This window comes from Komagataeibacter xylinus NBRC 15237, from assembly GCF_001571345.1.
GTDB classification, from domain to species: Bacteria; Pseudomonadota; Alphaproteobacteria; order Acetobacterales; family Acetobacteraceae; genus Komagataeibacter; species Komagataeibacter xylinus.
The window spans coordinates 1-47,964 of record NZ_BCTP01000023.1; the positions used below are offsets into that span (position 1 = coordinate 1).

The 47,964-nt window shown below is 59.7% G+C and carries 52 protein-coding genes and 1 pseudogene; 22 read left to right on the forward strand and 31 right to left on the reverse strand.

Annotated elements, in window-relative coordinates; genetic code table 11:
• From GXY01S_RS18755 to GXY01S_RS10120, 3 genes are all read left to right on the forward strand, one after another.
• Window positions 1–216 (forward strand): hypothetical protein (locus tag GXY01S_RS18755; protein WP_218003164.1); only part of this gene is annotated, 216 nt, incomplete at its 5' end.
• Window positions 217–399: 183 nt separating this feature from the next.
• Window positions 400–591 carry a hypothetical protein gene (locus GXY01S_RS10115; RefSeq protein WP_061274713.1) on the forward strand — a complete coding sequence of 64 codons (192 nt, stop codon included), beginning with the start codon at window positions 400–402 and terminating at the stop codon, window positions 589–591.
• A gap of 214 nt (window positions 592–805) precedes the next feature.
• Entirely contained in the window at window positions 806–1,255 is a 450-nt protein-coding gene (locus GXY01S_RS10120; RefSeq protein WP_061274715.1) for a hypothetical protein, read from the forward strand.
• 49 nt (window positions 1,256–1,304) lie between these two features.
• Here GXY01S_RS10120 and GXY01S_RS10125 read toward each other — a convergent pair whose 3' ends face one another.
• A complete protein-coding gene (locus GXY01S_RS10125; RefSeq protein ID WP_061274717.1) occupies window positions 1,305–2,174 on the reverse strand; it encodes a helix-turn-helix domain-containing protein in 870 nt (289 codons plus the stop codon).
• 590 nt (window positions 2,175–2,764) lie between these two features.
• On the opposite strand from GXY01S_RS10125, the gene GXY01S_RS10130 reads away from it, so the two are divergent.
• From GXY01S_RS10130 to GXY01S_RS18965, 5 genes are all read left to right on the forward strand, one after another.
• On the forward strand, window positions 2,765–3,445 hold the full coding sequence (locus tag GXY01S_RS10130; RefSeq protein ID WP_061274718.1) for a hypothetical protein: 681 nt from the start codon (window positions 2,765–2,767) through the stop codon (window positions 3,443–3,445).
• A gap of 112 nt (window positions 3,446–3,557) precedes the next feature.
• Entirely contained in the window at window positions 3,558–3,827 is a 270-nt protein-coding gene (locus tag GXY01S_RS10135) for a hypothetical protein (RefSeq protein ID WP_146222780.1), read from the forward strand.
• Between the two features lie 317 nt (window positions 3,828–4,144).
• A complete protein-coding gene (locus tag GXY01S_RS10140) occupies window positions 4,145–4,324 on the forward strand; it encodes a hypothetical protein (protein ID WP_061274722.1) in 180 nt (59 codons plus the stop codon).
• Between the two features lie 545 nt (window positions 4,325–4,869).
• Window positions 4,870–5,082: a hypothetical protein gene (locus GXY01S_RS10145; RefSeq protein WP_061274724.1), complete on the forward strand. Its 213-nt coding sequence runs from the start codon at window positions 4,870–4,872 to the stop codon at window positions 5,080–5,082.
• Window positions 5,083–5,101: 19 nt separating this feature from the next.
• Entirely contained in the window at window positions 5,102–5,443 is a 342-nt protein-coding gene (locus GXY01S_RS18965) for a hypothetical protein (protein ID WP_242013204.1), read from the forward strand.
• 72 nt (window positions 5,444–5,515) lie between these two features.
• Here GXY01S_RS18965 and GXY01S_RS10150 read toward each other — a convergent pair whose 3' ends face one another.
• The 5 genes from GXY01S_RS10150 to GXY01S_RS10170 form a co-directional block, all read right to left on the reverse strand.
• Window positions 5,516–5,914: a hypothetical protein gene (locus GXY01S_RS10150; protein WP_061274726.1), complete on the reverse strand. Its 399-nt coding sequence runs from the start codon at window positions 5,912–5,914 to the stop codon at window positions 5,516–5,518.
• A gap of 16 nt (window positions 5,915–5,930) precedes the next feature.
• A complete protein-coding gene (locus GXY01S_RS10155) occupies window positions 5,931–6,713 on the reverse strand; it encodes a transglycosylase SLT domain-containing protein (RefSeq protein WP_061274796.1) in 783 nt (260 codons plus the stop codon).
• Between the two features lie 153 nt (window positions 6,714–6,866).
• Entirely contained in the window at window positions 6,867–7,361 is a 495-nt protein-coding gene (locus tag GXY01S_RS10160; RefSeq protein WP_061274728.1) for a hypothetical protein, read from the reverse strand.
• Window positions 7,361–8,191: a hypothetical protein gene (locus GXY01S_RS10165; RefSeq protein WP_061274731.1), complete on the reverse strand. Its 831-nt coding sequence runs from the start codon at window positions 8,189–8,191 to the stop codon at window positions 7,361–7,363. Before GXY01S_RS10165 ends, GXY01S_RS10160 begins: the two co-directional genes overlap by 1 nt.
• A gap of 3 nt (window positions 8,192–8,194) precedes the next feature.
• Window positions 8,195–8,770, reverse strand: a complete 576-nt coding sequence (locus GXY01S_RS10170; RefSeq protein ID WP_146222781.1) for a hypothetical protein — start codon at window positions 8,768–8,770, stop codon at window positions 8,195–8,197.
• 413 nt (window positions 8,771–9,183) lie between these two features.
• Here GXY01S_RS10170 and GXY01S_RS17175 point away from each other — a divergent pair, with 413 nt between their 5' ends.
• From GXY01S_RS17175 to mobF, 4 genes are read left to right on the forward strand one after another with little or no spacing between them, the layout of a single operon-like run.
• Complete coding sequence (locus tag GXY01S_RS17175; RefSeq protein WP_082770828.1) at window positions 9,184–9,903, forward strand: BRO-N domain-containing protein; 720 nt, start codon at window positions 9,184–9,186, stop codon at window positions 9,901–9,903.
• Window positions 9,904–9,962: 59 nt separating this feature from the next.
• On the forward strand, window positions 9,963–10,256 hold the full coding sequence (locus tag GXY01S_RS10185) for an HU family DNA-binding protein (RefSeq protein WP_061274737.1): 294 nt from the start codon (window positions 9,963–9,965) through the stop codon (window positions 10,254–10,256).
• Between the two features lie 51 nt (window positions 10,257–10,307).
• The gene (locus GXY01S_RS10190) at window positions 10,308–10,604 is read left to right on the forward strand and encodes a hypothetical protein (RefSeq protein WP_061274739.1); all 297 of its coding nucleotides are present in this window, start codon (window positions 10,308–10,310) and stop codon (window positions 10,602–10,604) included.
• Window positions 10,604–13,822 carry a MobF family relaxase gene (gene mobF / locus GXY01S_RS10195; RefSeq protein ID WP_061274741.1) on the forward strand — a complete coding sequence of 1,073 codons (3,219 nt, stop codon included), beginning with the start codon at window positions 10,604–10,606 and terminating at the stop codon, window positions 13,820–13,822. Before GXY01S_RS10190 ends, mobF begins: the two co-directional genes overlap by 1 nt.
• A gap of 190 nt (window positions 13,823–14,012) precedes the next feature.
• Here the strand turns inward: mobF and GXY01S_RS18150 are convergent, their stop codons facing one another.
• The 23 genes from GXY01S_RS18150 to GXY01S_RS10300 all read right to left on the reverse strand — a co-directional run bounded on the left by GXY01S_RS18150 (window position 14,013) and on the right by GXY01S_RS10300 (window position 35,738).
• Window positions 14,013–14,756, reverse strand: coding sequence for a hypothetical protein (locus GXY01S_RS18150; protein WP_146222782.1), 744 nt, complete (start codon window positions 14,754–14,756; stop codon window positions 14,013–14,015).
• Window positions 14,757–14,952: 196 nt separating this feature from the next.
• Window positions 14,953–15,270: a hypothetical protein gene (locus tag GXY01S_RS10205; protein ID WP_061274745.1), complete on the reverse strand. Its 318-nt coding sequence runs from the start codon at window positions 15,268–15,270 to the stop codon at window positions 14,953–14,955.
• Window positions 15,267–16,580 carry a DUF1173 family protein gene (locus tag GXY01S_RS10210; protein WP_061274747.1) on the reverse strand — a complete coding sequence of 438 codons (1,314 nt, stop codon included), beginning with the start codon at window positions 16,578–16,580 and terminating at the stop codon, window positions 15,267–15,269. Before GXY01S_RS10210 ends, GXY01S_RS10205 begins: the two co-directional genes overlap by 4 nt.
• On the reverse strand, window positions 16,577–18,919 hold the full coding sequence (locus GXY01S_RS10215; protein ID WP_061274749.1) for a type IV secretory system conjugative DNA transfer family protein: 2,343 nt from the start codon (window positions 18,917–18,919) through the stop codon (window positions 16,577–16,579). Before GXY01S_RS10215 ends, GXY01S_RS10210 begins: the two co-directional genes overlap by 4 nt.
• A gap of 3 nt (window positions 18,920–18,922) precedes the next feature.
• Complete coding sequence (locus GXY01S_RS18970; protein ID WP_255210415.1) at window positions 18,923–19,117, reverse strand: hypothetical protein; 195 nt, start codon at window positions 19,115–19,117, stop codon at window positions 18,923–18,925.
• Window positions 19,118–19,538: 421 nt separating this feature from the next.
• Window positions 19,539–20,684: a secretion/conjugation apparatus DotM-related subunit gene (locus tag GXY01S_RS10220; protein ID WP_061274751.1), complete on the reverse strand. Its 1,146-nt coding sequence runs from the start codon at window positions 20,682–20,684 to the stop codon at window positions 19,539–19,541.
• On the reverse strand, window positions 20,681–21,190 hold the full coding sequence (locus GXY01S_RS10225; RefSeq protein ID WP_061274753.1) for a lytic transglycosylase domain-containing protein: 510 nt from the start codon (window positions 21,188–21,190) through the stop codon (window positions 20,681–20,683). Before GXY01S_RS10225 ends, GXY01S_RS10220 begins: the two co-directional genes overlap by 4 nt.
• Window positions 21,187–21,609 carry a hypothetical protein gene (locus GXY01S_RS10230; protein ID WP_061274755.1) on the reverse strand — a complete coding sequence of 141 codons (423 nt, stop codon included), beginning with the start codon at window positions 21,607–21,609 and terminating at the stop codon, window positions 21,187–21,189. Before GXY01S_RS10230 ends, GXY01S_RS10225 begins: the two co-directional genes overlap by 4 nt.
• The gene (gene icmT, locus GXY01S_RS10235) at window positions 21,606–21,854 is read right to left on the reverse strand and encodes an IcmT/TraK family protein (protein ID WP_061274757.1); all 249 of its coding nucleotides are present in this window, start codon (window positions 21,852–21,854) and stop codon (window positions 21,606–21,608) included. The genes GXY01S_RS10230 and icmT overlap by 4 nt, the downstream gene beginning before the upstream one ends.
• Window positions 21,854–23,017, reverse strand: coding sequence for a type IV pilus twitching motility protein PilT (locus tag GXY01S_RS10240; RefSeq protein WP_061274759.1), 1,164 nt, complete (start codon window positions 23,015–23,017; stop codon window positions 21,854–21,856). The genes icmT and GXY01S_RS10240 overlap by 1 nt, the downstream gene beginning before the upstream one ends.
• Window positions 23,014–24,054, reverse strand: a complete 1,041-nt coding sequence (locus GXY01S_RS10245; protein ID WP_110570418.1) for a type IV secretion system DotC family protein — start codon at window positions 24,052–24,054, stop codon at window positions 23,014–23,016. The genes GXY01S_RS10240 and GXY01S_RS10245 overlap by 4 nt, the downstream gene beginning before the upstream one ends.
• Window positions 24,047–24,505 (reverse strand): DotD/TraH family lipoprotein, encoded by a 459-nt coding sequence (locus GXY01S_RS10250; protein WP_061274761.1) that lies wholly within the window; start codon window positions 24,503–24,505, stop codon window positions 24,047–24,049. The genes GXY01S_RS10245 and GXY01S_RS10250 overlap by 8 nt, the downstream gene beginning before the upstream one ends.
• A 106-nt stretch (window positions 24,506–24,611) precedes the next feature.
• On the reverse strand, window positions 24,612–25,217 hold the full coding sequence (locus GXY01S_RS18975; RefSeq protein WP_255210416.1) for a hypothetical protein: 606 nt from the start codon (window positions 25,215–25,217) through the stop codon (window positions 24,612–24,614).
• Window positions 25,218–25,256: 39 nt separating this feature from the next.
• Entirely contained in the window at window positions 25,257–27,695 is a 2,439-nt protein-coding gene (locus GXY01S_RS10255; protein WP_255210417.1) for an ATP-binding protein, read from the reverse strand.
• Window positions 27,696–27,708: 13 nt separating this feature from the next.
• A complete protein-coding gene (locus tag GXY01S_RS10260) occupies window positions 27,709–28,374 on the reverse strand; it encodes a hypothetical protein (RefSeq protein ID WP_061274763.1) in 666 nt (221 codons plus the stop codon).
• Window positions 28,375–28,387: 13 nt separating this feature from the next.
• Complete coding sequence (locus tag GXY01S_RS10265; protein ID WP_061274765.1) at window positions 28,388–28,864, reverse strand: hypothetical protein; 477 nt, start codon at window positions 28,862–28,864, stop codon at window positions 28,388–28,390.
• A gap of 97 nt (window positions 28,865–28,961) precedes the next feature.
• Entirely contained in the window at window positions 28,962–29,507 is a 546-nt protein-coding gene (locus GXY01S_RS10270) for a hypothetical protein (protein WP_061274767.1), read from the reverse strand.
• Window positions 29,508–29,519: 12 nt separating this feature from the next.
• Complete coding sequence (locus tag GXY01S_RS10275; protein WP_255210418.1) at window positions 29,520–30,716, reverse strand: hypothetical protein; 1,197 nt, start codon at window positions 30,714–30,716, stop codon at window positions 29,520–29,522.
• 67 nt (window positions 30,717–30,783) lie between these two features.
• Complete coding sequence (locus GXY01S_RS10280; RefSeq protein ID WP_061274769.1) at window positions 30,784–32,028, reverse strand: DotG/IcmE/VirB10 family protein; 1,245 nt, start codon at window positions 32,026–32,028, stop codon at window positions 30,784–30,786.
• A complete protein-coding gene (locus GXY01S_RS10285; RefSeq protein WP_370664431.1) occupies window positions 32,028–32,996 on the reverse strand; it encodes a DotH/IcmK family type IV secretion protein in 969 nt (322 codons plus the stop codon). Before GXY01S_RS10285 ends, GXY01S_RS10280 begins: the two co-directional genes overlap by 1 nt.
• Before the next feature lie 2 nt (window positions 32,997–32,998).
• A complete protein-coding gene (locus tag GXY01S_RS10290; RefSeq protein WP_061274772.1) occupies window positions 32,999–33,637 on the reverse strand; it encodes a DotI/IcmL/TraM family protein in 639 nt (212 codons plus the stop codon).
• A gap of 133 nt (window positions 33,638–33,770) precedes the next feature.
• Window positions 33,771–34,535 carry a hypothetical protein gene (locus GXY01S_RS10295; protein WP_255210419.1) on the reverse strand — a complete coding sequence of 255 codons (765 nt, stop codon included), beginning with the start codon at window positions 34,533–34,535 and terminating at the stop codon, window positions 33,771–33,773.
• A 411-nt stretch (window positions 34,536–34,946) separates the two neighbouring features.
• Window positions 34,947–35,738: a helix-turn-helix domain-containing protein gene (locus GXY01S_RS10300; RefSeq protein WP_169797741.1), complete on the reverse strand. Its 792-nt coding sequence runs from the start codon at window positions 35,736–35,738 to the stop codon at window positions 34,947–34,949.
• Between the two features lie 201 nt (window positions 35,739–35,939).
• On the opposite strand from GXY01S_RS10300, the gene GXY01S_RS10305 reads away from it, so the two are divergent.
• Genes GXY01S_RS10305 through GXY01S_RS10330 form a run of 7 tightly spaced genes read left to right on the forward strand, consistent with a single transcriptional unit; the run spans window position 35,940 to window position 42,880 of the window.
• A complete protein-coding gene (locus GXY01S_RS10305; protein WP_061274777.1) occupies window positions 35,940–36,362 on the forward strand; it encodes a hypothetical protein in 423 nt (140 codons plus the stop codon).
• Between the two features lie 53 nt (window positions 36,363–36,415).
• On the forward strand, window positions 36,416–36,805 hold the full coding sequence (locus GXY01S_RS17185; protein WP_242013130.1) for a hypothetical protein: 390 nt from the start codon (window positions 36,416–36,418) through the stop codon (window positions 36,803–36,805).
• Between the two features lie 59 nt (window positions 36,806–36,864).
• Window positions 36,865–37,398 carry a hypothetical protein gene (locus GXY01S_RS10310; protein ID WP_174520946.1) on the forward strand — a complete coding sequence of 178 codons (534 nt, stop codon included), beginning with the start codon at window positions 36,865–36,867 and terminating at the stop codon, window positions 37,396–37,398.
• Window positions 37,398–38,582 (forward strand): hypothetical protein, encoded by a 1,185-nt coding sequence (locus GXY01S_RS10315; protein WP_061274782.1) that lies wholly within the window; start codon window positions 37,398–37,400, stop codon window positions 38,580–38,582. The genes GXY01S_RS10310 and GXY01S_RS10315 overlap by 1 nt, the downstream gene beginning before the upstream one ends.
• A gap of 9 nt (window positions 38,583–38,591) precedes the next feature.
• Complete coding sequence (locus tag GXY01S_RS10320; RefSeq protein WP_061274784.1) at window positions 38,592–40,004, forward strand: hypothetical protein; 1,413 nt, start codon at window positions 38,592–38,594, stop codon at window positions 40,002–40,004.
• Window positions 40,005–40,027: 23 nt separating this feature from the next.
• Window positions 40,028–42,358 (forward strand): DotA/TraY family protein, encoded by a 2,331-nt coding sequence (locus GXY01S_RS10325; RefSeq protein WP_082770831.1) that lies wholly within the window; start codon window positions 40,028–40,030, stop codon window positions 42,356–42,358.
• Between the two features lie 24 nt (window positions 42,359–42,382).
• On the forward strand, window positions 42,383–42,880 hold the full coding sequence (locus GXY01S_RS10330; RefSeq protein WP_061274786.1) for a hypothetical protein: 498 nt from the start codon (window positions 42,383–42,385) through the stop codon (window positions 42,878–42,880).
• Window positions 42,881–43,285: 405 nt separating this feature from the next.
• Here GXY01S_RS10330 and GXY01S_RS10335 read toward each other — a convergent pair whose 3' ends face one another.
• Window positions 43,286–43,822 carry a hypothetical protein gene (locus GXY01S_RS10335; protein WP_061274788.1) on the reverse strand — a complete coding sequence of 179 codons (537 nt, stop codon included), beginning with the start codon at window positions 43,820–43,822 and terminating at the stop codon, window positions 43,286–43,288.
• A complete protein-coding gene (locus tag GXY01S_RS10340) occupies window positions 43,819–44,826 on the reverse strand; it encodes a thioredoxin domain-containing protein (RefSeq protein WP_061274790.1) in 1,008 nt (335 codons plus the stop codon). Before GXY01S_RS10340 ends, GXY01S_RS10335 begins: the two co-directional genes overlap by 4 nt.
• Before the next feature lie 991 nt (window positions 44,827–45,817).
• Here GXY01S_RS10340 and repC point away from each other — a divergent pair.
• The 3 genes and pseudogenes from repC to GXY01S_RS18155 all read left to right on the forward strand — a co-directional run.
• On the forward strand, window positions 45,818–47,179 hold the full coding sequence (gene repC, locus GXY01S_RS17195; RefSeq protein WP_255210420.1) for a plasmid replication protein RepC: 1,362 nt from the start codon (window positions 45,818–45,820) through the stop codon (window positions 47,177–47,179).
• Between the two features lie 62 nt (window positions 47,180–47,241).
• Window positions 47,242–47,514, forward strand: a complete 273-nt coding sequence (locus GXY01S_RS10350; RefSeq protein WP_061274794.1) for a DUF2312 domain-containing protein — start codon at window positions 47,242–47,244, stop codon at window positions 47,512–47,514.
• Window positions 47,515–47,840: 326 nt separating this feature from the next.
• Window positions 47,841–47,964: pseudogene (locus GXY01S_RS18155) on the forward strand (IS5/IS1182 family transposase); the annotation flags it as partial.

The following is a 47,964-nucleotide window of genomic DNA, read 5'->3' on the forward strand; positions in this document are numbered from 1 at the left end:
AAAGCAGACGCATTTGCGAGCGATGTAATTTCAAAAGGGCAGTTTACCGTTTGTAGTCGCATGTTGGCCTGGCATCCTGATGATGCACACAGGCAGGGCCTCCCATGGCATTTCAGCCAGATCTGTTCGGTTATGTCAGACCAAAGCGTGCCCGGCGTGTCCTGGCTCACGCCGTCGACGCTGGCGACCATGGATGCGTCTGCGCGGCCGGCATGACCATGATGGCACTGTTTCGCTGTGCCCGGTGTAACTGGGAATCCTGCTGGATCGAGTGCTCAACTATGACTGCCGTAAAACGTGGTATCGCCTGTGGGCGGTGTAATAAAGCGACTGCTTCGCCATGATGCCGCTCATGCCGGACCGCCTCCCGGTCTGACGAACAACGAAAAGGATAAGCCTATGGCTGCAGCACTTCCGAATCCGGAGCACGCCGAGACCGTCAGGGACGGCATCGTGCAGGTCTTCGCCTTCATTACGAGTTATCGCTTCCTCGGAAACGTCGCTCTCATCGTAATCGGAACAATACTGTTCGTCGTTCTGATGATCGTGATCAGCACGCGCCTGTCTGCGCCGAAAAATGACGCGGTCTGAGAGGCGCCAATGCTGCCGATGATGCTTCTGTCCTTTGTCTCCGGCCTCATAAGCGCTGTATGGGGCGGGAATATCCTCACGACACATCCCCGACGCGGCATTGCGATGGGCATGTGTGGCTCTGTGCTGATCGGACTCAGCATGTTCGCCGCGTCGGAGCTGGGAGCCGGTTATGATTTCTGATCGTCGCGCCATACATCAGAAAGGATGCAGAATGTACCCGGCCCGGAAGCTTCTGGCAGGTCTCCTGCTTTCGTCCTGCTGCGCCCTGGCGCCACAGGCGCACGGGCAGATGCTCACCGCCATCAATCCGGCCAGTGACAGGACTGACAGCCGGGTGGTCGCCTACCTGCGGAGCCTTGGCGAGGCCGCTCAGAATGCGGTCGATACGCCCGTCACAAAGACAATCTGGCCACAGGATGTCGTTGTCTTCGGCAAGGCCTCCTATCTGGTTTCCGGACCCGATGCCTGCCCCGGAACCGGACATGCCGGCTGTATCGTCCTTCTCCCGGAAGCCCGGACCATAGAGGCCGATATGCACCCCATCGCCAGCGATGCCGCGCCGTTCCGGGGCCAGCTGCAGGTTCTGATCGTCAGGCCGGCCACGGTCACGCTGCGCCTGGTCAGAAACCTCGATACGGGCGAGATCCTCGCGTCCAGATGAATGATGTCGCCGGCGCCAAGGCGCCGCGACATCACAAAGCCATCGTGAATCAGTCCGCCATCAGGGACGCGGCCGAGACGTAGCGCCGCCCCGGTACGCTCACGACGCGGCCTTCATCCTGCAGTTTCCTGATGAGAACGCCGATGCGGTTGCGCGATCCGCCTGTTCGTGCCGCAAGCTCCCTTGTGGTCATCGGGTGGCTCAGCAGTGACAGCAGGGCGCTTTCCGTGGTCCAGCAGCCGAGGCCGCGCAGTCGTTCCCGTTCTTCCAACGGAAGCCGTTCCGCCCGGATGAATACGCCATGCCGCACTTTCACCACCACGCCGGAATGAATGTAGTCTCGCACGTAGTGCTCCGTGGATTTCTCGCTGCCGCCCGCGAAGGCCGTGAGTTCACAAAGGGTCCGTTCTGTCTCCAGACAGGCCAGGACCTTCTCCTTCTGTGTCGCAAAGGTCGGATGCGGCACTGCCTTGCACGCCGGTTTTCCTGCCCGCTCGCGGGCGACGTAGCGGCCGTCGTTCAGCCGGACGATACGACCCGAGGTGCTGAGTGGTGCGACCCGCGTCCGCGACCGGATCCCGAAACGGTCCGTGATTTCCTGTACCGTTCGCGGCGTGGCGAGATACGACAGGATCTCCGGATCGAGCTGGTGCTTGTCCGGCTTCGGTCCGTCGTTCTCCGGATTGCCCGTGCCGGCCACTGCAATATAGGTGCCCCGGCTGATCCGGCTGACATATCCCTGTCTGAGCAGGCGGTTCAGATTGCCTGTGACGTAGCAGGTCGGTTTCCCCACAATCCGGGCGACCTCACCCGCGCTGCGGGCGGTGTCCAGAGCATTCAGGATCTGGCGAACCACCGCGCCGCGCTGCGGACTCACCGCTGCGGTATCCGGTCCTGCCGTGATCCGGTGATGTTTCATGCTCGATCTCCGACGTGTCTGCCCGGTCGCCTGACAGTGCGGCCCGGCTTCATTGTGCGACGGGTTCCCGTGTAAATCGCAAACATGCGACTTCAACGAAACGGGTTAAAATAATTCATCTGTCCGGACTGAAGGTGTCGCGGTTCCGGGAGACGCGGGATGTTCCCCCGAAATATCCGATGCAGAAGGTGCCGCTGTTTCAGGAGAGAAAAGAAGATCATGGGCGGCCCCTTCGGGGTTCTCTCGCTCTGGTTCGCTAAGCGGCTGCGCCGCTAACCTCACTGGAGCCCCCTTCGGGGTCTCCCCGCTTACGCGCAACGGCTCGACCGCTCGCCTCTGGGATTGGTCAGGTAAATACTTATGTATTACTTCCTGTTTGTGTAATTAAAGAAATGGGCGGGCGGAGAAAAAAGGATATTATTTGAAAATAAATGCGGATTTATCGCCTTTTAGTGCGCTTTTTTCTTGCGTTTATTTGGTGGGAGTACTACTCTGTATTTGTGGAAAGGGAAATGGTTCCCGCCACAGACGCCCCGTCCGGTGCTACCAACACCGAACGGGGCTGACGCCAGACAGAAAGGTCTATTTTCATGTCCAACGCTGCCACCACAATGACCGCCGCTCTCGTTTCCGCGCAAGAGAAGAAAGCATCCGGCAAGGCAAAAGCCGCGCAGAAGGCACCCGCCGCCCGCCGTTTCGAGGAAGCCGCCCGCCGCGCCCCGGTCATTACCATCGAAGCCGCCGAAGCCCTCATCCCCGTGCCCGACCAGATCAGCAAGATCGTTTCCCACTTTGGCCTTGACGACTTCGACGCCGACGGTCTCGCAGAGACAACCCGGCAGGCTTTCACCGCCATGGCCCGCAGCCTCTCCCCCGTCCTCGTCGTCACGACATGGAACGGAGAGGAAAACGACAAGGGCCTTGAAATGCACCTTCAGCGCATGGTCGGAGCCGCCGTCTCTTCCGCTTATGGCGCCGCCCAGTTCTATGACAACAAGCGCGCACAGGCCCGCGAGCTGTCCTCGCAGTTCAACGAATACCGCGAAGAGGACCGGCAGGGCGTTGACGGGCTGGAAAACAAGGCAGCGAACGCCCGCCGCTTCGCCGCAGAGCAGGGCATGAAAGCCGCCGCGCTGGTCGCCTCTGCCCGTGGTGCCCTTGCCGCCTATGAGGACATCATCGGCACCCCATGGAAGCCCTACGTGGCAGGCAACGCCCGCGCCCTCAATCAGCAGGCCGCCGCCGCCGAGATGGACGCCCTCGGCTTCTGATCCCACACGCCGGACCCCGACCGGGTCCGGCACCCTCTCACACCGGCAGACCCCGGAAAGGCGCAGCCCGCCGCAGTTTTTCACTTATGCACAAGCCCCGGAGAATATGACGATGAGCCATGAATCTCTTGCCGACCGCGAATATGCCCGCAATGTGGGGCATGACAATCCGGAACGCGCCTACATCCTGTCCGACCGTGATGTATGGTATCGAAATCCCGCTTATACCGGCCCGGAGTTGCCGCATCCCGAAGATGACAGCGCGGCCGATTTTATCGCTGAACATGGAATCGAGGCATGGCGTGCCCGTCCTCGCCGCTCACCCGTTCCGGGGGCGGGCTGGACCGCCTGGGGTGATGGCCGCGATCCTTGCCCGTTCTGATAGCTGACCCCCCCCGGCCCGACGACAGCCGGCGGGCCGCACCGGAAAAACGCCGGTCCCAGCGTGCCGCCGCGAGGCGTCCGCCTCAAGCCCGCTTCGCGCCGCGCTCTGCGCGGTGCCGGCACGCCCCTCTCAGTGAACAGGGCCGCCCGGATCGCAGGGCTCGCGCCCCGCGCTCCGCGCAGCCCGGTTCACCTCAGGCGCATGCCGTCAGGCCTGACCCGGACGCCTCGCGGCCCTTCCGTCCGAAAGATTTTCCCGGTCGCATGTTTGTCCTGCCTCATGATCCTGTTGCCTCGCGCTGAATAGGGTCTCTCATGTTCGGTAAAACCCGTGTCCAGGAAACCGTTATAACCATCGCTCTCGTGTTCGGCGTGTCTCTCCTGTATCTCGCCCTGACCGGGGGATTTACTTTGATCGGGTGTCTCGGTGCCGCCGGCACTACCGCCTGCGCCGTGGCCGTGCGCGAGATGTTGGTGCCGTCCGAAAAATCCTGACGAAACCGGTCAGAAACGAAAAAAAAGCAAAATTCGGGGCGTCCCCTTCGGGGTTCTCTCACTCTGGTTCGCTAAGCGGCTGCGCCGCTAACCTCACTGGAGCCCCCTTCGGGGTCTCCACGCTTCCGCGCAACGGTTCGACCGCTGATCCGTCCGCGCAGGACCATATTTATCAGCATATGAAATAATACTGCTTATGGTTATTTTCGGGCGCACGGATAATGATGTGAGTATTTGTATATAACCGTATTATTTCGGATTTGTCAGGTATTTTGTTTTGTCTTTATTTGGTTAGTGTACTAACTTTTATCTGTGCCGGGAAGGGTCCCGTCACGGACGCCCTGTCCGGTGCTCTAACACCGGACAAGGCTGACGTTAGACAGAAAGGTCTGGTTTCATGTCCACCGCTATTACAACAATGATTGCCGTCGACCCTGTGTGCAAGAGAGGAATGCTTCCTTTGCCGTCGGTCCTCACTGGCGGATCGTCGCGGAAATCCTATCCGTTTTCCGTAAGCCATTAACTTCGCCCGAAAGGAATTTCAGATGTCGAGAACTGTCATCGGCTGCTCACTTATCCTGATCGGGCTGGGTTTCTTCTTCATGGGGCTGTGGATACCCGAACATTACTGGCCCCAGCCTGAGGGTGCGTTCGATCCGCCGCCATCATCACCCCCTGTCGCTGCGGCGTCCCTTCTCATGCTTGTCCCGGGTGGCCTCTTCTTCGGTGCCGGAGCCCTTGTCATCCGGGGTGGCTGATTAAACCGGCGTAGGTCGCATGTTCGCGACCTACGCTGCAATCATGAGAAAAAACGCTTCATCTTCCGAAAGCCGCGCGTCCGAAATGGCCGGAGCGCGGCTTCTCCTTTGCATCACAACCCTCGGCTGGTCCGAGCGGCAGGCCGCTGAATACTGTCAGATGCACCGCACCGCCTTCCGTCGATGTGTCGAAGGCACGTCCCGCCTGGCTCCCGATCTGGCCGAATGGCTCCTCGCCCGTGAGGCCGCCGCCCGTGCTCTCCCATGTCCGCGCCGACGTGAAAACGATCCCGTCCTGCGCGAGCTGATGGCCGCGACATTGCCCCGGCCGACATCAGGTAATCCTGTCGCCCGAGGCTGAATCAGTTGAAGAACAGGAAAATGAAAAGGGCGGCCTGGGGCCGCCCTTCATGCGTGCGCCTGCTGGATCGTCTCATCGTCGTGGGTGGTCGAAGCCCAGCTTCCCGTCTGACATGATTACCGGGACGCACGTTGCCGCCGGATCTGCTTTCGCGTGGTAAGGCGCGACGTATTTTGCCTCGATCCAGACCGGCTTGAACGCGAAGTTGATTGTGGGCAGATAGCCGTCTATCGGCTCGGCACCGGTTTTTATGGCTACCTGGCCGCTGGCGGGTGCGACATTCGCAGCGTCATCCGACGGCCCTGCCTTAAACATCAGGGGATGCTGGAAATCCATCATCTGGCTTTCCGACAGGTTCAGCATCTTGCACGTATAACCGGGCAACGGTTTGACCGGATGAAGCCCGGCAGCGTGAGCCGACATCGAGGCGATCAGGCCACAGGCCAGTATTGGCAGAAATGATTTTTTCATAGGTAGCGTTCTCCTGTCAGGTAGTCAGGACGGGCTGATACGCTGCGCTGCCCATCTTGGTTGCGACCGCTGATTTCCATTCTCCGACTGTTTCGGTAGTCGAGATACCGTTTTTTGCGAGGTCCGAGGCTGACATATTGCTGAGGACCGAAGCCATTGTCTCGTCATCTGCCGCACGGACCACGTTGGTGCCGTTTGACGGCCCGAAATTGTAATATGCCCTGGTATCGAGTGCTGTCGGTGTTGTTATGCCGACGTTCTGCAATGAGGTTGCTGCGTCCTTGAGATACTGTGCTGCCGCAACAGCCTGGGTCGCCGGATCGTGCTGGCCATCAGTGCCCGTCGTTATGCTCGACGCAAGAGACGGATCGGATGCGAGCGCCTCCTGCAGACTCTGATCATATGTACTCTGCATCATCTGGAATGCACCGGTGATCCCGCTGCTGCCGGAAACTGACTGCACATTCTGGCAGCCGGACTCAACCACGCATGTTGCGGCGAGAGCGGACGGATTGACGCCAAGCGCCTGTGCGTTCTGTGCCGCTTCATATCCCCACGACTGCTGATACATGGTCTGGAGCGCATCGCTGTCAGAAACGCCGGTTGCACCGGACGAAGTGACCGTGCCGCTGCCATTCATGGTCTGCGTTGTGCTGGTTGTGTCCGGGGTCCACTCACCGAGCCCCAGTTCCTGATACGTGGCATTGACGTGCGCGGGCAGGCCCGCCGGCACGTTGATCGTCTGCGCGTTCACCACGGCTGGCGACATGATGCCGCACGTCAGAAGGACAATCGTCATCTTCCTCGTGCGGCGGTATGAAAGGGAAATGTGGGACACCAGAGCCTCCTGTTGTGAGGAGGTCACTATCCAGCCGCATCATGCGACCTGATTCCGTGTTCTTCAGAATTTCTTCGCGGCACTCTTACTGTGTCCGTTTTGGCCACACCGGCTTTAGGGCATCCGTCCCAGCACAAAGCCCACCAGAAGAACGACGGAGCTGTAACCCAGAACGCGAAAAGCGGTCTGCAGATTGAACCGTCTGGTCATGGCCGTGGCCTGATTCTCAATCGCTCCCCGAAGTCCTTTCGTAATGTCGGCGATGATCCCGAGCAGTCTCTTCTCGACCAGCTTTTCATTGATGGTTCGCAGAGTTTGGACCGCCTCGATCCCTTCTCTCAGCTGCTCGCGGATCGCGACTGTATCCTGTGCCAGCGCCTCCCGTTGCTGCTCCGCGACCAGCTTGCTTTCCTGGATCGAACGGATGGAGGAACGCCTGGCTTCGATGCAAAGGGTGCCGACCTGGTCAATAGCCACGATCAGCGCCGAAAGCACTTCGGCTTCCGGCGCGATCCTGCGATCAACCCATTCAGCGGCCACCAGCCGCAGGTTCTCCATCCGCCGGACGAATTCCTGATCCCCCGCCTCCAGATCACCCTGCGTTGTCATCAGACGTTTTCCATCACCACTTCAGGCAAGCCCTTGGGCATTCGGGGCAGATACTCCGGGCCAAGGTCGCGCATAAAGAGAGGCACTTCACGCTTGAGCCAACGATTGACGCGGAGCCTGTCGAAGACTGAGCTTTTCGGTTGTCCTGGAACGGGCTTGTTTGCGGCAAAGTCCATGAAAGACTGGCCGCGATCCGCAATTTTCTTCAGGCCGTTGACAGCCGGGAAAACACCGTGAGAAGCCCCACGGTCGAGGGCGTTCAGGACCGCCCTGTTTTCGAGAATCTCGCTAACCGCGCGGGCTGTGTCCATGCCTACGGGGAGTAGGCCTTCATTGATGACGATGGCCGTTCGGGGTGGCAGAAAACTATGTTGCTCCTGAAGATCCTGCAGATAATCGATGTCGGCATTTTCCATACCGATCATGAAAACTGTAACCAGCGAGATGCCAAGTTCATCCAGAGCGGCCACGAGAGGGGAAGTGCGGATCAGCTCATGCATCGCCGTCCAGCCGCCTCCAATGTCGAGGATCGCATCATGGCGGGTTTCGACCAGCCTCTCGATTTGCTCTTCCAGCCATGCGGCCTGCCCGGTCGGGGAAGTGCTGTCTGCCTCCAGCACGTGCGAACCGAGCGATGAGATCGTATGCGACCGGTTCATGGAATCAGTGTTCCAGATTTCCGGCTTGCCACCCTGCTGCGCGGTGATCTCGGCGAGGGATTTGAGAAACGTTGTCTTTCCCACACGCTGGCGTCCGATTGCGACAAGCAGGGTGGGGCGGGTTGTTGCCGCCGACGGCTTTGCGGCGTCTGTTATCGTGGCGGATGCCATGCCTTACTCCCTATGAAAACCGGGCTCCTTCTTCCTCAACCGCGCAAGAAGATCCCGCTTGATGGCCTCAGCCCGGGCGCGACCAACAGGGAATTCTTCCTCCTCGGTCGTGTTGCCGCCTGAGCACCCGGAGATAGTCGCGGGCAATGATGCGACTTGAGAGGCGCTTTTTTCGGCATGGTCGATTTTTGCTGGAAGCCCTGATCCATCGGGGGAAAGGTTTCCGAGATCACGGTCGATAAAATCGGGCTTCCAGCCTTTAGGAAGGCGGCTGGGGTGCGCTGATTGTGAGACATTGAACGGGACAGCGCGAGATTCTGTTGTGCGCACTTGTCTGATCTTCTGCAGCCGTCTCCACAGCTTGCCGATCTTTTGAAGCCCCAGTCTGCGGTCCTCTATCAGCACGCCGCACTCGATAGCCGCCTGCAAATACGGTCCCCACGGCTCACCCGGCACTCGGATTTCTTCAATGTCGTCGGCGTTCGCCACCAGCCACCGATAAAGAGGTCCGGCGGTTGCCTTGCATTCCGCTTCGCCCCGGAGAGCCTTCAGGCGCTCCTTTCCAATCCGCTGAGCCATGTGCAGTTTCCCGGTAGGGCCGTCCCCAACAGCGACCCTTTCCCAACCCATAGCCAGCCCAGAGGGCATCCCGCAAGCCTCCCGTATCGGACCCACTAGGAAACCCGTAAAAAGACCCGTCAAAGCACCCACTGCCAGCCCGTAGCCAACCCACAGATTATGAGTTCTTCATACACCATTGCACCGTTGGTGCGGACGGCTGCGTCGCCGTAGGTGGGTAAGCGGGAAAGGACGCCATTACTAATGGCACCCTTACGCTTTCCGAGAACTTGCGTGCTCATCGCCTCAGGGTTCCTGTTCAGCGCGTGGTAGTCGACAAGTGACGCACAGGAGGGGCTCTTTTTCATTGGATGTTCGTTAGTGGTCGCATGATGCGCGCCCAACTTTCCCATCTCTGATAACGGGAGGAACGGATGACAAAGGATGGTGTTGAGCCACTTAGTGATACTCGTGCCAAGACTGCGCCGGTGCTGACCTTCGGCGCACACGCTATTCGGTCGGTGAGAAAAGACGGCCGTCGCTGGCTTGTAGCTTCTGACGTCTGCGAGATCCTCGGGCTTCGGCGTTCAAGGGCAGCTATATCAAGACTCGATGAGGATGAAGTCGCCTTCGTCGTCATACCAACGGCGGGCGGCCCACAACGCACTCATTTGGTTACAGAAAGTGGCGCGTATTATTTGTCGTTCGTGTCCCGGAAGCCCATAGCCAGACGGTTCCGGCGCTGGGTGACGGAAGAGGTTTTGCCGCAGATTCGCCGGACGGGTGCCTATATCCCCATGGGTGCTTCTGTCACCGGGACGCAGTGCATGATCACCGGTGATCAGATTGATCTCCTAACGCGTCTCTCGCAGCCTGGTCCTCACATGGTTTTCGTGATGCCGGGGCAGGAGCCATACATTGAGGAGGTCGACCCTCGCCAATTCATTCGCGATCTGGATCGTCATGACGTGGAAGGACTGATCCATGCCATGAACCTGATTGGATCGGTATGGAGCATGTGCCGCAAAATCGACGGGGCAATGTATTGTTCCACCGTCCTTCAGAGCGGTATTGGCCGCCAGCTTGATGACGCCATCCGCATCGGGGTGGATCTGTCCCGTAGCGTCTTCCTGCCCGCCCGAGAGGAATCATAAACCTGCCACGGTTATGATCCTTTCTCTTCGCGTGCCCTTAACCGAAAGAGACAGCACTGATGAAAAGCACCGATCTGATTGACCGTATCGCCGAAGCCACGGGTGGCACGAAGGCCGATGCGAAGACCGCTCTTGAGACTGTCACAGCCTCGATCATACAGGCCGCAGAGGCCGGCGATGAGGTATCGCTTCCCGGCTTTGGCAAATTCACCGTTCGTCACACCGCCGCACGCACGGGCCGCAATCCCGCGACCGGCGCCGAGATGCAGATCCCGGCCTCGCGCAAGCTGGCTTTCGCGCCGGCGAAGGCCGTGAAGGACGCCCTGGCCGGAACCGATCAAAAGAAAGCCTGATCGGTCGCATGATTCCGCGTCACGCTTCCCCTTGTTCTGACATGGGAAGCGATGACGATGAGCGAGACAACCGAACGGCCCGATACCACCGCAAGCCGAGATGACGACATCCGGGAGCGGCTGCGGGCCATTGAAGACAAACTCTCGCTGATCATCGAGATCCTGTCTCCTGAAGAGTCCGACGGTCCGACGCTTGATGAAATTCTTGGCCGGCTGGTGACGCTGGTCGCATCGCAGAGCCCGCTGCTCAGGCGCATCGACCTTACGACCGGCAGGACGCTCGACATTCAGGAGGGCCGCTCGCCCCGGTCCGCCCAGCCCGGGGAGCCGGATGAGGCTGACGTCTGATGATGACGTTCCGGAAGATTTCGGCCGAGGGCAACGGCCGCATGATCACCGCCTATTTCACGCAGGAGCTGCCGGATCCGGAGCACGATTTCCGCACTCAGCCCGGGAAGGTTCCTGACGCGGGCGGTTCACGGCTGACCAGTTATTACACCGGGCGCGATGGCCGGGCCTCATGGCGGCCCGACATGAAGCCCGAGATCGCAGCAGCACTCGGGATCGACCCCACGACACCACCGAAAAACGAGCAGCTCAATCGCCTGTTTGAGGCGAAACGGGCTGATAATGGCGAGGACTGGTCGCAGAACGCCCGCAAGATCAGCGCCTATGACCTGACCCTCGCGCCGCATAAATCGGTGACGCTGGCCGCCGAATTTGCGCCGACAGAAGCGGAGAGAGCAGCGATCTGGCACGCCATCAATCAGGCCAACGATGCGACCATGCGCTATGTGGCGAGAGAGATCGGCTTCGCCCGGCGCGGCCATGGCGGCGAGGATGGTGCGGACCAGGGAGAGGTCGCCTGGGTCTCGTTCCGGCATACGACAGCGCGCCCCACGGTCGAGGCGCGCGATCCGGGCACAGGCCAGACCTATCTCATCGACACCCCGGCAGGCGGTGATCCTCACGCCCACATTCACAACGCCCTGTTCAATGTGGTGGCCACAGAAGACGGACACGTCGGCTCTCTGGACACAAAGCGCTTGCGCAGCCGCGTTCATGAGTTCGGCGCGTACTTCCAGGCGCAGCTTGCCGATGAGCTGCGGCGGATCGGCATCGCCCAGAAATATGACGCCAATGAGCAGGCCACGGTCGTCTCGGCCGTGGCACAGGATGTCTCGGATTTTTTCAGCAAGGGACGCCGCAACGTGATCAGGGCCGCAAAGGAGTACGCGGCGGCGGAAGGGCTGGACTGGGCGGATATGCCGATCGAGCGCAAGCGCCGTATCCTGTCCATGGCCGGGCTGGCTGCCCGGCTCGACAAGGACAAGGGGGCCAGCGACCACGAGATCTGGCTGGAGCAGGCGAAAAGCCTCGGCTGGGAGAAGAGAAGCCTCCTCGGGTCGCCGATCGGGCCAGAGGGCACGCGGGAAGAGAGATACGATGCGGCTTACCGTTTCGCAGCGCGGCATCTGGCCACAGAGTTTGAGACCGCCGCCGTGCTCGATCATGACAAGCTCAGGATGTATGCCGCGCGAGGGCTGATCGGCACCGGTATTGAGGGGGGCGTGAAGGACATCGATCATGTCGTCAGCCTCATTGAACAGCGGGGGCTTGAGCTGAGGGGCGAACAGGTCTCGCTGATTCAGCAGATCCGGGGCGACAGGCTGAGGGTCACGAATACGGCGCAGATCGCCATCGAGGAAAACCTTGCGATTCAGGCCGCCCGTGCATCCGGCGACCGGAGCGGGGCGCTGTCGGATCGCCAGATCACTGAAGCCATTGGTCGCTCGACACTCGATTTCACCAGCGACCATGGCAGGGCGCAGAAGGCGGCGATTTACGCACTCGGCCGGGGTGGTGCGCTCTCCATGCTGACAGGTGTCGCAGGGTCGGGAAAGACCGCGCTGCTGTCGCCGCTGGTGGACGCCTGGAAGCACGACACCCGTTACGATGAGAACGGGCGCAGGATCATCGGGATTGCCAATGCCTGGCGTCAGGCGGACGCGCTGCGCGACGCCGGCATCCATGACACCTGCGCCATGCTGCCTTTCCTCGCCCGGCTGGAACGCGGCGACATCGACGTGGACCGGAACACGGTTCTGGTGATCGATGAGGTCGGTCAGGTCGGACCACGCCAGATGCTCCGCCTGCTGGAACTGCAGCGCGATAGCGGTTGCACGATCAAGGCACTGGGCGATCATGAGCAGGCACAGAACATCGAGGCCGGTGACTCCATCGAGATGCTGCGCAGGGTGCTGGACGCGGAAGACATGCCGGAGCTTCTGTCCAGCGTCCGGCAGACATCCGCCAGAAACCGGCAGATCGCCGACCTATTTCGTGGCGCGGAACCTGATGAAAGCGATCTCGCCTCTCTGGAAGTCAGAGGAGCGGCCGGGAACGCCAACAGTGACGAGGAGAATGACGACGACGTCCGCAACAAATTCCACATGAAGGAAGTGCGGGACGCGATCGACATGAAACGGGTGGACGGCACGGTCCGTCTGGTGGGCGGAGACCACGACGAAGTGCTGCAGGAAATCGCCCGCCTGTATGTGACACGCCGCGACGCTCTCGCGGCCGAGGGCGCAAATCCGCGAACCGGGCGGATGAAGACGATCAGCATGTCTGCCCTGACCAACCAGGACGCTGCCGACCTCAGCCGGGCCGTGCGTGGCATCCTGCAGGAAAGGGGTGAGATCTCGAAGCATGAAATCACGGTGCAGGCCATCGACCAGCGCGGCGAGGCGTACGATCTGGCTATCGCAGCCGGCGACAGGCTTCGGCTGTATCGCCGGACCTGGGGAACAGTGGACGGCAAGGGGGCCACGGTTGGAAATAACGGCGATGTGGTCGATGTTCTCGCGCACAGCGATACCGGGCTGCGTATCCGCACGAAGGACGGCGTTGTGGCCGACGTGGAGTGGCGTCGCTTTCAGGATGCGAAGACCGGCAAGGTGATGCTTGGCTTCGGGCACGCCATGACCATCGATGCGGCACAGGGCCTGACGTCAGACGAGCACATCAATGCCATGCCACGCGGCGCGGATCTCGCGACCGGTTTTACCTCCTATGTGGCAGAGAGCCGGGCGCGCGGGACAACATGGACGATGATCTCGGATGCCGCGACCTTCGAGGCTGTCCGGAACCAGCGGGCGCTCGGCGATGCAACGCCCATCACCAGCGACGATCTGTGGGATCACGTCGCGAAGAAGATGGCGAACAAGCCTTACAAGGCGCTCGGCATGGATCTGGTCGCCCGGACCCGGAAGGCGCGCGATGCAAGGATCCGCGAACTGATCGCGCTTGGGCGTGTGCAGGAGACGATGGCGACGGAAGGCCGCCCTTACGGAAGAGAGATCGTGCTGAAGACGCAGGCACGGCAGGCCGAACGGTCGCACAGCGCGCGCCTGGCGGAGATCGATGCAAAGCTGCAGGCCATGATCAGGAACGCGCCGGCGATCATGAGCAGGGCCGAGAGGGCGCTCAGGCGTGAACGGGCGGCGCGGGTTCTCGGTAACGCACAAACCTCCCCGTCAGCTTCACCAGGTCCCGGACAATGAACCTGTCCGGCGAGACTTTTTTCGGTATCTCTCATGGTGTGTCGATCGCTGGTGTCCGGATAGGATTCGTCTGCCGCCTGTCCGCTTCACGTTTCTTGAGCGGACAGGCAGTTCAGGGGGGGGGGAAGCGGAAGCCCCGCTGTCGATTGCTGCAGGTAGGTATTCTGAATTGAGATATATTGCGAGCGACCTAACTCTCAGGTTGCTGCTCATAATCGCCCCAAATCTCGGTCGCGTCGGGAATATGACCGTCTGGCCTGCACATCCTTATGAACCAGTCCTTTAGGGCGAAATCGAGAATCAAATTCAGATGGTGGACGCACCTGATTGACTCGCAAAAGTCTTCCTGCTGCCGATCGTAATCTTTGGGGCCGATCACAAGTTGGCCATGCAGGATATCTCCGCTACCCAAGTCTTCCATGCGCATGACCGAGCGAATATGACGCCCAGAGAAATGAATATAGCCTGATGTTTGTTTGTAGACATCTTCGACCCACGGGTTTCTGGTCGTTAACTTATCGACGAGGAATTTGTCGGTCATTTTATGACCGTCCGCATCTTTCATGCGGTTGATCTGCGCCCCCATCAACACTTCATGACAGAAGCTCTGGTGGTTGGCCGCCCAGAAACCGGCGTAAAGTCGAAGCAATGTGTCGAGATGCATGCGAACCAACGGTAACGCACATAATGAATTCTGCTGTTCGACCATTGTTCTGAAACCAGATGAAACTGCGAGCGCACGGTTGCCTACACCAAAACCGAACAGACATGCACTTGTGATAGCCTTAGGTGACATGTGTTCTTGACAGGTCTTCCGGATTAGATCTTCAGAAGCAATTAGCGCTGCTAGAGCATCTACGTAAGAAACATTCTCGGGCATTGGTAAGCGAGCATCTGGTGCTGCAAGGTGTGCCCCGTATTTAACACGGTCCATCGTCACTTTGGCCTTTCGTTGCATTTCGGGAAAGGCTACTTCAGCTACTCCAGAACCCCATAGCAAATTCCATTTCGTGGTTAAGTGAACCACAATTACGCAAATTTTTAGTATCCGCTATATGGAAAGCTTTTCATCCTGCTGTATGTCCACCATGAGGGCGTAAGCAGCCGTCATTGCAAAACGCGTTACCTTCTCAGTTCTGCCAACCCGGCACCACGGACCACGCATCCTTCAGAGCTGCCGTTACGACCCCGAGATCCTTGCCCGTCGTCTCCTGCCGGTAGCGCCTGTCGCCTGACAGAGCATAATACCGCTCTCTCAGGGCGACGATGTCGCCGGCAAACTGCCGGGCATAACCTCGAAGCACTGCCATCGCGGACGTCTCCTCCTCGCGATACTGCATTATGTGGTCGCGATAAGCCTCGATCGTCTCGACTGAATCTGTATCCGGCTCGATCCGGATCAGTTCAGCGAGAGCATTATGGACGTCATCATCCGAAATTGCCGTCATGGGGTGCCTCTGTTTCGGGCTGGCGGAAAAGCAGGAATGCTGGTTCGTGCGGTTGCGTCCCATGACCACCAGCCTCCTGCCCCGAAGGTGGTGTTGTAGTAATCCTCTTTCTCCGCACGCCGGGCCATGTAAGCTTCATCCGTGCGTCCAAAGACTTCCATGGGATAGCCGGCACTCCTGACGGTGTCCTGGAGAATGAAGTCCGGAAAGACCAGTTCTTCTCCGGCATCGAAACGAAGTGGTTTCTCGAAAGTTCTGTCCGTCGCCACGAGAGCTTCCGCGACCGCCAGCTCATAACCGCTCTCGACCGGGATCATCTCTGGCGAGACCGTCATCAGAGCAGCCGTCCTGACTTCCGCCTGAATCCAGCCCTTCCAGCGACTGTCCGGCTTTGTGATGTGCTGCGCAGTCACGTAGAGCAATGCGGCCACCCGTGCCCGGCGCTCTGGCTCGGGCAGCGCAAGCGTTGAGACCGCCAGCCGGTGCGACCGGACGAGGCGGTTTCTCTCGGCGGCCGGCAATGTCAGAAAGCAGCGATACCCGTTGCGCTGACCGTTCAGGGTCAGAGTGAAGTCGCTCCCGTGTCCCGGTTCGATAGCATCAACAAACCCGGCGAGGAAAAGGTGATTTTCCTTTCCTTCAGCCCGGACGATCGCGTGCAGACGCCGCGCAAATCCTTCGTGGTCGGGGGCAACCGGGCAAAGGAGATCGGACAGGGGTCTTTTCTGTGTCCGGATCCGGGTTCCGGCCGAGGCCACCCGCCCAAGAGCAGCGGGGATGGTGCGATGCCTGGCAAACTGCGGCTTCCACTCGGCGAGGCCGGCGCGCTCCCACAGCAGATTGAGCAGCCCGAGGGGCGACATACGACGCTGTCTGGCTCGACCTCGCCGGTCCGGAGCAGGCAGAGGCGTTTCATCGACCGGCTGCGGCGGTCCTTTCCGGCGCAGACCGATGGAGAGGGTAACGGACACATCCCCGTCTTCCTCTTCCCGGATCACACCGGACACATAGCCGGCACGGCCGCTCTTCCCGGGATCGGGCTTGTAGAAGGGGCATGTCTTTTCATGCAGCGGCCCTTCATTTGGCCAGACGGCGAGATGATAGGTGTCACTGTCGGCCCGGTAGCGGATTTGCAGCGGCAGGACTGCGCCGCGATGCCGGCACAGACATCGTGCCTTGTCGGCCCGCGCCGCCTTGCGGCTCTCATCGTATTTCGCCTTCAGGCGGCGCTCCCAGCGTTCGGGATCGCTCTGGCGCCATTCAAGCCGGAAACGCTCGCCGCCTGGCAGGATGATGATTGTGTCACTCATGCGGCCGTACTCTCGTGGAGAGTTCTGATTCGCGCGAGGATCTCTTTCTCGGTGAGACCGGGAACACCCGCCTCTTCCTTCCGCTCGCCCTTTATCAGGGCGTCACGGACACCGAGAATGAGGAGCGCCTGACGCCGGGCGACGCCGGGCTGGTGGTCCAGTCGCCGTTCTATGCTTTCCAGACGACCCAGAAGCTGGCCGTCGATTGGGGGAAGTGTTCTGGGTGCGGCCCGGAATCCTTCTCTCCGAACGGCAGCGGCGTCCCGGAGCATGTAGGAAAACGGGGTCAGGATTTCGGTATCGCCGTTGTCCTCACCTTCGCCGTCATCGTTGGCGCAGGGAAGCTGCCCCGAGGCGCCGGCCACCACCTCGGCAATCTTGCCGAAGTTACGTCGGATCTCCTCGGGGCTTGTACCGAAGCGGGGGACCGCTTCCTGCAGCGCCAGAACGTCCGGCTCGTGGCGGGGCGTCGTCAGCTCGGACTGGAACAGGCCGCCCTCGATCGTGGCAAGAAGGGCCAGCGTCTGCTGATCCGGGGCGACCCGATTCAGGTCCAGCGTCGAGGGGAGCATGACCGGCTGGGCCATGCGGATCGCGCCCGCGCGTCCGTTGACAGCGGCAAAGAATGTTTTCGAGTGGACGATGCGGCCCGCATACATCGTGATGGCTTCGCCTTCGATCAGCCCCTGGAGATCCGCCCATGGGATACGGGCCACTTCCCGGACTTCCGCGCCCCGCCCCTCGCGGTAGCTTCCTGCGGAGTTGCCCTCGAAATGCATGGCCTGACTGACCTCAATCCGATCGCTCTGCTTCTCTATCCACTCCCGCGTCCGCATGGCGTCCTGCAGGCGCATGGCGTGGGTGAGATTGGCGTTGCCGAGCAGGGTAAATGCCTTGTCGCCGATGCGTGTCGTGAGACCGGGGAGGTCCTGAAAGCCGAGCCAGAACATGCAGTTCAGACCACGACCCATGGCGAGCTGGCGATCCATGCCGTCCGTCACATAGGCAGCAAGCTCGTCATAGAAAAAATGGAACGGCGCATCGCCAGATCCCGCCTTGAGTTTGAAGACTTCCTCGGCCGGTCCGTCGAGACGCGCACCGAGCAGCTGCGCCATCACACCGCGTCCGGCTGCGACCACGATCTTGCCAAGGCCAGCCAGCGTATCGGACGAGTTTTCCAGCGCCGGCAGGGTGACAACCAGAATGCGCCGGTTCAGCACCACGTCGCGCATGTCGATGTCGGGGATCTGTGCCCGGAAGATATGCCCGAGGCTCACGCCGAGCTGCGTGAAAACCCGGGTGAAATACATTTTCGCGTAGCCATGCTGTTCGCTGGGCTTGTTCTCCTTCTGCTCGTTCCACGCGAGCGAAGAATCATATCCGGGCAGTTCGCCGAGATAGGCCTGGGCCGGATAGAGAATGTCATCCGGGATTTCCGGGACGCTGACTTCAATGGGGCGGTCTGAGCCGGGATTGCGGATCAGGAACACCCGATGCCGGGCGAGCGTGCCGATCCAGCGCAGTTCCATCGCGTAACGCATGGTTTCAATGTTGATCGGCACGCCGTGGGTATCGCGCATCCAGGCGAGGACGGGTGCGATCGTTCCGGCAAGCCCGACCGCACGATCCCGGAAGACGCCGTTCGCGTCGTTGCTCGACGGCTCGCCGAGCTGGCTGACCAGCATCTCGCGGATGGCGTCACCGTTTCCGGTGGCGAACGGATTGAACGTGTTGGACTGGCGGATTCCGCTTGCGGTCAGGAAATTGAGGTTGAGGACCTGATCATCCAGACCGAAGCGCCGAGCCAGCGCGAGAACGTCCCCGTGAACGGTGTTGTCGCCTTTGCCGTCGATCAGGATGAAACCGGACCCGTGCGCCAGAGGGTTGGCCAGAAGGGAAATCGCGGATGTGGTCTTGCCGGCGCCGGTAGTGCCGGGAACGGCCGCGTGCTGACGTGCCGCGTCCGACGACAGCCAGAGCTGCTGACCGGTCAGGCCATCCGTGCCGAGATACATGATCCCGGCTGCCGGACGTGGCCGCCGCGTTTTCGGGTCGAGATCATGCGCATCCTTCAGACCGGAATATTTTGGCAGGTGGAACGGCAGCACCGGACGGCGCGTGATGACCCAGAGGGTCAGGGCGAGGGCAAGCGGAAAGATAATCCCGACGGTCACGGGAGCCAGCACGCAGAGCCCTGCTAAAATCAGGAGAACAAACCCGGACGTACTGGAGCGCAGTTCCTCTCCCAGGCGCGCTGTGAAGGGGCGCGTATCGCGATAGGTGGCACCGTGTTTCAGTTGCTGATGGGCCTGCGGACCACCGATCTCGCGTTTCACCATCGCTCAGTTTTCCAGGCCAAAGGGAGATTTTTCAGCTCCGACTGTCGGCGCAACGGGTGCTGTCGGGGCCACGGGAGCGACCGCTGCCGCTGGTGCGGCCTTCGCCCCGCCTGATGGCTGCGGGAAGGCGACGACAGGTTGCTGTGTCATGGCGCGGCGGGCGGCTTCGATCCGCTCTCCGGGCGTCTGACCGGTCATGCCGCCGACCGTATTACCTCCACCAGGTATCCGGGCACCTGGAACATACGTGGATGCCACTCCCGGCACCCCACCAGCCGACACAGGAGATCCCGGCAGCGGGGGCAGAAGAGTCGCCTGTGGCGGAACGCTTCCTGTCGCAGTATCGGCGTTATCGGGACCGGGAATCATCGCCGGACGTGTCCCGAGAATGACGATGGCGGCCAGTCCTCCGGCGACGAGTGCCGGGAGAGCTTTCTTCCACGCCCGTCGCGGGCCGGTCGAAGGCGCGGGAAGTGCCGGCACTGAGCTGTTCGTTTCTGCCTGCCCGACAGCGGTGCCAAGATGAAGGTGGAGAGGCTGCGTTCCGGCCCCATCCAGTTCGATGGTGACGGGAGCGCGGCCATCGGAATGAACAATGATGCGGGTCATGATGGCGTCCTTATGCTTCGGGGGTTGGGCGCAGAATGGCGAGCGCGCTTTCGAGGGCGGGTGTGTAGATTGGACGCTGATACCGCCGCTCTTCGTCCCAGTGCGCCCTGGCGCCCGCCGCCTCGATGCGCGGGTTGGGATGGAGATCCTCGGCGGCAATTTCCGAGGGAAAGCCGAGAGCGTGCAGTGCGTACCAGAGCGGCCGGTCGATCAGCTTCACGATAGCGAAAGAAGGAGGCGCCAGCACGCCGGCGCGCCGACGGGCCTCGTGCAGCAGGGTCATGAGAGCGGTTACGGTCCAGCCACTACGCTCGCAGACCGTCTCGATGCAGTTTGCGATTTCCCCGTTTTTCAGGGCCGACCGGGCACTTTGCAGAACGGCATCCGGAACGGTGAGCGGGACGAGAGGACCGCGTGCGCCATCGAGACCTATATCGGCCAGACCGGTCGACAGGTCACCGAGCAGGGCAAGGGCCTCCTGGCGCTTCTGGAGGTAGTGCATCGCAAAGGCGACCAGCAGCACCTGTTCGACAGGTGACGCCGCCCTGACTCCGGACCAGTGCCGTCCGAGCTGCCGGGTGAAAGCATCGAGTGCCCCGACCTCGCTGTAGTTTCCCTGCGCATCGACTGCGAAGCGGGCTCCCCACTCGGCGCGGGTGAGCGCCGGATCTGCCGGGAGCGGTGCACCGTCGGCGGGCGTAACCAGCTTGTCCAGACGGCGGCGGACGAAGCCTTTCAGCGTCGGAAACATTTCGGCCTGGACGGCGATCAGTCCTTCGAGATCGAGAGCCTTTGCAAAGCGCTGCGGGGCGGCGCGCCACATGCACAGACCGCCCATACCTGCAATCAGAATGGCCACTGGCCACCTCATGGCATTTCCAAGGATCGCAAGACCGTAATAGAGCTGGACGGCCCGAACGAGATCGGGACGATATTGCGCCGCCTGAAGCTGGAATTTCAGTCGCAGCAGATCCGGATCTGACGTGTGCAGCAGATTGATCTGCGCGATCATGGCCCGCAGATAGAAAGCTGTGATCTCCGTGTGCCACAGACCCCAGGCCATGTAGCTGAACAGCAAAACCCCCACGACGATGATGATCGAGGAAAAGAGCAGGTAGTCGTCACTCGATGACCACGGAACCCGGTTCGTGCTCATGACCGCTCTCCCTTCCGGCTTCTGGTCATCATTCTTTGCGTGATCTCATAGAAGCGGCGGAGATACGCCTCGCCGTAGCGGGGCGTGTGCGAGTGGTAGAAGGCCACGGCCTGCCAGAGATCGCCATGGGTCTCCCGCATCGCCTGTCCGAGGATCCAGGCGCCGGCCTCGATATTGGCGCAGGAGCTGTCGCGCAGAGCCGCGTATGCCCGCTCATGCGAGCTGTGCCAGCGTCGGGCGATGCGATCGACCCATGTCGTGTTGACCTGCATCGGGCCGAGATCCGCTGTGCCGTTGCTGTTCGGGCTGACCATTCCAGGGCGTCCGTCCTCGACATAGAGCAGGACAAGCAGGACGCCGCGTGGCACGCCGGCATTTTTTGCTGAGGCATTGAGGCAGGCGGCTATCTGCCGTCCGTTCTCTTCCGCGCTCTGGGCGCGGGCGGCCGGGCTGGCGGAGAGGAAGGCTACGGCAGCGACCGCCGCCAGAACGATCCGGGGGCTCATGTTGCCCCCTGCAGGGCCGGTGCGACATCGGAGATCCGCCCGTGGGCTTCGCCCCAGAAATCGATCAGGTGATTCAGGACGAGCGCATCTTCCACCTCGGCGAGGCGCAGTGTCACGTCGATCAGACACAGCATGATCACGGTGAAGGAGCCGGCACGAACCGCGCGCACCGCGTAGCCCAGGGAACTCGCGGGTGTCGGGCGGACATCGAGATCAAAGCCGGTGCCGGTCAGCTCCAGCCACAGGGCTTCCGCGCTGATCAGGAACACGGGCAGGTAGGCTTCCGGATGCACCGCGTCGTCTATGGCAACGGCGATACGCCTGCCGGTTTTGCGGTCGAGCAGCTCAATGGGTCTGGCTGTCTCATCCAGCAGCCGCGCCATCCCGGCGCTGATGGCCGGCAGACTGATCGTGCTCATGAATACCGCCTCCTGCGCCATGTCGGCAGAGCGGTGCGCACCGGACCGATGAGAAAGCGACGCATGGAGCGGATCGCGGCCGGCAGTGTCAGCCCGAAGAAAGAGATGGTGCCGAAGAAAGCGACGCCGAAGATCCCGATCAGCAGGGTGGTCAGGCTCCAGTGCGTCACCGATATGAGAATGGGAAAGCAGCTGCGGGCATCAAGAATGAACACCCGCACGGGGTAGGCTGTAGCGCGCCACATCAGGCATCTCTCCTTTCTTCCGCCAGAGCGGTATCTTCGGTGATCAGATCGGCTTCGAGCAGTTTGCGGATGGCCTGCCCGAAGGACTGGCCCTGCGCTTCGACCGCATCGGAGACCACGTCGGGCCAGTCCGACGGCTCGGTGCGGGTCAGCTTGCGACGCAGATCCCGGTCAAAAGTCAGGAATTCCCGGATGGCGACCCGGCCGCCGCCCTTGCGGGGCACCAGGCGCTGGTTGATGCAGAAGCGCAGCGCCTGAGCGAGAGCCGAGACGAGATTGTCGCGTTCCGAGGGTGGGCACAGCGCAATCGCCCGCTGGATCATCAGTGCGACGCTGTCGGCGTGGATCGTTGTTCCGAGGATGCCGCCCATCATCGCGATATTGATGGCGGCGTTCATCGTGTCTCCGTCACGACATTCCGTGATGATTCCGTCAGTCATCTCGCGTCGGGTCAGGCTGCGGGTGAAGGTCGGAAAGGTCAGGGTGGGCGGCCGGATTTCCGTCTGACTGATCTTTGATCCGGATGGTGGACGCAGATCATCCAGCAGGAACTCGATCGGCTCCTCTCCGGTCGCCATGTCGCAATACACAGTCGGATCCATGAGTTTTTCGATGGCAAGCCCGAACTGCAGCGTCGTTTTGCCCGAGCCTGTGGCGCCGCCAAACAGCACCATGCCGCTCCTCAGCCTGTTGGTGTCACGGATCTCCTGCTCGACCATCTGCTGATCGAGAGTGGCCGGGCGGGCGGGGATCGGACGCATGATGATGTGAACACCTGAGCCCCGCTTCACCGAGATCGGGGTGAGGTTCATGCGGAAGCGCAGATTCACTTTGCGGTCCAGCGCGACGCTGTAGGCTGTGTCGAGAATATGGCCCACGCCCAGCATGGCCATGCCGTCTGAGGCATAAACATGCCCGACGATGTCGGCCAGAGTGAGGGAGTCCGTTGCCTTCCATGTTGCAAACTGGATCACACCATGGACCTTGATCGTCACAAGATGTCCGGTCTTGATGTCGATGCGTGACGCGCCGAGGCTGTGCGCCCAGCGAAGAAGAGAGTCGAGACCCGGCGCATTGCGACGCCGCTCTTCCACCCAGGCGAATTCCTTTTTGCCTTCGTCTGGCCAGCGATCTTCTGTCACGATGGGAGCAATGACGTTCATCGGCAGTGCTCCGGATACCCGTAATCGTTACGACGCCGGATATGGCCCTGCAGGCCGGGCTGGCTGGTGATCCGGATGGTGCGGTCGTTCAGGTGCAGCGTGTCACCGCCCCCAACGGCGTCCTGATGCTCGAAGACCACGCGGGGCTCCTCGACCCGGCCGGCATTGAGCAGCACCCGGTAACGGGCCATTCCGGTAATATCGCGCTGCAGACGGGACAGATCGGAAAGAAAAATCTCGGTCGCCTGCTTTTCTCCGTCCGCCCAGCCTTCGGCAACCCACTGGTTCCAGTGTGTCACCTCGGCCTTTGTCTGGGGCAGCACGGCCGCGACGGGATGATGCGGCTTTCCCCACGTCCGGACCAGATAGGTGCGCCAGTTGGGCGGTGCCGAGGTGAGCTGCGCCTCGCGGGTGATCTCGAAGACGCATTCCGTCTCATGCGCGACCTGGCCTGTATCGTTCAGCGCGAAGGCCATCTGTGCTTCGGTGACGATCGGGGGCTGCATCAGCGCCTGACCGTCGCCGACCGGAAGCACGATGGATCGGAAATCATAGGTTGCATCCAGTGTGTCTTCGTATCGGCGCAGCATTTCGTTGATCGCGAAGGCCCGGGCGGCAAGCCCGCCCTGTGCGCCGTAAGTATGCGCGGCTTCCCGGAGCTGGGCGCCTCTGCCGGGTTTCAGGTCATCGCCTGGCTCGTCGTTGGGCCGCGCATTCTGAAGTGCTTCGAGTGAGGGCGGTGCCTCGCCGCCGACCACCTCATCCAGTGTAGCTGCACCCGTTACGGGTTTGTTGATCGGATTGGCGAGAGCCGGATCTGCCTGATCGACCTGATCGGCTCCAGGCTGAGGCGGCTGCGGTATCGGTACAAGCGTGCCGCTCGGGGCTGCCGGAAGCGAAGGAGACGACGTTGGCAGCACGACGTGCCGGCCTTCTTCGACCACCACCTTGCCGACAGAGGCTGGGGCGGCATGAACCACACGACCCGTCGCGGCGGCGATCAGGGCTGTGGAAAGAAGGAGTGTGATTTTACGCATGCCAGGCCACCGTGATTGCGTGACGGAGCGGATCGACGGAGACCGTGGCCTGTTCACCGGCTTCCTCGCCCAGGGTGCGCAGGATGTCCACGACGGGAGCGACGCTGTTGGTCGTGACGCGGAGCGTGCGGGTGCGGCCGGTGATGGTCACAGTGTAGCCGATCTCGTGGCCGAGTTTCGTGACGGCATCCCCGAGCGGGCCATTCCAGGCAAACCAGATACGACGGGTCAGATCATCGGGAAGCGGCACAGACGTGGCTGGCGCCGCCAGCGGTGTCGGACGTATATTCCCGAGTTCCCGCAGATCGGTGGTGGTCGCTGCGATTGATCGTTGCAGCGCCAGTTCGGGACTGGCCATGCCCGTTGTCGCCACGGGTGAAGGCGGTGGCAGCTTTCCGGCACAGGCGCTGAGGGCGACGGGCAGAAGGAAAATGAGCAGAGGGCGTTTCATGGGCTTCTCCGGATAATGAAGAGAAGCTTCGGATGGCATCTTGCGACCTGAGACGAAAAAAGCGGTCATCTGACCGCTTTTTTCGCATTTCTTTGCAAATCGGAATCTATTCAGCGGCGATGGCGAACTCCTGATGCTCGTCAATGGCACGCAGCGTTTCATACAGGCCTGCCGCGACACCCCTTCCCTCCACGATTTCGTCGGCCAGTTCGTCCAGAACCCCGACGAATGCTTCCTCAGTAGCGAGCCCGAGATCGTTCATGCGGTCACTCTTTCTCCTCTCGATCTCGCTGTTTGCTGAACCTGAGGGAAACACAGTCGCCAGCATTCGCAGAGCGCGGGCGAAGTGGATCCGTTTGTAAAGACGTGCGCGCAGAGCAGTGTCCCCTGGTGTCGTGGAAAAAGACCAGAGCTCAATTGGTCCCAAGACGTTAATCAGAAGCTGCTCATATTTTGCTTCGCCGGCAGACATATCCACGAAGAACGGGGCTCCATCTTTCCCCGGACCTGGCAATGCGTTCCGGATAACATAGGCGCTTGCATCAGACAGCTTGAATCGTTTGATGAGGCTGTCCGCTGTCTCCTGATCGCCACATTTGAGCACCCATCGGGCCGTTGAAATCTTGTACAGATCCTCACTGAAGTCAGTATGGTTCTGCGAAATGAAGCAGAGCTGGACGTTATGCTTTCGACCTTCGCGACCGTCACGCACTGCCTGTCGGTCTACCTGAGGTGCAGGTTCCGTCCGGTGTCATTCATCGAAGTCGAGACGTTTGAGCGTCTCATACATTTCGGTGAAGCGCGCCAGGTGATAGTCCCGCATGGACGCGGGCATATTCGGGTCATCCGCGTAATCGGGATGGAGGAAGAAATTCCGGGCCAGAATCTGGCGGCCAAGCATGTACATCAGGGCCGTCTGCCGGTTCGCTCCCGGCGAACCTGAGGGTGCCACCTCGGCGAGATCGAGAACGATTACGCGCGCGTTGCCCATATCTAGCTTTGTGGGCGACGCCAGCATTGGAAAATTCTTGATCACGTTCATGATGTAGCGGTCGAACGTGTCGATCAGACTTTCACCGGTCTCCAGCGTGATCTTTGAATACCGCTTCTCGATTTCGGGACTGCGGGCCGCCATCAGAAGATCCTGCAGGATGGGGACCGCGTGACGCTGGGCGAAGCCAGCGAGACGATACTCCTTCACGTCGATAAGGGCATTAACGACATCGCGCCACCAGGTCGGTTCGTCCTCACCGGCATGATGGGGAAGGCTGATTCCAAGTGACATGATTGCCGCATCGACCTCAGGTTCTATCCCCGGAGTATAAATCTTCGGAGCGCCACCCTGGACGCCGGTGCAAAGCCGATAGGCCTCATCAACCACATCCTCCACCAGATGATCCATTCCCTCCCACGGCTTACCTTCCAGGGGCGTGGCGAGAAGCGAGATAAAATTCTGCAGGAAAACGCGCTCAAGCGGCAGCGGATATTCCAGCCCGACCTGCGTATCGAAGACGTTGACCTCAAACCCCGGAATCGCCTGCATCTTGACGTAGACGGCTTCGTGCTGACGCTCGGGACCGAGCGCATTGCGCAGCATCTCAATGAGACCACGCGAGGATGGTCCGATGTCGAGCTTACCGATGAATGGGAGCTTCGTTCCGTGGCTGCTGATCGCGGCACTGCTGAGGATCAGTCCGAGCAGAATGGTGTTGGCGAGAACGGACTTGCCCCCACCAGGCGGCGCTACGATGATGTCCACAACGGATGGGCGCAGGCCTCCCCCGGTCGGATCGTAAGGCCAGATTGACCCATCAGGCTTACGGAAAAGAATGGAACCTCTCTGCCAGGGTGACGCACTACGCGCCCAGGGCATCATTGCAAACGCATCACCGACCAGCGCAAGCGATGACGTGGCAGTGGAACCGAGCGAGAGGCCGGGGACAGACCCCATGGCAGCCTCCAGCGGATCGCCGGAGATGCGCGTCGTCTTGCTGTTACCCCATGCGTCGATTGCCTGAGCGAGATCCGAAGCCTGCCGGCGCAGTTTCGCGTCTTCCCCGATTGGCGCCCACGTTGTGGCCGTCATCCTCATTCGTACGGAATTGTGGTTGTTTTTCTGGCGCTCGTGCTTGAGCGTCGCGAAGGCGCGGCGGATGTCGCCGTTTCCCGGGAACATTGCCAGAAACCCTGCACCAGCTTCCTTGAATCCGAATGCGGCACGTCCGCCTCCTTCAAGAATCATTGCGCTTCGCCAGGGCAACCGTTTACGCCCGAGCACGCTGGACAATTCCGCAAAGGGTCGTGGATCTTCGGGGCCGATTGCCATATCGACCGGGGCGTACGTGTAATCGCCGACCGTGACGAGCTGGCCGCCTTTCGTTTCCGCGTCGGCGTTGAAAATCTGATCCCGGATGGCGGGCCAGAGCAGGCCTTGTGGGTGAGGCTTCGGATCGTCCAGATCGTCCGGAAGACGCGGCATAACCCGGTCTCCCAGCAGGGTCGGCTTCCATGCGGAGCCAGCCGTTTCACGGTAGATTGCCTCGCGCGCAACCTGAAGAGCCTGATGCGGATTGAGGAATTCGCAGGAAATATCAAAACCCTGCATCGTTGTCTGCACACGCGAGATAAATGACTCGTGCCGAGCGGCCATGATGTCTGATCGTACCGCGAAGCGCTGGCTGTCTCCGACACGCGGGAACTGGGCGGCGAGGGCTTTGCGCTCCTCAGCGACCTGTTTACGGTCCTCTCGCGTCAGAACGCTGGGTCTTGTCCACAGGACATAGTATGTGGCTTCCCAGCGCATGACATTTGGCCAGCGGCGCCGCCTCTCACCGATCACGTCTGTCAGATCAGCGCCAATCTGACGGGCAATCGAACGGCAGCCATCAAGACTGAGGCGGTCAATCTCGATGCCTGATCTCTCGGGATCAGAGATGTACCAGCCGACGATGGCATGACCGCGCTCTTCCAGGAGTCCCTGCAACTCGATACGCTGCTGTTCAGCCAGAGCCTCCACTTCCTGGCGGGTACACATCCGGCGCAGGCCGTTTATGCGAAGCATGGAGATATACTCGCCGCGTTTTGTGACGAGATGCTCGCCGTGTGTGCTCTCTACGTCGCAGAAGGAGGTCAGGGGCTGGCGCAGCCCGAGGCTGATGCTCGCCAGCAGACCGGAAAGGATGCCACCCATCAATATCGTCCTGTTATAAAATGGCGTGTGCGGGACCGGCGTTGTTCCATTCCCGGAGCAGCGCCGGATAGATGTCGGTCGCGCCGTCATAGAGACGGCCGAGGGGAAGAATCCGCAGACCCTTCAGAAGATTAGCGATGCTGGCTTCCGTTTGAGGCTCAGACCGGTTCGCCATCAGCAGAGCGGTCGCCAGTAAGCGGGGAGACGTTGTTTCGAGGCGGCGCCGGGCCTCGACGCTCCGCGCCTGAAGCGCACGCAGAACAGAGACAGGCGCCTGGCAGCGCACGGGGATCATGCCTGCGTCCGCTCCGGTCGCAATCGCATCGATCAGACGATGCCATGCAGTGTTTCGCCCGGTTCCATCGTCTCCGAGTGCCCCGATGAGTGTCTGATGAGCACAGCGGACCAGAGTCATGATCCGTGTCTGAGGGAACTCCGGCCACCATACGAGTACGGCTTCGCGCTCGATTGCCGGACGTGTCAGGTTCTGCAGAATGTCGCAGACAGCGCAGACGCGGCCGGAGCCGCGTCTGTCGTTGTTCCAGAAATAACTGCGGCCGGTTGTGGCCAGGCCGCAGCAGGCACAGGTGAAATGGCCCGGCACCGCCTCCCCGGAGCTGAGCGCTGACGGATCCCAGGGACGTGGCAGTATCTGGAAAGATGAGGTGGAGCGGGCCATTTCAGTCCGTGCCTTACCCGCCGCTGCCGGATGTGAACGTGTAGGCTTTCGCCTCGGTGCCGACGGTCGCCGCGCCACCCGATGCCGTATTGGCGGCTTTGTTGATCCACTGCGGGCCGGTTGCGAAAAGGCCGCACAGTACGATGCCTGCAACGGCCATGCCGACCTTCCCCGGGCTACGGTTCTGTTCGTTGCGGCTCTGCCATGCCGCCCAGACACCAGCGATGAAGCAGATGAAGGCGGCAATATACATTGCGGCTGCGGCGACAAATCCGCCCGCCGTGAGGCCTTCCTGGGCTGTTGCCTGCATCTGCGCGCCGATGCCGTTCGTGCTGCCCGTTGCAGTCTGGGCAAAGGCATGACCGGCGAGGAGAAGCGGGGCAGAAAGTGCGCCCAGTGCGACGAGGGCACGCGGGCCATATCCGTTGCGCGCAAGTGCCGGACGCGACACCCGCGCCGGCACCATCATGTTGACGTGAGAGAGGTTCATGTTCAGGGCTCCATTGAGAGAGGGATCATGTCCCTCAGGAGCATTTGTCCGGCCCCAACATGCGACTTCGAACGCTTTTTTCAAGAAAAGAGTGATTTCAGCTCGACGTTGTCCAGTGACTGAGGATCCATGTCGCTTCCTTGACTGGATTGAGCAGAATCACACCGAAGATGAACTGCAGCAGGCAGCTCAGTTTTGAGCGATTTGTCTTTCCGGTCGCCGAGGCGTTCCACGCGACGACTGCCATGAATGCAGCCCAGGCCCCGAACATTTCAAAAAACAGCGCAAAGTCGCTGACGATTGACAGAATGGCGTCTTCCGGCCCTGTGCCGGAAATCACGCTGTTAGCGGTGGCGTCTGTATAGCCGGTGACCGACGTCCCGAGTGCGACCTGCGTACCGAGACCGGTCGAAGCGCTTGATTTGGTAAGGATCCTGTCAAACGCAGCAAAAACACCTGAGAGAACAATCCCCAGCCACGGCACCCACGGTTTGCCCACAAACGGGTTCTGGGGCTGGCGCTGCTGCCACAGACCCCAGGCTCCTGTGAGAAAGGAAATCCACGCCGCAATGTAACAGGCCATGGGCAGAAGCCAGGCCATTCCGAGCGCGAGATCATTGACAAGATTGACCAGACCTTGCACGGCGCGTTGTCCTTACTGGATGGTTCCATGTTCGGCCTGGATCACCCAGAGCGTTCCGCGCTGTGAAATTGCGCGCACGCGGCCATACCCCCGCAAATCCGTGCCGATCTGAACCTCAGACTGCGAGCCTTGCCCGGCCGGTGCGCCGTCATCCTGCACCATGGCAAGCTGGGGCGAGGCGGCGAGGATCCTATAGTGCGGCGTCCACGTCGCTGGCGGCGGCAGGGGCGTCTCATGCACCTTCGATGGCGCTGGCGTCCCTGATTTTGCCGGCGTCGCTGCGGAATGCGGCTCAGCAAGCGCGGCTTCAAGAGCAGCCCGCGCCTTCTCCGCTGCGGCCCGCGTCGCCGCCAGCCCGTCCGAGGGCGGGGCCTCGGCATCCGCGACAGCCTTTTTCGCTTCGAGCAGAGACATGCGGCGATTCAGATCCGCGGACTTAGCGGTGTCCGAAATACGCAGGCGATCGAGATCCTGCCGCAGGGCCTCGATCTCGCTGCGGGTCCGCTGCACAAGGGCGGCTTCTTCCGTTACGAGCTGAAGGACCTGCACTTGATCATCAGGCGTCATCGGAGCCGCCTGCAGGCGCGCCGCCTTATGAACCGCGTCCTCTGGCGGAGTGCTTCTCACAGGTGTTGCGTCAGGCTTTTGTGCGGAAGGGATTGCCGCTGGCGATGTCGGTATCGGTGCTGCATCGGGCGTTCTGACCACCGGATGTGGCGGTGTTTTCATCGCAAGCATCGCCTTGAGATCATCGCTCTCAGCCTGAGGCTGTGTGACCTGAGCGGTCTGGGCAGGCTGCGGCGTCGCGAGGGGCGGCTTGCTGATCGGCTGGGCCGTTATCTGAGCTGGCGGAACGGAAGCGGGCGTAACACCAACCTCCTGCCCGACTGGAGGCGTTGATCGCCCTGAGAGGCTGATAAACAGAAATACGGCGAGCAGGCCCGTGACGGCCGTAGCACCGCCTATCATGAGCTGCTTGCGGCGAGGAAGTGCCGTGAGACGGGCGATAACGCGCGCAGACGAAGAGGCTTTTTCCGCTGCTTCTGCGGCGCCCGGTTCAACGTCGGGCCGGATTTCGCCAGTCTCCTCAGGCTCAGATGAAGAGTCCGGATCGGGGGCTGTGCCGAGTTTGCGGAAAGGGAGCGGGCCGATACCCCTGTCCGCGCTGAACGGATCCCGGGGCGTCGGAGCGATGGCGGCTGATGTCATGGTGAATCCTGCCTTCTGATGGAGAGGACAGAGAATTCACCGACATCATGCGACCAGCGTGCAAAAATTACTTCGTCCCGATAACAGGTGACATGAAGATCACCCCGACGCTGACCTGCGCTGCGAGATTGACGCGGGGCTGGGTCGGCATCTGTTGTGTCAGAGCGCTGTTCACCTGTGAGGCAGCAGCACCGGCCGCCACACCAATCTGTTGCGGAAAATTGAGTGACTGCACGTAATTGACATTACCCAGCGCCCCGATCGAACCGGTGGTGTTTGATGTCATCTCGATAGCCTGCCCGAGCCCCTGCACAAACGCAGCCGCAGCAGGCAGAACAAACCGTTCAAGGTAAAGCTGATCGACGCTGGATGCGACCGCAGCTTCCATCGTATCAGGTGCAACCACCACGCCGTCGACGTCAATGGGTTTTGGCTCTGCCTTGTGGAAGACCTGTTCGACATGAACGACAAGCCTGTTCAGGTGTCCGCCCGCGCGCCGGACCGAGGCTTTCATCCTGTCACCGGCGAGCGGTCCGGAATCCGCTTCCAGAATGATTTCACCGCCGAGATCACTGTTTGTCGCCGAAACCGTATGAGCAAAGATGCCGCGACCGGCGGGAACAAGGACGCGGGGCGAGGTGCGCTGTGAATTGGCGGTTGCGGCCGAGGACGGCGCCGGGGCAGCCGCAACCTCCTTTTTCCGGGTGCCCGTCATTTCCGCCTGCTCATACATGACATCGGTGACCGGGAGGCGTCCGTTAAGACGCCCGGACAGGTCCATGATTGCGCGCCTGTATCGCGCAAAGGCATCTTTCTGCTGCTGCGGATCACGTGGAACTGCCGCCCGGAAGCCCGGATCGGTCTGCACGGGCACGACAGGCACGCTCGGTACCACGTAAGGCGCGTGGGGAGCGGGGGGAGCTGCGGGCTTCGCCATGGCCGGGTCGGCTTCATCTCCCGAGCCAACCTCCTGAGCTACGGCAAGCTGAGGAGGCTGATGCGAGGGATGGGTCGGGGTGCCCGGCGCTATATCCGGCGAATAGGATTGCCCGGATGTCTGCGCGTGCTTTGCCTCATCCCGGATCTCATCCTCACGCAGCGCCTGCTGCCGTGGGTTTGAATTCAGACCACCTGGCAGAGGATTGGCTGCCGGTGGCCTGCCGGGATCCGAGCGCGGAAGTTCCTTGTGATGGATGGACGAAACGAACAGCGTAATTCCGAGCAGGGTGGCTACACCCCCGATTATGGCGAACAGACGGCGGTTTCCACCGCGAGACGCCTGGCTGAAGACTTGTCTGAATTTGAGCTTCATCACTGTGCGTCCCTGATATGAGCGGAGATTGTTCGTCCGGCATCGGAGAGAAGGACCACTGGAGATTCATGAAAGGCGTAGAGGGTATAACCACCTTCACCATGTTCCATGCTGTCTGAGGAGGGTGTCATAAGCAGAAGTCGGGTCCGCAGATAGACTTCATTGCCGATCCGCCAGGCCCGCACGTCGTCGGGAGGAATGCCTTCAACAGCAAGTGGCACCGCCGATGCCGGCGGAACGCCACTCAGCATCGCGTTCATGTAGGGCTCACCGGTTGCGGGTGCTCCTGGACGCGTGTCCACTGGTTCCTTCGCATTTGGTCCGGCCTCAGAAATCCGGACTGTGAGGTTGTCATCGTAGGATCCACGCCCAGCGATCAGCAGAAAGGAAACAGGCTTCGGCGCCCCCTGCAGGGTGACGAGAAGACCGCCCCTCGGCTGGAGCGAAATCGGCTCTATATTGATTGTATTGGACCCTTTGAATGGGACGCATGTGTAGAAACCGGTTGTCTCTACAGCGGGATTTCCTGATGTGGCCCCCTTTCCGGATGCGCAGTTCGTGCTTCCGTCCGGGTTGGCTGAGTTGCCGGACGTGTTCCACGCGACTGGCCAGGGCTGGCCGGTGCTGTCCACAAAAGACAGCGCAGTCGGGTATCCTTTGGTCGTAAAGATCAGACTTGTTTGCTGGCCGGGGGCAAAGGACACACGGATCGCCGGACGGGCATTCGGTGTCGCAAATTCAGTGCTGACCTGTTCTTTCGCCCGGCTGACGGCCTTCAGCCGCTTGCCGAGGCGAAGAATTTCCTCGGGCGTGAAGGGAATGGCATCGTGTTCCGCGTCGTCTTCGGCCTCCTGCGCCGGGTCCGGGGCGGTGGCTACCCGCGCGGGGCCGGTTTGCGGAGCCTCCTGGGCTGATGCGAGTGGCGGGAGCAGAACCAGGGCGACCGGAAGGAAGTGGCGAAGTTTCATTGTCATCCTTCCCTCCCCGAGGAGACGACAAGCTGCTCGATCGCCAGCCCTTCCGGGTGATCGAGATCTTCGACACGATCAATCGTGACAGTTGCCATCAGCATCTGCGTGTTTTGCTGATTGACGTTTTCGCAGGTCTGGATGAACGGAAACTGCACCACGTAGCGCGAATGTCCCTGCACGACGGTTTCCGCACGCACCGTCGCTGCCCGGGTGGGTTGTGCGTAGCAGAGTAGTTTTGCTTCTTTGAGTTTCGAGAGATTCCCTTGTGTTATGAATGATTTTGCAAACGTGTTCCATCCGTTGAGAGTGTAGTGAGCCCCTGCCGTGTTCATCTGGGCTGGAAAATCGCGGTAGTTGATGTTGTACGGCGCGATAGCCCATTTGACCGCCCAGCCAAGGAGCTGGTCCTGGCCGAGCACCGGACTTGTCAGCGCCACGGCCGGACGCGGGGCGTTCTGGCCGTCCACGAAAAAGTACAGTGGCTCTGGCGGGTGCGCGCGGACATAGGCATCATGGGCGGTGAAGGCGACAACAACCACAGCCAGTGCGACGTTCAGCATCAGGGATCGGTCCACCACGATGCCCTGAAAATCGGGATCGGTGAGCCGCCGCGTCACTGCGGAACTAAACAGCTTCATGACCCGCCTCCCTGAGACGGGGGCGTCGAATTACCGGAAAACATCTCTCTGCCCTCGTGTGCTATCAATGGTGAGAGCAGGTTCTGATCTTATCTTGCGACCAACATGGTTTTTTTGCGGGTTTTTCCGCTTTTTACGCAGCGATTCCATGGACGGCGGCAACACTCCGTCGATACCGTCGGCTCACCCGGTCGCCACCCTTTCGGGTTGTCCAGAAAAAGCACCCGGCCTTGCACAGACATTCCCGGCGAATGTAATCGTGCTCGGCGATATAATGCTCTGCTTTGGCTGAGATGAACCAGGGTGTCTTCTCGCCCTTTCGAGGGGGAAGCTGTTCCCAGCTGCTCTGCGACTTCAGGGCGCTCTCGGAGATCAGAAAGTCCCGCGCTATCTCGGTCGGACTCTGAAAAGCGAAATGACGGTAGGCGATCTCTATGTTGGCCGCTTCATGCCAGCGGACTTTGTAGCCGCCTTTATGCGCTGTTAGTTTCAGGCGATTGAGGCTGTGCCTGATGTACCATGTGCGTCCACGCCGTTCCTCCGGTGTGAGGAGTGACGCCTGCTCCCATGTCAGGATCACCTTCGGATCAGCGGGGATGGCGCCTCGCTTTTCAGCCAGAATCTCTGCTTCCTGCACTTTCGAAATCCTGACCCGCGCTGGCAGGCTGAGATGACGTCTCTTCGAGGAAACGCTGGCTGGCGAACGATTAAGCAAACCTGAAATTTCAGACGCGCTATCGCCGGACATCCATCGTTGTCCGAGAATAAGCAACTCGTTACGAGACCATGCACCTCTTCGATCCGGTGTTTCATAGATGGCTGACTGCGGACAGTATTTCCACTGCGAGAGTGCCTCCTCGACGTCCTGAGTGGCAACAGAGAGCATCGTTGCAACCAATGTTATGTCCCGAAGCATCGCATACAGGGAACGGATAGTATCGCTTGTCGCGTAAGCCTGAAGCCAGACGAATGTGCCTCGTTTGAAAACCTGACCAGATGATGCCTGCCGCATAAGACCAGCCCCACGTTATCGTCATGATGAGACGAAGGTGCGTAATATGGGAATAACAGTCCTGCACCACGAATGGGAAGTCAAGAAATAATGTTCCCGGTATGACATACAGGTAATCACGTAGATTTTGGGGCGTTTGATGTCGGTGAATGCGTGCGGGATCAGGATGCGGCGATAGCGCGCGGCTTTTGCCGAAGGCTGCGCTATCGCCTTTTTGGTCTATTTCAAGATGTTAAAGGGCTGCAGGGAAAGGGGAACACAGATTCCGCTTTTTACGTCTGCAGCAACAATGTGCGCTTAGATGGACGCTGGCGCGCCGAGGGAATCCCTCAGGCTGTTGAATACGAATTCAAGGTCATCAAGCGCGTAAAGGTGCGTCTGAGCCTCCACGGCCCAGGCTGCCACATCGAGGAGTTGCATGGCGTTCTGGTCGTCATGGGTTCCGGGAATCAGCGCAAATACGGAGACAGCCAATCCCTCAGCCACCTTATAAACGGTTTCCATGCTCGGATTTCGATGCCCGGACTCCAAAAGGGAGAAACTCGTGAGCGATGTGTGGGATCTCTGTGCAGCCTGGTTCGCCGAGTAGCCCCTGAGCGTCCGATAGATACGCACCCGACGGCCAAAAGATTCAAGAATGTCGGAGCGGGTCTTTGGTTCATAAACCGCGCCACGCCGATAATGTTCTTCCGCGTTTTTCATTGGAAGCGGCGCGAGTTTTATTGCGTCTTCTATTGTATTAATAAAGTTTTTTATCTGAAATATAGACCTCGCGTATTCTGACGATTTAATTGCCTTGGATAATTTAAGTAGAGACTTGCTATCCGGGTAGTTTGCTATGTCTGTAATTTCGCCTGGTTGTTCCGGAAGTATCGATCTTGGGTCGAGCTGATAGATCCTCAATACAGTAGAGAGCGTATCGAGCGACACAGCGCGACCCGCTTCAAGAGCACGGATTATCGAAATGTGCATTCTGGCTAATTTGGCCAGATGCGACTGTGACCAGTGCAAGCTTTCGCGGTGCTTTTCCAGTTTCTCGCTCACTGTCTCATAAAAGCGACCGCCCTCAAACAACGCATCGACCTGCATCTTTTCGCTTCCATTCAACATTCTCGTTCACTTTCTGAGCAGGTTAAGCTTCAAAGGAGGGCTCCTTTGCAGAAAACACGATACTGCGTGCGGCATCTGCAACAAAGTCTGAAAGAGGCATGAGGCGTATCGCGCACTTATTTCTTCGAGGTCGCAAGAGTCCCTGCTCGTCTTCCCAAGTCACATCAGGAGACGAGATCCATGCCCATTTTCCGTGCCGCCGCGATGATTGCCGCTCTTAACAACGGCTATGTCGTGCCAGCTGCTTTTCAGGTTGTTCAGTCGCCGCCTCTTTTGTCCGTACCCTCAGGCAACGACGGAGCTGTTTCTCAGAGACCGTTACCGGACGAAAACAGAAGTGAAGAGGACGGCACCAGACCGATTGTATCCCACTTTCGCCGGGCCAACGGTTACGGACGGCAAGTTCCGCTGCGTTTTGCCGTTCGCCAGATCGTTCCTCGTGGGGTCACCGTGACGTTTGCTCCTGACATCGATACCGAGGCCCCGGTTGACTGGCAGGGCGGACGGGAATGGAACAAGGTACTGGCATCGTCGGTGGCTCAGGCCGGGGATGTCATTGATGTGGGGCACAACAAAGTTACGATCCGCCGCCGAATTCGCTGAGTGGTCGCATGATGGGCGCGCACCTTCCTTCGTAATCAGCCGAGGAAGGTCTCATGCGAACACCCCAGCCTGTCCCGAAAGCCGGGGCACAGCCTCCGATGCCAAATGTCGCGCTTACCCTGGACGCGCTCGGCGATCTCTGGCGCCGCATCGGCGGCAACGAAATACTGTGCCGACTTGACCGGGATCCGGCCACGCTTGCGGCGTGGCATGCCGCGTTGTCATCCGTGGCTCCACATGAATGGCCGGATCTTGTTCGATGCCTGGAACCATTGATACCGGGTCTTCGTGGGCGGCGGGACCTGCTTTCTCCCGATAGCCCATTCGGCCACGGCGTGATTGCCGAGAGCCGTCGTCAGGCTCTCCAGCGCATCCTTGCTTCGGAGCGCATTTCCCTGCTGGAGACGATCACCCGCCCGAAAAGACGTCAGGAGGCAGCATGACCCGCTTTGCGTCCTCTGCGCTTTCTTCAGCGGTCATTGCGGCAGCGCTTTTTGTTTCGATGCCGACGTTTGCTCAGACGGCCGCGACCGGCGCCGGCGATTCAACGACTTCGACGGGAAGTGCCGGATGCGCCGCGCTGACCCAGGCGGCCGCGACTGCAGTCAACGAGCGAGTGCAGGCCAACGATGCCTATGAAACTCAGCCAGACAGCGTCAACGGGCTGTCCTGTCTCAGTAATTTTTTCAGCGACACCGGGTTGAACCTTATCACCAACGGTCTGGATCCTGCGGCGCTGCTTGAGGCCGTCGAGGGCCAGATCGGTGGCCAGATCTGTCAGGCAGCTCAGGCGGCATGGGGCAACGCCATGGGCTCGACCCAGTGCGGGCTCAGCCTGTCAGGCGTCAATCTTGGGCTGGGTTTCGGCTCCAGCAGTGGGTTGATGTGTCCGAGCCTGAACTTCGGCGGTGGGGGTCCGACGCTTGCAAACATCAACGCCGGAACATCGAGCGGCGCCACTGACCTTTATATCAATGGCTCTCCTCAGCTTCCGTCCGGTTACAGCCTGGATAATCTCATGGACGGAGTTTTCTGATGCGCAAGCTGCAGACAGTCGCGATTGCTGCCGCTTCCTGTGTCTGCGTCCTGGCCGTCGCTCCGAGGCCAGCACACGCCCTGATCAGTGAGGCGGCCGTGGTCGCCGCGATCAAGGCGCTGCAGAGCTTCACGGGCAACGCTCTGAACACGATGACAAAGAATCTTACAGATAGCATAGATTCGAATCTCACCAGTCTGACAAACCCAAATTCGGTCGCCTCCCTCCTGACGAAGGGATTCACGCAGACCGCCAACTACGCAAAGGCTCAGGTGGGGGCTCAGTCGCAGCTTATCGACGCGCAGGACGCTGCGATGGCTGGCTTCCTTCGTCGTCAGCAGGAAACAGAGATCCGGGACGAGCACATGATGAGCCCGGAATTCTGCGCGGGCCTTGACGCCCAGCAGTCCACCATTGCGGCGTCCAAGGCGTCACGTTCGGCGGTCATCGCGATCACGAAAATCACCGATCCCCGGGGAGAGGCAAAGAAAGGCACGCCGTCCTACTATGGCAAGTCGCAGGGCTCTGACGCCCTGACATCGCTTCATCTTCGCCGATACTGTTCCTCGGACGACGTTGATGCGGGGCTTTGCACTGCGGTGTCCCAGAATCCCGACGCTGACCAGCACGCAGCCAGTTTCTTTGCATCGGATACTCTGTCAGCTGACGGCGGAGTGGACGCGGCAAATGATTACGCGACGACCCTCATACAGCCGATTGCCCCTGCCGCGCTGAGGGGAGAACAAATGACGAGTATTCGTGGCCGGGAGGTCGCGACACGTCGTCGGTCCTATAACAGCCGGATGTCGCTGGCCCGCTGGGTTGCGGCCTACGTCACGTCCCTCGGCGTTCCTTCCGTGACGCTGACCAGCGATCAGAAAGCGGAAATGACGGCTCAGGGCCAGCAACCCCTTGAGAAAGCCTCGTGGCTTCAGGTGATGGCTCTGGAAGTCGGACGACGTGTCTCCAGTGTGGCCTGGAACGCATCTCTCCAGAAAATGCCGCCTGCCTCGCTCCTGCGTGAGATAGCCACCGAAATGGCGCAGTCCAATTACCTCGCGCTGCAGAACTACAGGCTCGGTCTCTATCAGGCGACCATGAGTGCCACCCGCATCGCGCAGGAAGAGGAGGCTGCCTTCAGGGACGGCCTGACCCCGATGCCTTCCCCAACCATCAACCCGTAGAGGCCCACCATGTCTGAAACCATGCAGAAGACCAGCGACATTGAAGACGTCCTGAAGGTCCTTGATCGCGTTCAGTCTGAATACAAAAAGCAGGCGCCCGGACAAGCCGCCGCGTATGAGAGGCTGCGTCAGGATTCCCATGAACCGGGCGCCGAGAGCGACCCTCAGTTTCGCACCCGTGTAGCCTATGCCATGCAGGATGTGGAGCGTCTCTTGGGACCGACGCTGCAGAGCGATCACCCTCTTCACTCTGAAATGAGCGAGCGGGCCGCCCACTACCCAGGCCTGACTGAGCCCGCCGTGGCCGCCATGATGCAGGAGACACATCGTCTCAAACAGCCTGTCGTGAATGCGATCCGCAGCCTCGCAGGCGAACTGGTGGAGGGGCGTCAGGATCCGGATCACCCGGACATCGCGCACACCATCGACAAACTGAAAGCGACAGTCTTTCCGGAGCCCGGCGCGAAATCGGAGACGGAGCACACCCATAGCGCCGAGGTGCCCCGCGATAGCAAAGGTGGCCCGGATTCAACAAGCCGCTCTGCGTCGCCGGGCGGCGGTAATCCACCAAATCAGGAGTCACCAGCGGCCGGTAAACCCGAGCAGAGTCACTCGTCGGATCCACATCAGGACACCGGACCAAAGACGGCAGGCGGCGAGAAAAATGCGCCGGAAAACCGATCCACGGCCGAGACGAATACGGCCCAGGGAAAAGAGGAACCGAAACGAAAGGACGAGAAGCCCGAGGCCACGGAGCGCGAGGAGGTAAGGGTCATCCGGGGCGGTGGATTTGCCAGGCTCGCAGAAGCGATCGGCTCACGGATCGAAAGCCAGCCCGTGAATCCTGGGCCGTCCTGGATGGAAAAAGCCGCCGATTTCAGCGCACGACTGCATAACGCACGGGATGAGAAGAGTCTGGAGGCGACAGAAAGGCTGGGAAAGGACGCCGTGGAGGCGTTGCGTGAGATTAAAGAGCGGCCAGCCTCCTCCATCATGGCCTCGATCTCGGACGCGGCCAGGAGCGATCCAAACGGTATGGCCGGCGTGCTGTCCGAAATGAAAGCGGGCGGAAAATACGCCGATCTGCACAGTCAGTTTGTGACTGAAAAGCAGAATAATCAGGCCTTCGCGGCACAGCTGGAAAACGTAAGCAGCAAACTGGAGGCATACGGAAAAGGGCGGGAAGCCGCCGAGGCAACAGGGCAGCGTATGGGAATGCCAGGCAGTGTGACGCAGCGATTCAATCAGATTGATGCCGAGATCGGCAAGAGCGCCGCCGAAGTGCCTGGGAAAAAAGAGGGAGCCAGTGCGCTGGAAGAGATGAGCGAAAAGGTCCGCGAGATGGTCCAGAAGGCCGTCACCGCCGTGACTGATTTCATGAAGCGGATGAGTCCCGGACCGTCTAACAGCCCGTCACCTTAATTCCACCGTCGCGAGAACGAATCATGATTGCTTTCCGTCGCCATGTGCTGGCACTTCTGACGCTTCTGTGCCTCTCGGCTGCCGCCCTGCCCGCCATGGCGCAGACCGTCGTTGCGACCGGATCCGGCGATTCAAGCGGGAGCACCAGCTATAATGTCACCTGGGATCTGCTCGATCCCGGAGACGACTGGGCGGCCCAGGTCATCCGGAGCGTCTTCCCGGTGTTTGGTCAGACCACGTCGGCACCGAGTATCGGAAACGAAGCGACAGTCATCGGCACGATGATCGGGTGGTTTTCGGGATTCGTCATGGCCTTCGCAATGGCCGTGGTCAGCTATATTTATTTCATGAACATTCATCGCGGCGCGGAGACTTCGCAGCTTCTCGGAAACAATCAGACCAGTATGTCGATCGTGCGGATTGGTGTCGCGGCCGTGCTGATGTGGCCACTTCCGACCACCGGCTTCAACGCTGCCCAGGCTGTAGTTGTGCAGGGATCGCTCTGGGGCATTGGCATGGCAAAAGTCGTTTACGACAAAGCGAAGCAGGCGATCGGTCCGGACGGCAAGGTCATCGCACAGCCGCTTATTCCCGGCACGAAAGGGATCGTCACAGGTCTTGTGAAGAATGAATTCTGCCGCGCACTTCTGAATATCGCCTCCAACAACACCAGCCTTATCGTCGCACCCACCGGCCAGACTGTCCTGTCGGTCACGGGCGGTTCGACAGGGATTATCAACTATTCCTATGACATGGCTGCCGGCACCAGTGATGGTACACCAGTTTGTGGCTCCGTCAGTCTGCAGGCTCCCAATACTGGGGTCGTAAATCTTGCCGGATTTCAGGTCGATCAGGCGGGTATGCAAAGGCAGGTGCTTGATTCTGTACTGCTCGGAGACATTCGCGGTCAGGTGGAGCAGGTGGCGCAGAGTTACTGGGAGACAAAGAAAACATCCTCTCTCGCCCCGCTCATGGCCATCATAGTCAAAGCGACCAACGATTACACTTCGCGGCTGACGACGCAGGCGGCTCAGCTGCGATCAAAGCTCCAGGACACGGTCAACAATCAGACACTTGCGCTCCATCAGTGGGGTATTTCGACAAACGGCGATTCCGTTAATACGAGCAATCAGATGGATAATCTCGGGTGGACCGGCGCAGGAGCCTATTATCTGGAATTCGCCCGTCTGAACGGTCAGACCCTTTCTCTGATGACCGCGACGCCGACGATCATCACTCCGTCCTATTCGGGAATTGGTAGCTATCTCGCCTCTGACATCGCCCCTCTCGTCCAGTCAGCGGACACATTCATGGAAAACATCGACAGCATGGTCGCCACGCAGGACGGGATGAGCGCACCAGGCGGCAACGCGGATCTCTATTCGGGAGCGATCCCGGGTGGTGACGGTGCCGGCGTCCTCAACCAGTTGTTTCGGGCGCTGCATCTGAACGATTACGCTCTGCAGATCGTCACGGGATTCATTGAGCCGTCCGGGACGGATGGGTACTGGACCGATCCGTTCGGCAATCTGATGTCGCTTGGTAACTGGATGATCACCACTTCCCTGATCACCATGGGAACAGCGTCGATCCTCTCCTCGACGGCCGGGACGATTGGCATCGGCGTCACCTCGCTTCTCAGCGGAAATCCAGGCGGGGCACTTGCCGCTGGTGCCGGACATGCGCTGATGCACTTTTTCGGCGCGCCGATTATCGGCGGCTGTCTGGCGATGCTCATGCCGGGTCTGACTATCGCCTATGTCATCCCGATGATCCCTTTTGTCATGTGGATGTTTGCTGTCGCAGGCTGGTTAATCATGGTGTGTGAATCGGTGATAGCGGCCCCTTTATGGATGCTTGCGCACATGACCATGAACGGCGAGGGTTTGCATGGGCATGCGAAACAGGGATACGCCCTGCTGTTCAACGTCATTTTCCGCCCGGTCCTGATGCTGTTCGGGCTATTCCTCGGTTATTTCATCTTCGACTCAGTGTCGTGGCTGATCCATATGTGTTTCGGGATCGCGGCCGGCCTGATCCTGTCAAATGGCTGGATCGTCACAAACTTCCTCGGCATGATCATGCTGGTCAGCCTGTTCGTGATGATTCACGTGACGCTGGCCTTCATTTCATTCCGGATGATCTCGATCCTGCCGCAACGGGTGCCGGCCATGATCGGCTTTGGCGACGTGGACCGGGTGGACATCGACCAGTTCAGCCGGGACGCCGCAGTCGTCGGCATGGCGGGCACCCTGATGTCCATCCAGCAGTCGCTGAACACCGAAGACGGTAAAAAAGCAATACCGCATGGCCCCAACAATGGGATAGATACGACAATGAAGAAGATTGCGTGATCCAGGACACGGGGAGAGCCTGAGATGTTCGGTGGGAATGGAATGAATGGCGCGACCGGGTTCATCCTGGGACGGATGTCGCGCGACTACAGTGACAGCCTCGGGCGTGCGATCCAGAGAACTCTTTATGGATCGCCCCCCTCACTTGCCGATCAGGTACAGGAACAGGCAGGTCTGATTGCGCGACTGAGAACGCTGCTCAGCCGCGCCAATACCCGCACCGAAGAGCTCGACAGAAAAGTAGGCGAATGGGAGGAATACGCCGACTTTCAAAAAACAAAGATCAGTGCACTGGAAACACGGGCCAGTCGGGCGGAAGCGCGCGAGGCGCAGTTCAGGACTGACCTTCAGGCGGCCGGTGAACGCGAAAGTCGCCTGGCCCATGCTCTCGCAGCGGCGCAGGACGATTATCGGCGCTTAACCGACGAGCATAAAACACTGGCGACTAAAGCCGAGACTATGGAGAGACGAATTCGCGGCTATCTTTCCATGGAAGCCAGATTGAGAAAATTGGAAGAGTAGTCGCAAGTTCTTCCCGCATCATGGTCTCCTGTAAAAAGGAGACCTTTCGTGAAACATTCCTTCTTTCTTCCGCTTGCCCTCTCTCTCGGACTTTCAGCGTGCAGCTCTGGAAATGTATCGTCGGCGGCGCACGTCCACGGTCCGCAGGCGCCTCCCACAAAACAAGCACGTTATGATCCTAATGCGGCCTATGGGTCGGCGCGGGCCGTGTGGACACCCCCGACCTACAATCGCGCTGGCACAATCGTGCGCCCAGACGATCCCCGGACCACCCAGGGTCGTGAGGACTACGAGCATGCGTCCTGGGCAACGGGTGCCGAGGGAGGAGACGCCAGCGCACCGCCGGGTACATTCTGAGATCTTGTTGACTATGGGGCCGCCAGCAACGAGCTGGCGGCGTTTGGTCTAGGGCTTGCGGGGAAAGAGATTGTCTGCCGTCGCCAGAAACTGAGTTGCGGAACCAAGGTGGCGTTCCCGGATCTGCCAGTTGAGCCACGCGTTCTGAAACGCCACCAGTGCCAGGAAAAACCAGAAAGGGGCGAATTCGAGCGCAGCCAGAAGCTGCGTTCCTCCCCAGCGAGACAATGACATCTCCACGATCCAGGCAACAATCAGAGCGAGATCGAGTGCCCCGGCACAGACGGATCGCGCATATGTCTGGCGCTGGCGCTGGTCGAGGAAGATAGTCACCGCCCGCGCTTCCACTCCATATGTGGCGGCGGTCGCTTCGACGTCGATCCGGCCTCCATCGGTGATATGGAAATCGGGAACCGAGGTTCCTCTTCCTGCGAGTGCCTTCCACAGGATTTCGATCAGTGAGGCGTTCTTCTTCAGATCGCGCCAGGCGATCAGGTTGCGTGGATCACCAATCACAAGTCGGGCAAGCTGCCGTGTTCTTCTGAAAAAGCGCGGCTTGCGGTCTGGTCCGGCTCCGGCACTCATTGTGACACCGAACTGATGAACGCCTCGACATCACGTGGAACGCCGTCCAGTCGCCCGGTCTCGCCATTTCTGCGTGTCCAGATGAAAGTCGGGGTTCCGGCGAGCGCCAGCTGACGGGCAATCTCGCTGTTGTGGGCAAGTTTCTGTGGGCTGTCGGGAGACGGATTATCGGCCTTCTCTCCAAGCCGGCCGCTTATCCATGCTTCCGCCATTTCGCCCTCGGGAAATGACAGCATTGACTTCGCATTGATCGTGCTCGCGCCGTGATCTTCGTAATCGAGAAGAGATAGCGGAACCACTTTCAGGCGGATCCTGCCGGCACCGATTGCAGGCTGTAACGCCCGCATCGCCCTGATGGAGTAGATGCACTGAGGATCTATAAACATGACGGCCTCAGGAGCTGACGGCACTCCCAGCGAGCCCCCTGAGAGGTCTGCCAGGCCAGACCGCGTATTCGCATGGGAGGAGCTTGCAGACACCGTCACCGCCGGCACCGCACCGGGTATATCCCTGATCTGGGCTTTCGTGAGATCTTTGCCAGTTGCGTCCCACATACGGGCTGCGACCGCTGCCTGACCATCCGGAGTGGCATAAACGACCTGAAAGCGATTTCCGGCCTGGACGAACATGCCTCTGATCCCGTGTGAGGGAACCAGATCACGCGCACGGCCGCCAGCATAATGACGCAGCATGTCGTAAGGCACGGGTATTAACGTGCCGCTCAGGATGACCTTGTGATCTGTGGGGGCGAAGAAGACGAGGATCTCGCCTTCTCCTATGTGAGCGATACCGGTTTCAAACCCGTGCAGGTTTGGCTGCATCTCGACGGTTGCGCCTCGCGCCCCCAGATGAGCGATCGCATCAGAGTCGCCGTGACCGTGCTGCGATGGCCCCGGAAGCCTGGGCTCCGATGGAGATTCCAGCGAAAGCGGTTGCGCACATTGCTGGGCGAAAGCCGATGAACACGCCAGAAGGGCAAACGGAAAAAGGTAAACAGGTCGCATATCGGGCTCCGGACAATATGAATGTCCTTTACGTTTCGATCATGCGACTTCACCGCGAAAATTTAGGCTTGCCGAACACAGAATAATGGCTCTTCCCACGCGCCTCCTGGAGGGGAGTTTGACTCTGCAGTTCGCGGAACATTCTCATATTCCCCTTCAAGCTCATCCGTCAGCATTTGGCTTACAAGCTCATTGAGGAGAGTGAGACGCAGTCGCAACGGGTGGGAATTCGGGTAATCTTTGAGGAGCTGCTGTCCGTGTTCGCGGCACAGAAGAGCTGCCCTTTGCAGTGCGTCGATTGAGTCGTGACCCGAGAGACGAAGCGATCGAGATGACGTCAGGTGTTCTACCTGCGCCGCAAGCGAAAAAACGGCATCAGCTAAAGGTGCACATAGTTTCTGTGACGAATCATCCTTAATGAGCGCGAAGCGTAACCTGAGTTCGTCGAGTATCATGTGGTCCCCGCGAAGCTTGAGCCTTAACGAATAACGAAAACAGGCGCACAAACAACGGTCACGCGTGATACAGAACTGCTAGATGCGCCCTACTATACTGTTGCAGACTTATGACAATTACGCATAGAGCGTATGTCGAAACTGAGTGTCAAAACAAAGAATCACAATTGCATCGTCAAATCTACATAAATCTTAACGGATCGTAAAAAATGTGTGCGGATAATTTCGGAGTGTTGCGCGCGCGAGTCTTGTAGCCCTTTGGAGCCAATTCTCGCTCCACGAAGTTGTTAGTCGCATGATTCCCCCACACTCCGAAGATGCCCCATGGAAACAATGGGCAACGCCTGAATCGTCTCGGCCTGACTTGATAACTTTACACTGTCGGCCGAAAGTTACAGATGGCCGAATCTCAGGCCGATTTGGAGGATTCGAGATGACGTAACGAATAGCTTACCCCAAACGCCAAAAGCCCCGCTTTCGCGAGGCTTTAGGACGTAAAGCTCGAAGCCGAGCCTGTTGGAAGGTCATGGTCGTGGTTGACACGACCTTCCAACAGAATCGCAAAAAAGGCAAGCTTTTCTTGCAATGGGTTTTTGCGTCCTGATGCCAGGCAGGAAAGCGGCAATTCTCACGTTTGTCGCGAACAGAAAAACACAATGATTACAGAGACGTATCAGCCTCATGGGGGGCTGCGGCGGATTACGCCTGCGATGCTTGCTGCTCAGGTGCAGGCACAAGCGATGCCGATGAGCGGGATTGCTCGCGGGGAAATTTTACGAGTGCTCCGCCTAGCGAGGTCAGCGGTCGGACTGACATGCCAACAGGCGGAACTGCTCGCTTATCTTTCGAGCTGGACCGACCCTGAAGACTGGACTGATGAGGATGGGGAGCCGCTGTGCACAGCTCGTAATCTCGACATCCAGGAAAGATTCGATCTCGGACGCACTCGTGTGAAGGAGCTTTTGCGGGGGCTCGCGGAAGCTGGATGGATAATCCATAGGGACAGTCCGAACGGCCAGCGTTACCTCAGGCGCTCACGGAGTAGTAGAAAGGCTCTGTACGGTTATGGAATCGATCTTTCGCCGCTCTCACGGCGCTATCCCGAATTGGCCCATGCGGCGGCAGCTCAGGAAGAACGTAGAAGGGAAGGACGTCGTCTTCACAAGGAGGTAATGGCTCTAGCACGTCGTATCTACGCTTTGTCTGAAACGTGTCTCGAAGTCGGGCTGCCGATGACAGATGCGAAGCGCGTTGCTCTTGAAGCAAATCGCCTCACCCAGTTGCGCGGGGAGGATCGCAACCCGGAGATTTTGGAGCCGATCCTTGCGCGGTTAACGACGCTGCAACAGGAGCTTGAATTTGCAATCCAAGCCGCCAATCCTGTGGAAAGTGACCCCATGGGGTCGCCCGAGCGCCCCCACTATACTACTACAAAACCAGATCATATAGCTTACGCTACAGTAGGCGGAACCGGCTGCGCCGGTAAGGCTCATGAAGCTACGCGTAGTCGATCTTCCGAACCACGACGGGCAACTGAATCTGCGCTCAAGGGCTTCCGAGCCACCCCCACATTCCTTCTGCAGCTAGTTCCCGCACTTCGGGACATTTGTCAGACAGATCGTCCCAACGAACGTGAAATACTCGATGCTGTAGCGCTTCTGTGCAACTCGCTCGGTGTCTCAACTCACGCTTGGAAGCAGGCGATCTCGGTTCTGGGACCGTACGAGGCCGCCGTGGCGGTGTGTGTTATCGCCGCACGACATGCAAAGGGCTTGGTAAAATCGGCAGGAGGCCTGCTGCGAGCTATGATTACCCGCCATTCTAAGGGTGAACTTGCTCTCGATCGTTCGCTTTATGGATTAGCCGATCAGATCAAAGCATCTGCCGCTGTTCATTAGTGCTGTACGAGGTCGCATGTTGCTTCAGCAATATCTGGCCGCACAGCCAGAGGACGGCAAAAATGTTGCATGACGATCAGGACGCCCGGGAGGATCACGCGGTTGGAGGAATCGCAGCCGACCGGCTGCGGTCAATCATTGAGCGCGTCGAAAGACTGGAGGAAGAAAGGAAAGCTCTTTCCGGAGACATCAAGGATATTTTCTCTGAAGCGAAGTCGACCGGCTTCGATGTTAAAGTAATTCGTCAGATTATCCGTATTCGAAAACAAGAGCCCGCTGAGGTGGAGGAACTAGAAACTCTTTTACAAATCTATAAGCGCGCACTGGGGATGTAACTATGGACGACATTCTTCAAATATCCGGTGCTGCACTGACTTTGATCGGCGTTACTGTCCTAAGGGTCTGCGTCAACCCAAAACACAAATCCTCGACAACGAGGCGGCGACGGCGTAACGGCAATACCGATTATGCGGGCTTACGGGGAGAAATGAACATTATCCGGAGCATCAATGAGTTAGGCACATCCTGCCTTCATGATGTGATCTTGGAAGACGATCGTGGGCTCACGCAGATTGACCATCTGGAGGGTTCTAAAAACCCCCTGGTTTTGAGGTCTTCTGTATGATTCTATTTCTTCTGCGTTGATTGAGGGAATGGCGATATGAAGCAGTCTGGTTTCTTTGATGTTGAAGAGCGTCTTGCCCGGCTGAGTGGGCTTGGCGATCAGCTCGAAGCGTTTTCCCGGACTGTGGATTTTGAAGCGTTCCGTCCTGATCTGGACAAGG

What these genes read in the sequence shown, in the direction of transcription:
- GXY01S_RS10320 (WP_061274784.1), top strand. Translation starts at nt 38,592, where the DNA reads ATGTCTGAAACCATGCAGAAGACCAGCGACATTGAAGACGTCCTGAAG.
- GXY01S_RS10140 (WP_061274722.1), top strand. Translation starts at nt 4,145, where the DNA reads ATGTTCGGTAAAACCCGTGTCCAGGAAACCGTTATAACCATCGCTCTC.
- GXY01S_RS10185 (WP_061274737.1), top strand. Translation starts at nt 9,963, where the DNA reads ATGAAAAGCACCGATCTGATTGACCGTATCGCCGAAGCCACGGGTGGC.
- GXY01S_RS10120 (WP_061274715.1), top strand. Translation starts at nt 806, where the DNA reads ATGTACCCGGCCCGGAAGCTTCTGGCAGGTCTCCTGCTTTCGTCCTGC.
- GXY01S_RS10150 (WP_061274726.1), bottom strand. Translation starts at nt 5,914, where the DNA reads ATGAAAAAATCATTTCTGCCAATACTGGCCTGTGGCCTGATCGCCTCG.
- GXY01S_RS10300 (WP_169797741.1), bottom strand. Translation starts at nt 35,738, where the DNA reads ATGCAGGTCGATGCGTTGTTTGAGGGCGGTCGCTTTTATGAGACAGTG.
- GXY01S_RS10250 (WP_061274761.1), bottom strand. Translation starts at nt 24,505, where the DNA reads ATGAAACGCCCTCTGCTCATTTTCCTTCTGCCCGTCGCCCTCAGCGCC.
- GXY01S_RS10305 (WP_061274777.1), top strand. Translation starts at nt 35,940, where the DNA reads ATGCCCATTTTCCGTGCCGCCGCGATGATTGCCGCTCTTAACAACGGC.
- GXY01S_RS10115 (WP_061274713.1), top strand. Translation starts at nt 400, where the DNA reads ATGGCTGCAGCACTTCCGAATCCGGAGCACGCCGAGACCGTCAGGGAC.
- GXY01S_RS10260 (WP_061274763.1), bottom strand. Translation starts at nt 28,374, where the DNA reads ATGGCCCGCTCCACCTCATCTTTCCAGATACTGCCACGTCCCTGGGAT.
- GXY01S_RS10335 (WP_061274788.1), bottom strand. Translation starts at nt 43,822, where the DNA reads ATGAGTGCCGGAGCCGGACCAGACCGCAAGCCGCGCTTTTTCAGAAGA.
- GXY01S_RS10255 (WP_255210417.1), bottom strand. Translation starts at nt 27,695, where the DNA reads ATGGGTGGCATCCTTTCCGGTCTGCTGGCGAGCATCAGCCTCGGGCTG.
- icmT (WP_061274757.1), bottom strand. Translation starts at nt 21,854, where the DNA reads ATGTGGCGCGCTACAGCCTACCCCGTGCGGGTGTTCATTCTTGATGCC.
- GXY01S_RS10340 (WP_061274790.1), bottom strand. Translation starts at nt 44,826, where the DNA reads ATGCGACCTGTTTACCTTTTTCCGTTTGCCCTTCTGGCGTGTTCATCG.
- GXY01S_RS10160 (WP_061274728.1), bottom strand. Translation starts at nt 7,361, where the DNA reads ATGACAACGCAGGGTGATCTGGAGGCGGGGGATCAGGAATTCGTCCGG.
- mobF (WP_061274741.1), top strand. Translation starts at nt 10,604, where the DNA reads ATGATGACGTTCCGGAAGATTTCGGCCGAGGGCAACGGCCGCATGATC.
- GXY01S_RS10275 (WP_255210418.1), bottom strand. Translation starts at nt 30,716, where the DNA reads ATGACATCAGCCGCCATCGCTCCGACGCCCCGGGATCCGTTCAGCGCG.
- GXY01S_RS18970 (WP_255210415.1), bottom strand. Translation starts at nt 19,117, where the DNA reads ATGACCGGTCAGACGCCCGGAGAGCGGATCGAAGCCGCCCGCCGCGCC.
- GXY01S_RS10265 (WP_061274765.1), bottom strand. Translation starts at nt 28,864, where the DNA reads ATGAACCTCTCTCACGTCAACATGATGGTGCCGGCGCGGGTGTCGCGT.
- GXY01S_RS10125 (WP_061274717.1), bottom strand. Translation starts at nt 2,174, where the DNA reads ATGAAACATCACCGGATCACGGCAGGACCGGATACCGCAGCGGTGAGT.
- GXY01S_RS10155 (WP_061274796.1), bottom strand. Translation starts at nt 6,713, where the DNA reads ATGACGATTGTCCTTCTGACGTGCGGCATCATGTCGCCAGCCGTGGTG.
- GXY01S_RS10350 (WP_061274794.1), top strand. Translation starts at nt 47,242, where the DNA reads ATGTTGCATGACGATCAGGACGCCCGGGAGGATCACGCGGTTGGAGGA.
- GXY01S_RS10220 (WP_061274751.1), bottom strand. Translation starts at nt 20,684, where the DNA reads ATGAGCACGAACCGGGTTCCGTGGTCATCGAGTGACGACTACCTGCTC.
- GXY01S_RS10225 (WP_061274753.1), bottom strand. Translation starts at nt 21,190, where the DNA reads ATGAGCCCCCGGATCGTTCTGGCGGCGGTCGCTGCCGTAGCCTTCCTC.
- GXY01S_RS10210 (WP_061274747.1), bottom strand. Translation starts at nt 16,580, where the DNA reads ATGAGTGACACAATCATCATCCTGCCAGGCGGCGAGCGTTTCCGGCTT.
- GXY01S_RS10315 (WP_061274782.1), top strand. Translation starts at nt 37,398, where the DNA reads ATGCGCAAGCTGCAGACAGTCGCGATTGCTGCCGCTTCCTGTGTCTGC.
- GXY01S_RS10245 (WP_110570418.1), bottom strand. Translation starts at nt 24,054, where the DNA reads ATGCGTAAAATCACACTCCTTCTTTCCACAGCCCTGATCGCCGCCGCG.
- GXY01S_RS10330 (WP_061274786.1), top strand. Translation starts at nt 42,383, where the DNA reads ATGTTCGGTGGGAATGGAATGAATGGCGCGACCGGGTTCATCCTGGGA.
- GXY01S_RS18150 (WP_146222782.1), bottom strand. Translation starts at nt 14,756, where the DNA reads ATGGACCGTGTTAAATACGGGGCACACCTTGCAGCACCAGATGCTCGC.
- GXY01S_RS10190 (WP_061274739.1), top strand. Translation starts at nt 10,308, where the DNA reads ATGACGATGAGCGAGACAACCGAACGGCCCGATACCACCGCAAGCCGA.
- GXY01S_RS10215 (WP_061274749.1), bottom strand. Translation starts at nt 18,919, where the DNA reads ATGGTGAAACGCGAGATCGGTGGTCCGCAGGCCCATCAGCAACTGAAA.
- GXY01S_RS10165 (WP_061274731.1), bottom strand. Translation starts at nt 8,191, where the DNA reads ATGGCATCCGCCACGATAACAGACGCCGCAAAGCCGTCGGCGGCAACA.
- GXY01S_RS17175 (WP_082770828.1), top strand. Translation starts at nt 9,184, where the DNA reads ATGACAAAGGATGGTGTTGAGCCACTTAGTGATACTCGTGCCAAGACT.
- GXY01S_RS10280 (WP_061274769.1), bottom strand. Translation starts at nt 32,028, where the DNA reads ATGAAGCTCAAATTCAGACAAGTCTTCAGCCAGGCGTCTCGCGGTGGA.
- GXY01S_RS17185 (WP_242013130.1), top strand. Translation starts at nt 36,416, where the DNA reads ATGCGAACACCCCAGCCTGTCCCGAAAGCCGGGGCACAGCCTCCGATG.
- GXY01S_RS18965 (WP_242013204.1), top strand. Translation starts at nt 5,102, where the DNA reads ATGTTCGCGACCTACGCTGCAATCATGAGAAAAAACGCTTCATCTTCC.
- GXY01S_RS10130 (WP_061274718.1), top strand. Translation starts at nt 2,765, where the DNA reads ATGTCCAACGCTGCCACCACAATGACCGCCGCTCTCGTTTCCGCGCAA.
- GXY01S_RS10230 (WP_061274755.1), bottom strand. Translation starts at nt 21,609, where the DNA reads ATGAGCACGATCAGTCTGCCGGCCATCAGCGCCGGGATGGCGCGGCTG.
- GXY01S_RS10285 (WP_370664431.1), bottom strand. Translation starts at nt 32,996, where the DNA reads ATGAAACTTCGCCACTTCCTTCCGGTCGCCCTGGTTCTGCTCCCGCCA.
- GXY01S_RS10205 (WP_061274745.1), bottom strand. Translation starts at nt 15,270, where the DNA reads ATGACGGCAATTTCGGATGATGACGTCCATAATGCTCTCGCTGAACTG.
- GXY01S_RS10135 (WP_146222780.1), top strand. Translation starts at nt 3,558, where the DNA reads ATGAGCCATGAATCTCTTGCCGACCGCGAATATGCCCGCAATGTGGGG.
- GXY01S_RS10145 (WP_061274724.1), top strand. Translation starts at nt 4,870, where the DNA reads ATGTCGAGAACTGTCATCGGCTGCTCACTTATCCTGATCGGGCTGGGT.
- GXY01S_RS10240 (WP_061274759.1), bottom strand. Translation starts at nt 23,017, where the DNA reads ATGAACGTCATTGCTCCCATCGTGACAGAAGATCGCTGGCCAGACGAA.
- GXY01S_RS10310 (WP_174520946.1), top strand. Translation starts at nt 36,865, where the DNA reads ATGCCGACGTTTGCTCAGACGGCCGCGACCGGCGCCGGCGATTCAACG.
- GXY01S_RS10325 (WP_082770831.1), top strand. Translation starts at nt 40,028, where the DNA reads ATGATTGCTTTCCGTCGCCATGTGCTGGCACTTCTGACGCTTCTGTGC.
- GXY01S_RS10170 (WP_146222781.1), bottom strand. Translation starts at nt 8,770, where the DNA reads ATGGCTCAGCGGATTGGAAAGGAGCGCCTGAAGGCTCTCCGGGGCGAA.
- GXY01S_RS10290 (WP_061274772.1), bottom strand. Translation starts at nt 33,637, where the DNA reads ATGAAGCTGTTTAGTTCCGCAGTGACGCGGCGGCTCACCGATCCCGAT.